At 48.4% G+C, this 57,671-nt stretch carries 57 protein-coding genes and 1 tRNA gene (1 of these 58 only partly in view); 43 read left to right on the forward strand and 15 right to left on the reverse strand.

Annotation, left to right across the window (positions count from 1 at the left end):
* The 20 genes from C558_RS0114185 to C558_RS0114280 form a co-directional block, all read left to right on the forward strand.
* Window positions 1-396, forward strand: the 3' end of a protein-coding gene (locus tag C558_RS0114185) for a BMP family lipoprotein (RefSeq protein ID WP_018756944.1). 636 nt of this gene lie to the left of the window's left edge; only the last 396 of its 1,032 coding nucleotides appear in the window; the start codon falls outside the window, past its left edge; it ends in the stop codon at window positions 394-396.
* A gap of 104 nt (window positions 397-500) precedes the next feature.
* Window positions 501-2,033, forward strand: coding sequence for an ABC transporter ATP-binding protein (locus C558_RS0114190; RefSeq protein ID WP_018756945.1), 1,533 nt, complete (start codon window positions 501-503; stop codon window positions 2,031-2,033).
* The gene (locus C558_RS0114195) at window positions 2,030-3,103 is read left to right on the forward strand and encodes an ABC transporter permease (RefSeq protein ID WP_018756946.1); all 1,074 of its coding nucleotides are present in this window, start codon (window positions 2,030-2,032) and stop codon (window positions 3,101-3,103) included. Before C558_RS0114190 ends, C558_RS0114195 begins: the two co-directional genes overlap by 4 nt.
* 3 nt (window positions 3,104-3,106) lie before the next feature.
* The gene (locus C558_RS0114200) at window positions 3,107-4,060 is read left to right on the forward strand and encodes an ABC transporter permease (protein WP_018756947.1); all 954 of its coding nucleotides are present in this window, start codon (window positions 3,107-3,109) and stop codon (window positions 4,058-4,060) included.
* A 307-nt stretch (window positions 4,061-4,367) separates the two neighbouring features.
* On the forward strand, window positions 4,368-5,021 hold the full coding sequence (eutL, locus tag C558_RS0114205; RefSeq protein WP_026263916.1) for an ethanolamine utilization microcompartment protein EutL: 654 nt from the start codon (window positions 4,368-4,370) through the stop codon (window positions 5,019-5,021).
* Window positions 5,022-5,039: 18 nt separating this feature from the next.
* Entirely contained in the window at window positions 5,040-5,327 is a 288-nt protein-coding gene (locus C558_RS0114210; RefSeq protein WP_018756949.1) for a BMC domain-containing protein, read from the forward strand.
* Window positions 5,328-5,339: 12 nt separating this feature from the next.
* Window positions 5,340-6,818: an aldehyde dehydrogenase family protein gene (locus C558_RS31040; RefSeq protein ID WP_018756950.1), complete on the forward strand. Its 1,479-nt coding sequence runs from the start codon at window positions 5,340-5,342 to the stop codon at window positions 6,816-6,818.
* A 52-nt stretch (window positions 6,819-6,870) separates the two neighbouring features.
* Window positions 6,871-7,158, forward strand: coding sequence for an ethanolamine utilization microcompartment protein EutM (eutM, locus tag C558_RS0114220; protein WP_018756951.1), 288 nt, complete (start codon window positions 6,871-6,873; stop codon window positions 7,156-7,158).
* 11 nt (window positions 7,159-7,169) lie between these two features.
* Window positions 7,170-7,922 (forward strand): phosphate propanoyltransferase, encoded by a 753-nt coding sequence (pduL, locus tag C558_RS0114225; protein ID WP_018756952.1) that lies wholly within the window; start codon window positions 7,170-7,172, stop codon window positions 7,920-7,922.
* Window positions 7,923-7,942: 20 nt separating this feature from the next.
* Window positions 7,943-8,758, forward strand: a complete 816-nt coding sequence (locus C558_RS0114230) for a hypothetical protein (protein WP_026263917.1) — start codon at window positions 7,943-7,945, stop codon at window positions 8,756-8,758.
* Window positions 8,745-9,065: a EutN/CcmL family microcompartment protein gene (locus C558_RS0114235; RefSeq protein WP_018756954.1), complete on the forward strand. Its 321-nt coding sequence runs from the start codon at window positions 8,745-8,747 to the stop codon at window positions 9,063-9,065. Before C558_RS0114230 ends, C558_RS0114235 begins: the two co-directional genes overlap by 14 nt.
* Window positions 9,058-9,399 carry an ethanolamine utilization microcompartment protein EutS gene (gene eutS / locus C558_RS0114240; RefSeq protein WP_018756955.1) on the forward strand — a complete coding sequence of 114 codons (342 nt, stop codon included), beginning with the start codon at window positions 9,058-9,060 and terminating at the stop codon, window positions 9,397-9,399. Before C558_RS0114235 ends, eutS begins: the two co-directional genes overlap by 8 nt.
* Window position 9,400: 1 nt before the next feature.
* Complete coding sequence (locus tag C558_RS0114245; RefSeq protein ID WP_018756956.1) at window positions 9,401-9,850, forward strand: EutP/PduV family microcompartment system protein; 450 nt, start codon at window positions 9,401-9,403, stop codon at window positions 9,848-9,850.
* Between the two features lie 48 nt (window positions 9,851-9,898).
* Window positions 9,899-11,365: a sensor histidine kinase gene (locus C558_RS0114250; RefSeq protein WP_018756957.1), complete on the forward strand. Its 1,467-nt coding sequence runs from the start codon at window positions 9,899-9,901 to the stop codon at window positions 11,363-11,365.
* Window positions 11,362-12,021, forward strand: a complete 660-nt coding sequence (locus C558_RS0114255) for an ANTAR domain-containing response regulator (protein ID WP_018756958.1) — start codon at window positions 11,362-11,364, stop codon at window positions 12,019-12,021. Before C558_RS0114250 ends, C558_RS0114255 begins: the two co-directional genes overlap by 4 nt.
* Window positions 12,018-13,526, forward strand: coding sequence for an ethanolamine ammonia-lyase reactivating factor EutA (locus C558_RS0114260; protein ID WP_018756959.1), 1,509 nt, complete (start codon window positions 12,018-12,020; stop codon window positions 13,524-13,526). The genes C558_RS0114255 and C558_RS0114260 overlap by 4 nt, the downstream gene beginning before the upstream one ends.
* A 34-nt stretch (window positions 13,527-13,560) precedes the next feature.
* Entirely contained in the window at window positions 13,561-14,922 is a 1,362-nt protein-coding gene (locus C558_RS0114265) for an ethanolamine ammonia-lyase subunit EutB (protein ID WP_018756960.1), read from the forward strand.
* A 35-nt stretch (window positions 14,923-14,957) separates the two neighbouring features.
* Complete coding sequence (gene eutC / locus C558_RS31045; protein WP_018756961.1) at window positions 14,958-15,860, forward strand: ethanolamine ammonia-lyase subunit EutC; 903 nt, start codon at window positions 14,958-14,960, stop codon at window positions 15,858-15,860.
* 32 nt (window positions 15,861-15,892) lie between these two features.
* Window positions 15,893-16,018: a hypothetical protein gene (locus C558_RS34960; RefSeq protein ID WP_018756962.1), complete on the forward strand. Its 126-nt coding sequence runs from the start codon at window positions 15,893-15,895 to the stop codon at window positions 16,016-16,018.
* A 35-nt stretch (window positions 16,019-16,053) separates the two neighbouring features.
* On the forward strand, window positions 16,054-17,583 hold the full coding sequence (locus C558_RS0114280) for an amino acid permease (protein ID WP_018756963.1): 1,530 nt from the start codon (window positions 16,054-16,056) through the stop codon (window positions 17,581-17,583).
* Between the two features lie 75 nt (window positions 17,584-17,658).
* On the opposite strand, the gene C558_RS0114285 is transcribed toward C558_RS0114280, so the two are convergent.
* Complete coding sequence (locus C558_RS0114285; RefSeq protein ID WP_018756964.1) at window positions 17,659-18,078, reverse strand: universal stress protein; 420 nt, start codon at window positions 18,076-18,078, stop codon at window positions 17,659-17,661.
* Between the two features lie 60 nt (window positions 18,079-18,138).
* Window positions 18,139-19,350 (reverse strand): MFS transporter, encoded by a 1,212-nt coding sequence (locus tag C558_RS0114290; protein WP_018756965.1) that lies wholly within the window; start codon window positions 19,348-19,350, stop codon window positions 18,139-18,141.
* Between the two features lie 210 nt (window positions 19,351-19,560).
* On the opposite strand from C558_RS0114290, the gene C558_RS0114295 reads away from it, so the two are divergent.
* The 3 genes from C558_RS0114295 to C558_RS0114305 are packed head-to-tail and all read left to right on the forward strand — an operon-like array spanning window position 19,561 to window position 21,753.
* Window positions 19,561-19,983, forward strand: a complete 423-nt coding sequence (locus tag C558_RS0114295; protein WP_083927186.1) for a MarR family winged helix-turn-helix transcriptional regulator — start codon at window positions 19,561-19,563, stop codon at window positions 19,981-19,983.
* Window positions 19,984-20,031: 48 nt separating this feature from the next.
* Entirely contained in the window at window positions 20,032-20,760 is a 729-nt protein-coding gene (locus C558_RS0114300) for a class I SAM-dependent methyltransferase (RefSeq protein WP_018756967.1), read from the forward strand.
* A gap of 12 nt (window positions 20,761-20,772) precedes the next feature.
* Complete coding sequence (locus C558_RS0114305; protein ID WP_018756968.1) at window positions 20,773-21,753, forward strand: MBL fold metallo-hydrolase; 981 nt, start codon at window positions 20,773-20,775, stop codon at window positions 21,751-21,753.
* Between the two features lie 62 nt (window positions 21,754-21,815).
* On the opposite strand, the gene C558_RS0114310 is transcribed toward C558_RS0114305, so the two are convergent.
* The 3 genes from C558_RS0114310 to C558_RS0114320 all read right to left on the reverse strand — a co-directional run bounded on the left by C558_RS0114310 (window position 21,816) and on the right by C558_RS0114320 (window position 24,670).
* Complete coding sequence (locus tag C558_RS0114310; RefSeq protein ID WP_018756969.1) at window positions 21,816-23,039, reverse strand: RNA polymerase sigma factor; 1,224 nt, start codon at window positions 23,037-23,039, stop codon at window positions 21,816-21,818.
* 527 nt (window positions 23,040-23,566) lie between these two features.
* On the reverse strand, window positions 23,567-24,013 hold the full coding sequence (locus tag C558_RS0114315; protein ID WP_018756970.1) for a Dps family protein: 447 nt from the start codon (window positions 24,011-24,013) through the stop codon (window positions 23,567-23,569).
* Between the two features lie 96 nt (window positions 24,014-24,109).
* A complete protein-coding gene (locus C558_RS0114320) occupies window positions 24,110-24,670 on the reverse strand; it encodes a phosphatidylglycerophosphatase A family protein (RefSeq protein ID WP_018756971.1) in 561 nt (186 codons plus the stop codon).
* Window positions 24,671-25,045: 375 nt separating this feature from the next.
* Between C558_RS0114320 and C558_RS0114325 the strand changes: the two genes are divergently transcribed.
* The 3 genes from C558_RS0114325 (at window position 25,046) to C558_RS0114335 (ending at window position 27,687) form a co-directional block, all read left to right on the forward strand.
* Window positions 25,046-26,128, forward strand: a complete 1,083-nt coding sequence (locus C558_RS0114325) for a GerMN domain-containing protein (protein WP_018756972.1) — start codon at window positions 25,046-25,048, stop codon at window positions 26,126-26,128.
* Window positions 26,129-26,290: 162 nt separating this feature from the next.
* Window positions 26,291-27,052: a ribonuclease PH gene (gene rph / locus C558_RS0114330; protein WP_018756973.1), complete on the forward strand. Its 762-nt coding sequence runs from the start codon at window positions 26,291-26,293 to the stop codon at window positions 27,050-27,052.
* An 8-nt stretch (window positions 27,053-27,060) separates the two neighbouring features.
* On the forward strand, window positions 27,061-27,687 hold the full coding sequence (locus C558_RS0114335) for an XTP/dITP diphosphatase (RefSeq protein WP_018756974.1): 627 nt from the start codon (window positions 27,061-27,063) through the stop codon (window positions 27,685-27,687).
* 68 nt (window positions 27,688-27,755) lie between these two features.
* On the opposite strand, the gene C558_RS0114340 is transcribed toward C558_RS0114335, so the two are convergent.
* Window positions 27,756-28,841 carry a GNAT family N-acetyltransferase gene (locus tag C558_RS0114340; RefSeq protein WP_018756975.1) on the reverse strand — a complete coding sequence of 362 codons (1,086 nt, stop codon included), beginning with the start codon at window positions 28,839-28,841 and terminating at the stop codon, window positions 27,756-27,758.
* Between the two features lie 198 nt (window positions 28,842-29,039).
* Window positions 29,040-30,959 (reverse strand): acyltransferase family protein, encoded by a 1,920-nt coding sequence (locus tag C558_RS0114345; protein ID WP_018756976.1) that lies wholly within the window; start codon window positions 30,957-30,959, stop codon window positions 29,040-29,042.
* A gap of 534 nt (window positions 30,960-31,493) precedes the next feature.
* Here C558_RS0114345 and C558_RS0114355 point away from each other — a divergent pair.
* Window positions 31,494-31,694 carry a hypothetical protein gene (locus tag C558_RS0114355; RefSeq protein WP_156826120.1) on the forward strand — a complete coding sequence of 67 codons (201 nt, stop codon included), beginning with the start codon at window positions 31,494-31,496 and terminating at the stop codon, window positions 31,692-31,694.
* A gap of 58 nt (window positions 31,695-31,752) precedes the next feature.
* Here C558_RS0114355 and asnB read toward each other — a convergent pair whose 3' ends face one another.
* A complete protein-coding gene (gene asnB, locus C558_RS0114360) occupies window positions 31,753-33,597 on the reverse strand; it encodes an asparagine synthase (glutamine-hydrolyzing) (RefSeq protein ID WP_018756979.1) in 1,845 nt (614 codons plus the stop codon).
* Between the two features lie 177 nt (window positions 33,598-33,774).
* Between asnB and C558_RS34965 the strand changes: the two genes are divergently transcribed.
* Window positions 33,775-33,897, forward strand: coding sequence for a hypothetical protein (locus C558_RS34965; RefSeq protein WP_018756980.1), 123 nt, complete (start codon window positions 33,775-33,777; stop codon window positions 33,895-33,897).
* 181 nt (window positions 33,898-34,078) lie between these two features.
* On the opposite strand, the gene C558_RS0114370 is transcribed toward C558_RS34965, so the two are convergent.
* On the reverse strand, window positions 34,079-35,002 hold the full coding sequence (locus C558_RS0114370; protein ID WP_018756981.1) for a DMT family transporter: 924 nt from the start codon (window positions 35,000-35,002) through the stop codon (window positions 34,079-34,081).
* Window positions 35,003-35,158: 156 nt separating this feature from the next.
* Between C558_RS0114370 and C558_RS0114375 the strand changes: the two genes are divergently transcribed.
* From C558_RS0114375 to ppdK, 8 genes are all read left to right on the forward strand, one after another.
* Window positions 35,159-36,463, forward strand: a complete 1,305-nt coding sequence (locus tag C558_RS0114375) for an efflux RND transporter periplasmic adaptor subunit (protein WP_018756982.1) — start codon at window positions 35,159-35,161, stop codon at window positions 36,461-36,463.
* Entirely contained in the window at window positions 36,460-37,182 is a 723-nt protein-coding gene (locus C558_RS0114380; protein WP_018756983.1) for an ABC transporter ATP-binding protein, read from the forward strand. Before C558_RS0114375 ends, C558_RS0114380 begins: the two co-directional genes overlap by 4 nt.
* A complete protein-coding gene (locus tag C558_RS0114385) occupies window positions 37,179-38,336 on the forward strand; it encodes an ABC transporter permease (protein ID WP_018756984.1) in 1,158 nt (385 codons plus the stop codon). The genes C558_RS0114380 and C558_RS0114385 overlap by 4 nt, the downstream gene beginning before the upstream one ends.
* Before the next feature lie 161 nt (window positions 38,337-38,497).
* Window positions 38,498-39,241, forward strand: a complete 744-nt coding sequence (locus tag C558_RS0114390; protein ID WP_018756985.1) for a response regulator transcription factor — start codon at window positions 38,498-38,500, stop codon at window positions 39,239-39,241.
* Window positions 39,187-40,695: a sensor histidine kinase gene (locus C558_RS0114395; protein WP_156826121.1), complete on the forward strand. Its 1,509-nt coding sequence runs from the start codon at window positions 39,187-39,189 to the stop codon at window positions 40,693-40,695. The genes C558_RS0114390 and C558_RS0114395 overlap by 55 nt, the downstream gene beginning before the upstream one ends.
* Before the next feature lie 46 nt (window positions 40,696-40,741).
* Entirely contained in the window at window positions 40,742-41,371 is a 630-nt protein-coding gene (locus C558_RS0114400) for an RNA polymerase sigma factor (protein WP_018756987.1), read from the forward strand.
* Window positions 41,372-41,526: 155 nt separating this feature from the next.
* Complete coding sequence (locus tag C558_RS0114405; RefSeq protein WP_018756988.1) at window positions 41,527-41,727, forward strand: hypothetical protein; 201 nt, start codon at window positions 41,527-41,529, stop codon at window positions 41,725-41,727.
* Between the two features lie 227 nt (window positions 41,728-41,954).
* On the forward strand, window positions 41,955-44,663 hold the full coding sequence (ppdK, locus tag C558_RS0114410) for a pyruvate, phosphate dikinase (protein WP_018756989.1): 2,709 nt from the start codon (window positions 41,955-41,957) through the stop codon (window positions 44,661-44,663).
* 158 nt (window positions 44,664-44,821) lie between these two features.
* Here the strand turns inward: ppdK and C558_RS0114415 are convergent, their stop codons facing one another.
* Both C558_RS0114415 and C558_RS0114420 read right to left on the reverse strand, forming a co-directional pair.
* Complete coding sequence (locus C558_RS0114415) at window positions 44,822-45,076, reverse strand: helix-turn-helix domain-containing protein (RefSeq protein ID WP_018756990.1); 255 nt, start codon at window positions 45,074-45,076, stop codon at window positions 44,822-44,824.
* A 21-nt stretch (window positions 45,077-45,097) separates the two neighbouring features.
* A complete protein-coding gene (locus tag C558_RS0114420) occupies window positions 45,098-46,378 on the reverse strand; it encodes an adenylosuccinate synthase (protein ID WP_018756991.1) in 1,281 nt (426 codons plus the stop codon).
* Window positions 46,379-46,507: 129 nt separating this feature from the next.
* Between C558_RS0114420 and C558_RS0114425 the strand changes: the two genes are divergently transcribed.
* Complete coding sequence (locus C558_RS0114425) at window positions 46,508-47,386, forward strand: LysR family transcriptional regulator (RefSeq protein WP_018756992.1); 879 nt, start codon at window positions 46,508-46,510, stop codon at window positions 47,384-47,386.
* A 65-nt stretch (window positions 47,387-47,451) separates the two neighbouring features.
* Here C558_RS0114425 and ku read toward each other — a convergent pair whose 3' ends face one another.
* The 3 genes from ku to C558_RS0114440 all read right to left on the reverse strand — a co-directional run bounded on the left by ku (window position 47,452) and on the right by C558_RS0114440 (window position 50,014).
* Window positions 47,452-48,309 (reverse strand): non-homologous end joining protein Ku, encoded by an 858-nt coding sequence (gene ku / locus C558_RS0114430; RefSeq protein ID WP_018756993.1) that lies wholly within the window; start codon window positions 48,307-48,309, stop codon window positions 47,452-47,454.
* Between the two features lie 133 nt (window positions 48,310-48,442).
* On the reverse strand, window positions 48,443-49,009 hold the full coding sequence (locus tag C558_RS0114435; RefSeq protein WP_018756994.1) for a TetR/AcrR family transcriptional regulator: 567 nt from the start codon (window positions 49,007-49,009) through the stop codon (window positions 48,443-48,445).
* Window positions 49,010-49,252: 243 nt separating this feature from the next.
* Complete coding sequence (locus C558_RS0114440) at window positions 49,253-50,014, reverse strand: SDR family oxidoreductase (protein ID WP_018756995.1); 762 nt, start codon at window positions 50,012-50,014, stop codon at window positions 49,253-49,255.
* A gap of 467 nt (window positions 50,015-50,481) precedes the next feature.
* Here C558_RS0114440 and C558_RS33185 point away from each other — a divergent pair, with 467 nt between their 5' ends.
* The gene (locus tag C558_RS33185; protein ID WP_018756996.1) at window positions 50,482-50,589 is read left to right on the forward strand and encodes a sporulation protein YjcZ; all 108 of its coding nucleotides are present in this window, start codon (window positions 50,482-50,484) and stop codon (window positions 50,587-50,589) included.
* A gap of 806 nt (window positions 50,590-51,395) precedes the next feature.
* Here the strand turns inward: C558_RS33185 and C558_RS0114450 are convergent.
* Window positions 51,396-51,472, reverse strand: a tRNA-Arg gene (locus C558_RS0114450).
* A 111-nt stretch (window positions 51,473-51,583) separates the two neighbouring features.
* Between C558_RS0114450 and C558_RS0114455 the strand changes: the two genes are divergently transcribed.
* The 5 genes from C558_RS0114455 to ispG all read left to right on the forward strand — a co-directional run bounded on the left by C558_RS0114455 (window position 51,584) and on the right by ispG (window position 57,471).
* Complete coding sequence (locus tag C558_RS0114455; RefSeq protein ID WP_018756997.1) at window positions 51,584-52,528, forward strand: hypothetical protein; 945 nt, start codon at window positions 51,584-51,586, stop codon at window positions 52,526-52,528.
* Window positions 52,529-52,718: 190 nt separating this feature from the next.
* Window positions 52,719-54,005, forward strand: a complete 1,287-nt coding sequence (gene tig, locus C558_RS0114460; protein ID WP_018756998.1) for a trigger factor — start codon at window positions 52,719-52,721, stop codon at window positions 54,003-54,005.
* 379 nt (window positions 54,006-54,384) lie between these two features.
* The gene (gene clpP / locus C558_RS0114465) at window positions 54,385-54,975 is read left to right on the forward strand and encodes an ATP-dependent Clp endopeptidase proteolytic subunit ClpP (RefSeq protein WP_018756999.1); all 591 of its coding nucleotides are present in this window, start codon (window positions 54,385-54,387) and stop codon (window positions 54,973-54,975) included.
* 12 nt (window positions 54,976-54,987) lie between these two features.
* Window positions 54,988-56,247: an ATP-dependent protease ATP-binding subunit ClpX gene (gene clpX, locus C558_RS0114470; RefSeq protein WP_018757000.1), complete on the forward strand. Its 1,260-nt coding sequence runs from the start codon at window positions 54,988-54,990 to the stop codon at window positions 56,245-56,247.
* A gap of 120 nt (window positions 56,248-56,367) precedes the next feature.
* Entirely contained in the window at window positions 56,368-57,471 is a 1,104-nt protein-coding gene (gene ispG / locus C558_RS0114475) for a flavodoxin-dependent (E)-4-hydroxy-3-methylbut-2-enyl-diphosphate synthase (RefSeq protein WP_018757001.1), read from the forward strand.
* The last annotated feature ends 200 nt before the right edge of the window (window positions 57,472-57,671 follow it).

The raw sequence follows: 57,671 nt of genomic DNA on the forward strand, positions 1-57,671 counted from the left end.
TCGGCAGCAGCTACCATGTACAACGACGGCGTGGACATTATTTTCCATGCATCCGGTTTGACAGGTAACGGCGTATTTAACGAAGCAAAAGAGCGTGTTGCTAAAGGTGAAAAAGTATGGGTTATTGGTGTAGATAAAGACCAATCCTTAACTTTCGGTGACGAAGTTACATTGACTTCGATGATCAAGAAAGTTGACGTTGCGGTATATGAAATCTCCAAACAACTTGCTGAAGGTAAATTCCCAGGCGGTAAAGTTACTCAAATGGGTCTAAAAGAAGACGGTGTAGGCATTGCTGATACATCGAGCAAGAATGTTCCAGCAGATGTATTGAAGAAAGTTGAAGAGTACAAAACAAAAATCATTAACGGTGAAATTAAGATTCCTGAGAAATAAACGATTTTTGTTGTGAACGAGAAGGCCATCCTTTGCAATCGTGCAGAGGATGGTCTCTAAGATTCATGATTTCTGGCAGTAGGTAGCAGGAAGGAGAACGTCTAATGGCGCAGGCTGAAACGGTGTTGGAGCTTAAGGGAATAACGAAGCGTTTTGGTGAAGTAGTTGCGAATGAGGATATAAGCTTTGCGCTTAAACAGGGTGAGATTCACGCATTGCTCGGCGAGAATGGTGCGGGCAAGTCAACACTGATGAACATTGTATTTGGGCTATATCAGCCAACAGAAGGTTCAATTTGGGTAAGAGGTCAAGAGGTACAGATGGATACGCCGAATAAGGCGATTGAGCTGGGGATCGGGATGGTCCATCAGCATTTTAAATTGGTACAACCGTTCACAGTAACGGAGAATATTATTCTTGGTATGGAGCCAAAAGCTGGCTTAGCAACAGATATGAAGAGCGCTTCCGCAAAAATACGACAATTATCGGAGCAGTATGGACTCAATGTAGATCCATCCGCAAAGATTGAGAATATTTCAGTAGGGATGCAGCAACGGGTTGAAATTTTGAAGACGCTTTATCGCGGTGCGGATATTGTCATTCTAGATGAACCAACAGCCGTTCTCACGCCGCAAGAAATTACCGAGCTGCTCGCGATTATGAGACGCCTTGCAAGTGAAGGCAAATCGATTATCATTATTACGCATAAATTGAAAGAGATTATGGAAGTAGCGGATACATGTACGATCATCCGTCGTGGCCGCGTCATCGATTCGGTTCTCGTGAAAGAATCAAGTCCGCAAGAGCTAGCTGAGAAGATGGTTGGTCGGGAAGTTCGATTCAAGACGGATAAAGAGAAAGCGCAACCACAGCAAGCGATTCTCTCGGTCAAAGATCTGAAGGTTCGCGGCGACAATGGACAAATGGCGGTTAACGGTCTATCCTTCCAAGTGCGCGCAGGTGAGATCGTCGGGATTGCAGGGGTAGACGGCAACGGTCAAGCGGAACTCATTGAGGCATTGACGGGTATGCGTCGTTCGGATACAGGCGCGATTGAGCTTGATGGCGTCAATATTTTGAATAAATCACCGCGTACAGTCGGACAGTCTGGAATGTCGCATATTCCGCAGGACAGACACAAGCATGGTCTCGTACTGGACTTTACCGTGCCGGAGAACTCGATTCTCCAAATTTATAATAAGCCTGAGATGAACAAAGGCGGATTGATGGATAGCAAAGCAGCGCAAACGCTTGCTGAGAAATACGTGAAATCTTTCGATATTCGGATTCCAGGGTATGATGTACCGGTTCGGGCGATGTCCGGGGGGAACCAACAGAAGCTGATTATTGCACGTGAAATTGACCGTCGTCCGAAGGTACTGATCGCGGCACAACCAACGCGGGGATTGGATGTAGGTGCAATCGAGTTCGTGCACAAAGAGTTAATTGCAGAGCGCAACAACGGGAAGGGCGTATTGCTCATATCGTTCGAGCTTGAAGAGATTATGAATGTAGCAGACCGCATTATTGTCTTGTTCAATGGTCAAATTGTAGGGGAAACGTACCCTGATCAAACCAATGATCAAGAGCTCGGACTGATGATGGCAGGCAGACGACAAGGAGGGGATTCCAATTGAATAATGTACGCAAACTCCTTCGTTCCGATTCGATTTGGATTCCGGTCTTATCGATTATTATCGGGATTTTGATTGGCGCGATTGTCATGTTAGCCGGCGGCTACAACCCTATTCTCGCTTATCAATCCTTGATTGAGAAAATTTTCGGAAGTCCGTACGACATCGGTGAGACGCTTCGTCAAATCGTTCCTCTAATCTTATCAGGTCTTGCTGTTGCCGTAGCTTTCCGCGGCGGCATGTTCAACATTGGGGTCGAGGGACAGATTGTGATGGGTTCACTCGGTGCCTTGATGGTCGGTAATATGTTAGATTTGCCGCCAATCCTTCACGGGATTGTAGCGATTCTTGTCGGCGCATTGTTCGGCGGAATCTGGGGCTCACTTGTTGCGATTTTCAAAGTTAAACGCGGCTTAAACGAGGTTATCTCCTGTATCATGTTGAACTGGATTGCCTTATACATTAGCCATATCGTAATTAAGACATTCATGGCGGAGATGGGAACTTCTCGTTCGCAGCCGATTCATGATTCGGCAAGTATTCAAATTGCTTGGTTGTCCGATCTATTCGGCGGCGCACGGATTCACTGGGGATTCTTCATCGTCATCTTCATGTTAATCGGGTACTACTATTATTTGAACCGTACAAAATGGGGCTATGAATTGCGTGCGGTTGGTTACAATAAGCATGCGGCTGAATATGCGGGGATGAACGTATCGAGCATTGCAATCCGTACATTCTTCATCTCAGGTGCGATTGGCGGATTGATCGGTACTTTTGAAATTCTAGGCGTGTTCAAATACATGGCGATTGCACCGAATACATCAGGTATCGGGTTCGATGGTATCGCCGTTGCATTGCTGGGTATGAACACTTCGGTAGGCGTACTCTTATCGGGTACATTGTTCGGAGCGCTCTACTATGGTGCGCAAGGGATGAGCTTCGGTGCGGATGTTCCGCCAGAAGTTATTCGGATGGTTATTAGTATTATTATATTCTTCGCTGCAGCTCCGGCCGCAATCCGGATGTTCTTGAAGATGTTCAGACGCAAACCGAAGCGGGAGGAGGGGTAGGACATGGATATTCTAAGCAATCTAATCAACGGGACGTTCGTGTTCGCCACAGCATTAATCTTTGCTTCACTCGGCGGGGTAATTGGAGAGCGTACGGGGGTTATCAACTTGGGGCTTGAGGGCTTCATGGTATCCGGTGCTTTCTCGGCAGCCGTCGCTACACATTATGCGGAGACAGCAGGAATGGGTGGGGCTTCACCATGGATCGGCTTGATCTGTGCGATGGTCGTTACCTTAATCTTCTCAGGCATTCATGCACTTGCTTCGATTAAGTTCAAGGCGAATCAGGTTATTAGCGGGATTGTCGTTAACTTACTGGCCGCGAGCTCGACCTTCTTCATGGTTAAATTGTTATTCGATGGTGCAGCAGAGACACCGATTATCGATCATGTATTCCATAAATGGGCGATTCCAGGTCTGAGCAGCATTCCGTTCCTGGGTAACGCGATCTTCACGGCTTATCCAACAACGTATATTGCTCTGATTCTCGTGGCCGTGGTTTGGTTCGTTATGTATAAGACACCGCTTGGTCTTCGTATGCGTGCTGTAGGGGAGCATCCGGGAGCAGCTGATACAGCGGGTGTCAAAGTAAATCGTATCCGTACGTATGCTGTGCTTGTCGGCGGATCGATCGCTGCGCTTGGCGGTGCGACGATTGCCTTGACAGCAGGAAGCAGCTTCGCACAAAGTACAATTTCGGGTCAAGGGTTTATCGCGTTAGCAGCTGTTATCTTCGGTAAATGGAATCCAGTTGGCGCATTTGGCGCTTCGTTATTCTTCGGTTTTGCGCAAGCACTGAAGGATCAGGCACAAATCTATGATTGGGCGAAAAGCATTCCGACGGAAGTATTCTACATGCTGCCGTACTTGATGACACTTCTCATTCTCCTGTTCGCCGTTGGACGCTCCAGCGGACCTAGTGCGCTCGGGGAACCATACGATCCGGGTAAACGATAATTCGATTTTAAGTAATGAACGCCTCTTATCCTTAGGGATGAGAGGCGTTTTTGTGTTGCCTGCATATAACTCGAACCCCTCTGTGAATGAATTGCAGTAATTGCTGCAACATCAGGGCATAATCAGCTTTGTCCATCATAAGCTGATAATACAAGTACATAGCGATAACGATAAGGCAATGGCGCCTTGATTCATGCGACTTCGGAGTCTTCCGAGTGGATTGTATGGAGCATGGCGTTTTTTTGTCTTACGATTTCGGTGTCCCCACGTTATCGTCAGAATGCAGGATCGGAGTTGAATGCTTGTGATGGATAAGCCCATTCGAGCCGTACCGCTCGCCGTTCGCGTAATCCCGAATGTGGATGCAGGATTGGCAGCACAGCTGGAGCTACCCCCTACAGTCCGCAGCTTGGGATTGATTACATCTACGATCGATGACGTCGGTTATACGGCAATCGATGAAGCGACGAAGCGTGCGGATGTGGACGTCGTCTATGCAAAGTCATTCTATGCCGGATCAGGCCATGCATCAGGGCCGCTATCGGGTGAATTTATCGGGATGATCGGTGGAACGAGTCCGGATGAGGTGCAGAGCGGCCTCTCTGCCGCAATTGATGTCATGGAAACTGGCGCATGCTTCTACGCGCTTAATGCCGAGGCGACACATGCCTATTATGCGCATGTCGTCTCTCGAACAGGTAGGTACTTATCACGCATTGCGGGTATCCGCGAAGGTGAGCCACTCGCCTACTTGATCGCCCCTCCGCTCGAAGCGATGATCGGATTGGATGCGGCCTTGAAGGCGGCAGATGTGAAGCTGCAGACCTTCTACGGTCCACCGACAGAGACGAACTTTGCAGGCGGACTTTTAACAGGCAGTCAATCGGCTTGTACAGCTGCAGCGGAGGCGTTCCGTGCTGCGGTACACGACGTTGCACGTAGCCCACAGTACATGCGATGAGGGTAGAGGAGGTAGCGTATGAGCGGTAAACATGAGGCGTTAGGCATGATCGAGACGTGGGGAATTCCCGCCTTGATCGCTGCATCGGATGCGGCCGCCAAAGCCGCAGATGTACGTGTCGTTACGCTGGAGAAGGCGGATGCTGGAATCGTCACGATCTATTTGGTCGGGGATGTGGCTTCCGTTCGAGCAGCGGTTGATGCAGGGCAGGAAGCGGCAAGACAAGTCGGCAAGCTGTTAAGTGCGCATGTCATTGCAAGACCGGATCTGCAGGTGCGAGATCGGATCTATCCGAATCCGGAGTAAGGAGGAGACCCTATGGGATTCGATATTGATTTACAATCCATACAAGAAGTACGTGATGCCTTACAGCGTGCGAAGGCTGCGCAAGCGCAGCTGGAGGCGATGAGCCAAGTGCAGATCGACGCCGTGATTGCGGAGATGGCAGGCGAAGTCCGGCGGTCTGCTTCAGCATTGGCCGAGCTTGCCGTTCAAGAGACAGGCTTCGGTAATGTGCCGGATAAAGCTGCGAAAAACTTGTTCGTGGCCGATTCGATCTACCCCTCGATCGAATCGATGAAGACTGTTGGGATCATTCACCGGGATGAGGAACGCAAAGTATGGGAAATTGCCCAGCCTGTTGGTGTTATTGCCGGCATCGTGCCGTCTACGAATCCGACCTCAACCGTCATGTTCAAGGCGATGATCGCACTCAAAGCACGTAACAGCATCGTATTCAGTCCACATCCAGGGGCGAAGCAATGTTCCTTCGAAGCAGCGTCTCGGATGCAAGTGGCGGCAGAACGGGCAGGCGCACCGCCGCACAGTATTCAATGTCTCACACTTCCAACACTAGAAGCAAGCAAAGAACTCATGACGCACCGGGATACGGATCTGATCCTCGCCACGGGCGGCACCGCAATGGTAAAGGCCGCTTACAGCTCTGGCAAACCTGCATACGGCGTCGGTCCGGGCAACGTCCCGGTCTACATTCATCGCAGTGCGGATGTGGAGCAAGCCGCATCACGCATCATTCGCAGTAAGACGTTCGATTACGGCACCATATGTGCTTCGGAGCAGGCGTTAGTCGTTGATCAGGTTGTTAAATCAGCGATTATCGATGCGTTCATCCGTCGTGGGGCGTATACGCTATCTCATGCGGAGAAACGAGCGATCGAAGGACTCATCCTCCGAAACGGCGGCCTGAATTCGCAGATTGTCGGCAAATCTCCCGAAGCGATTGCTGCACTCGCTGGCATCACAATTCCGGCTCACACGACCGTATTCATCGCGGAGGAAGAGGAAATCGGCAAGCATGCCCCTTTTTCAATCGAGAAGCTGTGTCCGATTCTTGCGCTCTATACGGTGCAGGATGAAACGGAAGGCTGTACGTTATGCAAAAAGCTGCTCGAGCTGGGCGGATTAGGTCATACACTGGGGATTCATGCGACAGATTTTCAAGTGATCGAAGCGTTCGGTCTGGAGAAGCCGGCCTCGCGAATCGTCGTCAATTCGGGAACTACCTTCGGCGGCATCGGCATGAGTACGGGGATCTTTCCCTCCTTAACGCTCGGCTGCGGCTCGTATGGCAATAATATTACGTCCGACAATATTGGTCCGCAGCATTTGATGAACGTGAAGCGGGTTGCTTTTCACATGCAAGACATTCCTGAGCGAGAACCCGTACAGCCTGTGACAGTCGCCACTGATCATGATACGAAGCCAGCAATCAGCATAAGCCGGGAAGATGTGATGGAAATTGTAAAAAGAGTGCTAGCCGAAGTAGAGCGTTCATAGAATGGGGTAATTGGCTCGTCCGAATTGTAAAATCGCGAAGGAGGCGTATTAAATGGCTGGAGAAATGTCGGCATTAGGCATGATTGAGACAAAAGGGTTAGTCGGAGCGGTGGAAGCCGCGGATGCCATGGTCAAGGCAGCGAATGTGAAGCTGATCGGGAAAGTTCATGTCGGTGGTGGACTCGTGACTGTAATGGTTCGCGGCGATGTTGGCGCAGTAAAAGCAGCAACCGATTCGGGCGCAGCAGCAGCGGAGAAAATTGGCGAGTTAATCTCGGTTCATGTCATTCCGCGTCCACATTCGGATATTGAGCATATTTTGCCTAAATTAGAAGGGTAGTCTGATCGGTTATGGGGATTGTGACTGAATCGAGCTTAAGGGCGATGCTCCCATCGGGAATTCCGAATCCGTTTACATTAGAGCCGAATGGGAAGCTGACGCCGGCAGCCGCAGATTTTCTGAAATCGAGAGGGATTAAGGTCAGGTTCACGAGTGAGATGGACGCATCACGATCGACCGTAGCATTTCCGTTGATCCCGGTTGGGGTATCGAACCGTCATGTTCATTTGTCGAAGCTGCACATGGAACAGCTCTTTGGCACGGGCGTGTCGTTGACACCTGATCGTCCTCTATCTCAGCCAGGTCAATATGCGGCGATGGAGAAGGTTACTTTACGCACAGCGAGAAGTGAAATTCGAGGTGTTCGCGTGCTCGGACCTACCCGGGAAGAGACACAAGTGGAAATATCGCGTACAGACGGGTTTCAGCTTGGATTGCAGGCGCCGCTCCGATTATCTGGCGATACGGCGAATACACCCGGAGTCACGCTCATTGGCCCCGCAGGGCAAGTGCATCTGGATCATGGGGTGATCGTCGCCAAATGCCATGTTCATATGTCCCCCTCCGATGCTGCTGTTCTTCGAGTGAAGTCTGGGGATACCCTTATGCTGCGAACGCTGCATACGCAGGGGAGACCGCTTATTTTCCCATCTGTGGTGGTACGTGTGCATGAGCGATATGTGCTTGATTTCCATATAGACATGGATGAAGCCAATGCGGCAGGGCTGCATACGGGAAATCACGTTGAAGTTATTACACCTTGAAGGGGAAGAAGGCGATTCCGTTGGATCTGACACAAACGGTGGAGCAGCTGGTTCGCGAATTGCTGCGATCCATGCCTAAAGCCGATAAGCCGTCTCCGCAGGTCTTGTATATTCTGAATGATTCACGTGCTGCTGACCTCTATCTGGATCATTTCGTGACGCTGAAGCAAGCAGGCGTAGCACATGATTTGCTCCTGCTCGATGGTGAGGCTTCCGGTTGGATTGGAACACAGTGCATTGAGTGTACAGGGGCGGGCAAATGCATCGCTATGGACGAATTTGCACCAGCGCCTCTTGAGCTGCCACAGCGTTATGCGGCCATTGTCGTTCCGGAGCTTGATCTGGACCAGGCTTCTCGCATCGTGCACGGCTTGAAGGGGACCGTCTTGTCCGAGCTTGTGTATGCGGCACTGCTCATAAGCAAACCCGTCTTCATCCCTTCGGATGGGAGCGGGATTTCACGGGCGAACCGCCGTACTCTGCAAGTCACTGCATTGCCGCCTGGTTACGACAAACGTTATCGTACAAAGCTGCGGGAGCTGCAAGAGATTGGCGTTCAGCTGGCGGATTTCAATCAATTAGCTGAGCGGATCATCGCTGCGCTGCTACCGGAGCAGACCGTTGATTCACCGCTGGAGCATAAATCGGGCAGTGCTGTGTTCGAAGGAAGACTGCTAACGGCTTCGGAGGCGGCTCGGCTGCTTAGCCATCGTAAGTGTCATGTGTTATCCGTTGCAAGAGGGACACTGATCTCGCCGCTTGCCCGAGATGTCCTTCGGGAGCATAGAGCTGAACTTCGATTCGTAGATGAGGTGAAGAACGATGTTCCTCGGTAAAGTGCTCGGCAGTGTCTGGGCGACGCATAAGGAGAGCGGAATGGAGAATCTGAAGCTAATGATCGTTCAACCGATGAGTTTCAAAGGGCAAGCGCAAGGCAGTACCGTGATCGCGGCTGATCGGATCGGTGCGGGTATTGGGGAGAATGTGATCGTATCGCGTGGGAACCCGGCGCGGATGCTATTCGATAATCGAAGCGTACCGATTGATGCCATTGTCGTCGGCATTGTCGATGCCTACGAACTGTCGGATGAAGTCATCATGTTCCACGAAAGTACAGGAGAGGGAGGGGAGACGAATGAGTGAACAGAAGCAGCGAGTCGTGCAGGAATATGTACCTGGCAAACAGGTGACCCTCGCGCATGTAATCGCGAACCCCGATCCTATCCTCTATACGAAGCTGGGGCTCCATGATGCCGGTGCGATCGGTATCCTCACGCTGACGCCGACGGAGACGTCGATTATTGCTGCGGACATTGCGACGAAGGCTGCCGATGTCGCACTGGGGTATTTGGATCGGTTCACAGGATCGCTGGTGATCACAGGCGAAGTGGCTGCCGTGGAAATGGCAATGGAAGCGATCAATTCTTTTCTCTCCGGCAAGTTGTTATATACCCCCGCGTTATTGACGAGGTCCTGATATGGTGAAACCCAAAAAACGTGTCATGTTGATCGGATCCGTCGGCGCTGGCAAATCGACCCTGCTCCAAGCGTTATTCGAAGATGAGCTACCGGCGCGCAAGACGCAGAGTCTGGAATTTCGGGATTGGATCATCGATACCCCTGGCGAATACACCGAAAATCCAATGTACTACCGATCCTTGATGGCGACCTCATTCGAAGCGGGTCTGCTCCTCATCGTGCAGGACGCGACGGCTAGACATATCGCGCTGCCACCAGGATTTGCAGGTGGGTTCCCGATTCCAGCGATGGGCGTCATTACGAAGATGGACCACCCCGAAGCGGATCTGATTCGTGCGGAATCGCTCATTCGCATCGCACTGCCGGAAGGGGAATTATGGCAGACGTCTTCCATCACGAAGCATAATATTGATGCCTTGCGTGGGCGCTTGACCTTCCTTCTTACCTAATCCATCTCATTCTTGGCGCTAGTCATTGTAGAAAGGGGAATCTGTCGGATGTCATCACAGACGCATCTTCAGAAGCTCTGTCTTGAGCATACGGAACTACGGCCAGAGGATATCCAAATCCTCGGAACGCTGGCAGCTCAGCTTCCCATGATGGCAGATTTGTCTCAAGCGGACCTATTCATTGACTGTCTATCGCGAGATAGAGAGTCCGCAATTGTCGTGGCTGAGGCGAAGCCGACGACGGCATCAAGTCTATACCTTGGCTCCGTCATCGGACAATTCGCGTACGCCCAGCATGAACCTGCCGTCATGTATTGCTTGCTCTCTGGCAAGCCTGTGACAGGGTCACGAGCGATTTCACAGGAGCAGAAGGAAATGCAGCAGAACGTCGTTCCGATTCAGAATCAACAGGGCCAACCGATTGGCGTGTTGATTCTGGAGCGTGATATTACGCACGAGGTACAGCAGGAGATGAACGTCGCTTTCCTGAAGGAGAAGACGGAACAGCTCGGTAAAACCTTGCTGCATCTGGCATTACAGGAGGATCGGACCACAGGCTTGATGCATGAAGGAATGATTCTGTTCGATGCAGAGCGGCACGTAACCTATTCGAATCGGAGCGCGGAAGCATGGCTGATGAGACTCGGAATGACGGAAGAGCTCGAAGTCAGACGATGGCTCACATCGTTATTGCCGAAGGAACGGAATGTGCTCCAGAATCAAATGCTGACCCATGAAGTAGTGAGCGGAACGTACGCACTGGAGGTCAAGTCCATGCTGCTCTATGAGGAGGGCCATCCAGTCGGCGGTCTGCTGCTCATCCGTGATTTGTCGGAGCTGAAGGAACGAGAGAAAGAGCTTGTACTCAAGTCTGCTTTTATCCAAGAAATGCATCATCGGGTCAAAAATAATCTCCAGACCGTCGCGGGACTCCTTCGGCTGCAGGTGAGGCGTACGCAGCATGAGGAAGTGAAGCAGACGTACCGGGATATGATTCAACGGATGAACAGCATCGCGTTGATCCATGATATTTTGGCGTATAAAGGGCTGGATCAGATTAATCTGTACGAAGTTATCCATCGTCTCTGCCCGATGGTGATTCATTCGCTTACGGATCCAGATCAGAACATACGCTGTGATCTTCCAGCAATGCTGACCTTATGGATCGAGCCTGAACAAGCTACCACTCTAGCACTCATCGTGACGGAGCTGATTCAGAATAGTATCAAGCACGGCTTTGGAGACGCCATGAACCAGGAACCGATCATTACGATAACCCTTCATCAGTCGGCTGATATGGTCACGATGGCACTTATCGATAATGGCGCGGGTATTCATATGCCAAATAGAGAGACAAGTGTCTCAGCGAGGGGCGGGTCCCATTTTGGCTTAAATATGGTACGGACACTAGCTCAAGGGCAGTTGAACGGGACTTTTCGCTTCGAGGGTACCGAGCACGGGGCGGTCGCAGAGCTGCAATTTCCGCTATCGAATGGGGGGAGGGAGTCGGAATGAATCATGTTGCAGCGACAATAAAAACGACCTTGATTGTCGACGATGATGCGCTCATTCGAATGGATTTGCGAGAAATGCTCGCGGAGTACGGATACGAGGTCGTAGGGGAAGCGCGGAATGGGGAAGAAGCGATAGAAATGGCGCATCGTTTACAACCGGGATTGATTCTTATGGATGTCAAAATGCCCTTACAGAGCGGAATTCAAGCGGCAAGACGAATTCATAAGATGAGTGATCGCTGGCCGCAAGGCTCTCCTGCTGTCATACTGTTAACCGCTTATAGCGATATGACTTATGTTGAACAAGCGAAGGAAGCGGGCGTTACGGCTTATCTCGTGAAGCCTGTGACAGAGGAGCGACTCATCCCAGCGGTTGAAGTTGCTTGCGGGCAGCGGGCACAATTCTTGCGAGTGAAGCAGGAGCTGCAAACGCTTAGACAGTCTCTAGAGGATCGGAAGTGGATTGAACGTGCGAAAGGCAGATTAATGACGGAGCATGGTCTCATGGAGGAGCACGCCTATTCTTGGCTGCGAGAGCAGAGTATGAGAGAACGGATATCGATGGTCGGACTGGCGATGCAGATCGTACAAGAACCGTTGAATGATGTCCCGGAAGGGTATGGGGGCCATGGCACAACGGGAAAGAGCGTCCTATGAGACCGGGGCGTCGGGAAGAATGGCTTACCAGCGTGGGGATCGACGTCGGAACAAGTACAACCAAGATGATCGTCAGCAGGTTGCGGATTGCCCGCATGTCCAGCACTTTTGCACTCCCGCGGTATGCGATTGTTGAACGCCTTATACAGTACGAGAGCCCGGTAATTACGACCCCATTGATCCAGGATCAAATCGATGAGCTAGCGATTGGCGAGTGGGTGCGTGAACAATATCTCGTGGCGAATATATCGCCGCAGGATGTGATGTCGGGGGCGGTTATTTTTACAGGGGAGAGTGCTGGGAAATCCAATGCAGCCCCCTTCTTGCAGCAGATTGCGGAAGACTCCGGCGCCTTCGTAGTTGCGACAGCGGGGAGCGACTTAGAAGCCGTGCTCGCAGCGAAGGGTTCGGGGGCTGAAGCTTACTCCAGGGAGAGCAAGGACATCATCGTCAATGTAGACATCGGCGGCGGGACGGCGAATGCTGCTTATTGCTATCGCGGCAACGTCATTCACACCGTAACCTACCATGTTGGCGGGCGTCTGATCCGCCTTGAACCGGATGGACGTGTCCAATATGTTGCGTCGGCACTCGAACCCTGGTTGCGCATGAACGCGTTCCAGCTCCGTGCAGGGGAGCGATGCACATACGATGATCTTCGCGCCATCACTGCGGCATTGAGCCGAAGTCTTCTATCCGGATTATCCGGAGCTCAAGGACTACCGAACGGGGGGGATCCTGCTGCAGAGCTTCTTCGAATCGGTCGTGAGAAAAGCCGCCATAAAGCACCTCCGATCTATACACGCCTTATGGTATCCGGGGGAATCGGCCAATGGTTCTATGCGAAAGAGGCATCTCCGCGAAGCTTACATGAAGTTACGGTACACGGCGACATGGGTCCACTGCTCGCGAGCGCACTGCGAGAAAGTTGTGATCAAATGGGGATTATCACCGCTGTGCCCTCTCAGACGGTTCGAGCGACGGTGCTCGGGGCCGGGATGCAGAGTACCGAAGTAAGCGGATCTACGGTCTACGTTGAGGATGATATTTTACCGCTTCGTAACGTACCGATCATTCAGCTTCCACCATTGGATCGAACAAGGACTTACGAACAATGGATGGCTACGTTTGGTACGTTTTTTGAACAAGCAGCCAAGTGGTATGGTGGACCATCAGACTCCATCGCTTCAGGAGAACAGCGAAGTCAAGAGATGGGGATTGCACTTCCAGCGCTCCAGCATCTTTCTTATAAGGCGTTTGACAAGCTCGCGGAGCAGTTAGCCGCGCAATTTCGCACCCATTGCCCGCATGTGGAGACACTCGTGCTGGTCTGTGAGCAGGATATGGCGAAAGCTTTAGGGCATCGACTGCGTCTCCTGTTACAAGGCCATCCCAAATTGGTCTGTATTGATCAGATTCGTGTGACGCATGGAGACTATGTCGATATTGGGTTGCCTGTACAGGATAGAGCGATTCCCGTCATGGTGAAGACATTAGCCTTCTAAATATTCATTCAAATAGAGAAAGGAGGTGGCCCGAATGAAGATGACCATCCATTTACTTGGCAGAACCTATCAATTCGCAAACCTTAAGGAGATTATGGCCAAAGCCAATGAAGAGAAGTCCGGGGATCAACTCGCTGGGATTGCGGCTTCGGATAATAGTGAACGGATGGCAGCGAAGGCGGCGCTCGCAGATGCATTGCTCTCAGATATTCGCAATGAGCCCCTCCTTCCGCCAGAAGAGGATGAAGTCTCTCGCATTATCGAGTCGCAGGTGAACGAGAAGATCTATACGGAAATTCGCAATTGGTCGGTTGCGGAGCTGCGCGAATATCTATTGCATCCAAAGACGACACAGCCGGAGATCATCCGAATGAGTCGCGGCTTAACGAGTGAGATGATTGCGGCAGTAGCGAAGCTGATGTCGAATCTAGATCTGATGCAGGCGGCATCGAAGATTGAAGTGCTGACGCATTGCAATTACACGATTGGGCAGCGTGGCGTGCTGTCGGGCCGGGCGCAGCCCAATCATCCGACGGACGATATTCTGGGTATTAAGGCAGCACTCTATGAAGCACTCAGTTATGGGATCGGGGATGCTGTAATTGGAATTAACCCGGTGATCGATACGACAGATAGTGTTCGTGAAGTGATGAAAATGACCAAAGAAGTCATGCAGAAGTGGAGTATCCCGACGCAAAACTGCGTTCTCGCGCATGTCACGACGCAGATGAGAGCGATCAAGCAGGGGGCGCCAGCGGATATGATATTCCAGAGCCTGGCAGGGACGGAAGCGGGTAATAAAGCCTTCGGTATTCATGAGCAGCTGCTGGATGAAGCGGATGATCTAATTCATCGCGACGGAACTGCGGCAGGGCCCAATCTATGGTATTTCGAGACGGGGCAAGGATCAGAGCTCTCAGCTGAAGCGCATTACGGCATAGATCAGGTGACGCTTGAGGCCAGATGTTACGGATTGGCGCGCAAGTATAAGCCCTTTCTCGTGAACACGGTGGTTGGATTTATTGGCCCAGAGTATCTCTATGATAACAAGCAGGTCGTTCGAGCGGGGCTGGAAGATCATTTCATGGGCAAAATGCATTTGCTCCCGATGGGGGTAGACGTCTGCTATACGAATCATATGAAGGCAGATCAGAACGATATGGATAATCTCGCGGTGCTGCTTGCTGCAGCTGGGGTGAATTATTTGATTGGCGTTGCGATGGCGGATGACTGCATGCTGAATTACCAATCGACTAGTTTCCATGACATTGCGACTGTACGCGAATTGTTCGGGAAACACCCGGCGCCGGATTTCGAACGCTGGCTGGAGGATATGGGGCTGATGCAGAACGGTCGACTGACTCCGTTAGCCGGTGATCCGACGTTGTTCATGTAACGAGCTTAAGAGTCTAATCGAGAGGAGGAACTCGGATGAACGATTCGAGCACGCTCAATTGGCTAGTCGATCAAGTGATGAAGGCGCTGGAGAAGAAGGTGGAGGATAGGGAATCCAAGCCGCATATGATTGCTGAAGCTGCAACCTCTTATGAAATGTTAGCTCAATCTCACAGTGGCGAGCTGCCTTCAGACCATTCGATCGATGAAGTGCTTCCTCATAACATTCCCGAACCTAGATGGGCAGAAGGAATGGAGGAGCTGCTCGCGAGCACGCCGGCGCGCATAGGCGTCTGGAGAACGGGAACTCGGCCACTCACTTCAACCATGCTGGCACTGCGTAATGCACATGCGGCTGCGATCGATGCGGTGTTCAGCGAAGTATCGCCAGACCTTCTGCAGGAGATGAATTTGTTCACCGTCGAGACGCATTATGGGGACATGGAGACCTTCCTGCGCAGACCGGATAAAGGCCGTCGGATCAACGATGAGGGAGTCGCCCTCATGAGAGAGAAATGTGTGCACAGACCGCAAGTACAAATTGTCGTGGCAGATGGCCTTAGTGCAAATGCCATAGAGAGCAATATACGTGACGTATACCCCTCCTTAATGAATGCGCTTGAGGTCTATGGCTTATCCTGCGGAACGCCTTTCTTCGTCCGAGGCGGGCGTGTAGGCTGCATGGACCACATTGGTGAAATTCTACATCCCGAGGTGCTCGTTCTGCTCATTGGCGAGCGTCCGGGTCTCGTCTCCTCTGAATCGATGAGCGCTTATATGTGTTATCGCCCTCATGCCGGAACGGTCGAATCCGATCGTACCGTCATCTCGAATATTCATCGCGGCGGCACCCCACCGATTGAAGCGGGAGCCCATATGGGCACCGTGCTGTACAAGATGCTAGAGCAGCAGACCAGCGGCATCAAACTCATCATGTAGCGATCCGAATCCACATGTGAGGAGGTGAGAAGATGAACTTGATTCTCGGGATTTTATTGGTGATCTTAACCTGTGCTGTCATTCTCGGTATTGTATTGCTCGCAAATCGCAACATTCGGAATTATGACGAGAAGAATCACGAGAACTTCTTAAGTTAATGGTATGAAGCGGAACTGATAAAGGAGGGAAATCCATGAGTCAAGTCTCAGAACAACAACGGCAAGAGGACAAAAAAGATTTGAATCGATTCGGTTATGCGCAAGAATTATTGCGTAGTATGGGCGGGTTCTCGAACTTTGCGATTTCATTCTCGGTCATATCCATTCTCACAGGAGCCGTCTCCTTATATGGACATGGACTGCTCTATGGCGGTCCGGGGATGATGGGGTTTGGATGGCCGCTCGTTGCGCTCTTCGTCATCTTGGTCGCTGCTTCGATGGCAGAGCTTGCTTCAGCGATTCCGACGGCTGGCGCATTATATCACTGGGCATCGCTGCTCGGAAATAAGCGGTGGGGTTGGTATACGGCTTGGATCAACTTGATCGGACAGATCGGTATCGTGGCAGGAATCGATTATTCGGTTGCCTTATTCGCTGATCCATTGCTGGCTTCCGTGTTCGGCTATACGTCGAATGATACGACGATACTGATCGTCTTCGCGATCATCCTGCTCAGCCATGGGATCTTGAACCATGTGGGGATCAAGCTGGTCGCGAAATTTAATGACATTTCTGCTTGGTACCATATCATCATCGTAGCTGTACTGGTTGTGAGTCTTGCCTTCTTCACGAACTCGGGGCTGAAGCCGCTTGATTATATTTTTCAAGTCGGACAGACGTTCTCCGATAAGCCTTATGCCTTTGCATTCTTGATCGGACTCCTACAGGCGCAATGGACGTTCACGGGTTATGATGCTTCCGCGCATACGATTGAAGAGACGATCAATCCGCGGATTCGCGCGCCATGGGGGATATTCACATCGGTTGCCTATTCCTTCGTCTTCGGATTTATTATGCTCGTATTTGTGACGCTATCCATCCAAGATGCAAGTGCGGCAGCGGGGGCGAGCAATGCATTCATCTATGTCATCACGGAAGCGCTTGGCGGTACGTTCGGCAACATTCTCCTCTGGCTCGTGACACTCGCGATGTGGTTCTGCGGCCTATCTTCGATAACCTCGTTCTCTCGCATGATGTATGCATTCTCCCGCGACAAAGGCATGCCGTTCAGCAAGCAGTGGGCTGAGATCTCGCGTAAATTCCGCACACCTGCAAAAGCGATCTGGCTTGCCGTCATTCTCTCTTTCATTCTAGCTGCGATTGACTATATTCTGAAGCTCATTAATCCAGATAACACCGTTGGGACGATTGTCTTTATGACGGCGATCAGCGTCGTAGGTCTCTATGTCGCTTATGGGATTCCAATGCTGCTGCGCTTAGTCGCACAAGCCAAAGGTAAATTCCAGCCGAAACATCTCGGACCGTGGAACCTAGGCAAATACGGTCGTCTAATTAATGTAATTTCGTTGCTGTGGATTGTATTCATCAGCGTCTTGATGGTCATCCCGCCGAACCAGAACGCAGGATATGCGCTGATTGGGATGTTCATCCTGCTGATTCTGATGGATTTGCTCTATTACAACAAGCACTTTGAGGGGCCACAGGCTGCGTTGAAGACATCGATGAAAGACATCCTTAAGCGAGAGAAGGAACTTGAAAGCTAATATGGATGGATAGCTAGTAAAAGAGACCTCCAACTATTCGAATCATAGTTTGGAGGTCTCTTTTGTGTTGTTTTCTTATTTGACAATCATCACAGCACAATGGGCATGCTGCACAACTTTATGACTGACGCTGCCGATGAACAATTCGGAGAACAAGCTCAGCCCGCGGCTGCCCATCACGATAAGATCGGCATTCTCTTCTTTAGCTTTATTGACAATAAGCTGTGCGGGATCACCAGTGTAACACTCTGATTTGTGTGAAATGCCTGTCCCGACAATCAACTTCTCCGCATCTACCAGAATTAGACGGCCTTCCTCCTCTTGCAGGGCAATGAGATCCACGCCGATTGCCACTTCATTGATGGAGATGTGCGGATTAATATGCAGTAGCGTGATCGAGCAGGATGCTTCGTTCTGCGCGAGCTGTATGGTATGCTGCAAGGCGAGCAAGGCATGCTTCGACCCGTCGATTGGAACAATAATATGTTCATACATGGTGATTCCCCCTTTAGATTGTTCAGAATAGGTGGACCCTATGCAGGTAACTACATTCGATTAATGATGAGTTACTGCGTCGTCGATGCCAGCGAGATGTCTGCGTCTTGCGATTAGGAAGAAGACCGCGATCAGAACCATCGCGCCGCCAAAATAGAAAGGAATTCGGCTGTTGAACCATTCTGCTAATTTACCGGCTAGGAACGGAGCCGCAGCACCACCTAAGAACCGTACAAAGCTGTAAGCGGCAGAGGTAATTGAGCGTTCAATCGGTGCAGCTTCCATGACCGCTGTGGTGATCAATGTATTGTTAATACCCAGGAAAATCCCGGATACGATAACAGCGACAATAACAACCTTCGGCGTATCAGCCCCAATACCCATCACAATAAGCGTGAGAGCGAACAAGGTTAACACGATGCTGATCGACTTGATCGTACCAAGCCAGCGCTGGAATTTCGGTGCTACGAATACGGAAGTAATGGCGAGCAATAGTCCCCATCCGAAGAAAACATATCCAAGTCCATGTTCATCAAGCTCCATAACAAAAGGTGCATAAGCCATCAACGTGAACATCCCGAAATTGTAGAGGAATGCTGTTACGCCGAGCGTGAGCAGCCCTGGGTACGTAAGAGCTTTGAGTGGAGCAGACAACGGAATCGCTTTTTTCGGTTTTGCGACATTCGGCATCATGAATAGAATGAAGATTAACGCGATGGCCATCAGTCCGCTAACCCCGAAGAAAGGACCACGCCAGGAGATGGAACCGAGCTCTCCACCAAGGAGTGGACCGACTGAGATCCCAAGACCTAATGCAGCTTCATAGAGAATAATGGCTTTGGCTGTTCCGGATCTGGACAATCCGACAATCGCAGATAATGCCGTTGCAATGAACAAGGCGTTGCCAAGTCCCCATCCGCCGCGGAACCATACGATGCTGCTAATGGCATTAGAGCTGCCCGCGAGCGCTGCGAAGACGATAATCATGAAGATCCCGGTAATTAGTGTCCATTTCGTTCCGAGCCTTGAAGAGACGAAGCCGGTAATGAGCATGGCGATCCCTGTCACGAGGTTATAGCTGGTGAACAAGAGGGACACTTGACTTGGCGTTGCATGCAATTGCTTGGCAATCGCAGGTAGAATCGGGTCGACAAGACCCAATCCCATGAAAGAAATGATGCTGGCAAAGACAATGGCCCATACGGCGATAGGCTGGTTCAACATCCCTGCGCGCTTTTCAATTTCCTGATACTGTGAATTGGATGAAATCATACATCAAGCCCCCATAATTATTCGTTGTACCTATACAATGACCAATTAGGCAAGAAACTAATCGTCATAATTGGATTATTTTACATCTACATGTATAGTACATTAATATATATGTATTATACATCTATTTAATGAACTGTCAATATGGTTTGAAGGAACTGCCGAATTTTGTTACATTAAGCGAAAGAGAGTTTAAGAAGCAGGTGATGAATGATGGAACAGAAGCTGATGGATACGATGGATTTCGAATTAGCGATGTTGATTCGTAGAGCATTATCGGTACAGTCGGAGATGCGTCTTGGGAAATTAGACCGGGCGGCCTATCTGCTGCTCTACTTATTGAAGAATAAAAGTCCGATGGGGATCAAGGCGATTGCAGAGGAGCTTCGACTCGACGGCTCGACGATCAGTCGGCAGATTGCCTCTATTGAGGCGAAAGGTTATGTAGAGCGGCTCCCGGATCCGAAGGATGGACGAGCTAGTCTGATTCAGATTACTTCTGCGGGAATGGACGAGTTTATGCTTGCTAAAACCGCGCGTGTACAACGCTTCGAAGAAATTTTCGAGAGCTGGACGGAAGAGGAAATGGTACAATTCACTACGTATCTGGCTCGATTGAATCATGCGGAATAAATAAATTTTTTTATAAGAGGATTGTGTGCGCAGAAGGGAATTGTTGGTATGAGTGAGTGGTTTGAACAAAGTTTTGGCGAGGACTACTTAATCGTCTATAAGCATCGAGATCGTTATGGGGCTTACGAGGAAGTGCAGCAAATGATCAGTTGGCTTCATCTGCCTGCTGGGGCCAAGGTGCTCGATCTCTGCTGTGGGATGGGAAGGCATTCGAACGTGCTTTCAGACTCTGGATACGATGTGACGGGCGTCGATTTGTCGGATGTCCTCTTAAGTGAAGCAGAGGCGCAAGATATCGAACAACGTGTGCGTTGGGTGCGTTCAGACATGAGATCGATTCCTTTAGATGGTGGATATGATGCGGTGGTGAATTTATTTACTTCTTTTGGATATTTCGATTCTGATGAAGAGAACGGCAGGGTACTTCACGAAATTAAACGGATGCTGGCGCCGGGAGCGCCTTTCATTATCGATTTTCTCAATCCGTCTTATGTTAAGCGAAATCTTGTCCCTTATACAGAACACAAAGAAGACAGGCTGCACATTGATCAATACCGTAAGATTGAAGCGGGTTATGTGAAAAAAGAAATTGTTATTACGGATGCGCAGGAATGCGTTCGCCGATATCATGAGCGTGTGAAGCTGTATCATCTGGATGCATTTCGATCAATGCTGTCGGAAGCCGGTTTACATATTGAACAGATATACGGCAATTATGATGAGAGCGTCTATGAGGAAGATACATCAGCAAGAATGATCTTCGTTGGCCGTGGATAGGAGAGATCGGAAATGGCAAATCAGGTTGTGACATCAGAGTGGGGAGAAGATCTGATTCAAATTCAAATCCCGCTGCCGAATGCACTCAAATGGGTTAATAGCTATCTGGTGCGAGGTTCTCAAGGATATACGTTAATCGACCCGGGACAGCATACAGTGGATGCGCTCGAAGCTTGGCGTGCTGCAATGTCGGAATTAAACATCACAATGCAAGATATTGAGCAAATTGTACTGACCCATCATCATCCGGATCATTATGGTCTGGCCGGGTGGTTCCAGGTGCAGACGGGTGCGCCGGTCTATATGACAGAGATAGCTCATGCGCATGCACAGATGATGTGGGGGAAGGATCAGGAGGCCACCGCCGCGATGGATCGATTGCTCTCACATCACGGGATGGATGCTTCTATCCGTGCTGAGATCAAGGAGCATTTTGACAGCTTCATCGCTTATGTTTCTCCTCAGCCAGAGGTTACATACCTAGAACAATCGAACATTCGACTAGGTGATCGCGAGTGGCAAGTGATTGTGACGAATGGACATGCGTCAGGGCATGCTTGCTTCTATCATGAGGCTTCACAGGAGATGCTCTGTGGAGATCAGATCCTACCACAAATTTCGCCAAATATCAGTTACATACCGGGCAGTGACCCACAGCCGTTGCAATCATTCATGGAGAGTCTGAAAATGCTGCAAGCCTATGATGTTGAGATCGCTTATCCAGGGCACCGGCATCCATTCCGTCATTACCAGGAACGTATCGTGGATCTGCTCACGCATCATGAGGAACGGTTAGTAAAGTTTGTGGAATTACTAACGGAGCCGAAGACGGCCTACGAATGCTGCAATGCAGTGTTTAACGCAAAATTGACCGTTCATCAGCTGCGGTTTGCGATGTCGGAGACACTTGCCCATTTGATTGAGCTGGAGCGGCGCGGACTTGTGCGTGCCGAGGAGAATACCGAAGGATGTATCGTGTATAAGAAAGCTTAGTGCATACTTGAAAACCCACCCGGGGATCCCCGACGGTGGGTTTTTGTTTTCTAACGTTTACCTTATAAAATGCCGACCCATTGCTGATGGAATTCGGATTCTGTGCACTGAAATACACCTGGGAAGTCCGTAGGATTGCGAATCAGCTTGTTAAGTGCATCGATGCCGTATTCCTGAAGAATGTATTCCACCAATAGATAGGAGAATTGAAATCCTCCCATCGTTCCGAAATCCCATGAATCGTCGTTTAATGCTTGGAGTGTAGGGACTGCGTGGTTGTTAATCGCATCATAAGTCGTGTTCTTAATATATTCGGGCGTCATTTGCTTCGCTTCATAACCGCCAATGCCTTGACGCAACCATTTGGGCGCGAGCGGATTGATGTCGCTGATCAACCACATCGTAAATAAATGAACGGTGGATTTCAGAATCGATTGATACGTATGCTCAGGTCCTGGGTTCAACGGTGACACGATCTTTAATATGTTATGGTCGTAGGTGCCCATGAACCAATTTGGTGCATCCGTTTCGCCTACAGCTTGATGGAAAGTAGGCAGATCCGGATAGATTTCGATCACGATTTTCTGAGAGGGTTGATGTCGATAGGTTGTTGTAATCCGCTCCACTTGGCCTTTAAGTTCATCGAATAAATCTTGGTATACCTTTTTCATCGCATCATTCTTGCTGGACGCCTCGCTTTTATTCACAATCGATATCAGTTCTTGAATAGACATGATTGTAATGTCACCCCATTCTTTTAATTCTTTTTTTAGTTTCTCTAAGGCACGGTAGAGCCTGTTCTTGACCGCACTTTCGCGCATCCCGATAATTTTGGATATTTCCAATAAGGTACAGTCGACGAAAAATCGTAAAGATATGATCTGTTGGTCTAATTCATTTAATTTGGCTAATGCAGCACTAATATCAATGCGGATGTCGACATCCTTAGCCATATCGAGGGAAATCGATTGGGACTCAAAGTCGATAACTTCGTGCGCGATTTCTTTATTACGAGATCTCGTACGATACTCGTTTTTCACAATATTCTGGGCAATTTTGAATATCCAAGTGAACAGACTGGCGTTGCCTTTGAATAAATGGAAGTTCTCCATTGCTTTCAAGAAGGCTTGTTGCGTCAAGTCGTCGGCTACCGCCGAATTTGTCTTCACTGCGATATAATTGCGAATTCTCTCGCGATATTGATCATAGATGGCTTCAAATTGCTGGATGTGCTCCTGCTCCTCCGGAAGAACAGGGTTTTGCGATTTGTCTTGAGCTCGTGACACCTGAAGAACCTCCTCTTGAACTTACAATTCATTAGACACCACAGGAAGGTAAAAAGCCACATCCACGTGCTAATGAATTTCAAAATCCTCAGACCTGTCACCATAGAGACATAGTGACTGGATTAAAGTTACAGGAAACGTGGTGACCAGCCAAGACAAAAAAGAGCTCAGCCCGACATTTCGGGATCGCTCTTGATCATGTATGCCTATGTTGTATCTGTGCACTGTAGATACGTCAAATACGCTTCTATTAGGAGCTATACTGGATTGCAGCAATATAGCGGGGTCAAACCGTTCTCAAACCTTGCATCATGTCTAAAATTACTGCGAGAATCCATCATAGAAGTTCTATCGTAGCTATTATGACTTCCTACAATGCAAAACTCCAAGATAGAGGCGTTGGAGTAGGAGTGGATAGGTGCGAGAGCAGGTGAGGTGTAATATCGCATGCCGCCTTCATCCATTACTATACAGAAAACGCCTAGCGGCGCCCTCTCGGGGGACAACGCTAGGCGTTAATCATGCTTTTAGGCCAAGAATGCTCTTAGCATCCAAGCATGTTTCTCTAGTGTTCCTTTGATACCGAGGAGCATGTCGGAGCTCGCTTCGTCTTCTGCCGCTTGAGCTACTTCCATACCATGCTGCAATTCAGCGATGACAACTTCGAAGTCGTTCTTGATAGAGGCAACCATTTCTTTGGCATTTTCTTTGCCCGTTGCTTCTTTCACGCTGGAAGTCTCAAGGTACTCACGCATTGTTGCAATTGGAGCGCCTTGAAGAGTGAGGATACGTTCAGCAATATCATCGACATACGTTGCTGCTTCGTTGTAGTACTCTTCGAATTTCTCATGCAAAGTGAAGAATTGATCCCCTTTGACATACCAGTGGTAGTTGTGCAATTTCACGAAGAGAACGTTCCAGTTCGCTAGTTGTTTGTTAAGGACCTCGACGACTTGATTATTATTTTGTGTCATGTGTAATCTCTCCTCTTTTAAATTTATTACTAAATTAGAATAATTCTAAATAACCTGTGAATTCATAATAACATACCGTGCGATGTTTGGCTACCCCTATTCCGAAGTTTGTGGATTAGGTCTGATTTTGCCTTCCGCAATTTCTTTCTCAGCCTGCTGTCTGTGGGCAATTCGGCTGCTCGCAGCAGCGGCGATCGCGCCAACAATATCATCTAAGAAGGTATGGATCTGACCATCATGTTTATCGTTGAGCTTCTCTAAGATCCCTGGCTTGAGCTTGTCCACGTAACCGTAATTCGTAAAGCCAATGCTTCCATATACATTGACGATTGAGAAGGCTAGAATTTCATCGACCCCATAGAGGCTTTCATCGTTGCGCACCATTTCTTGAAGTGGAGAGAGTAGTTTGCCTTCTTCGGCGAGCAGGTCGAGCTGAATGCCAGTGAGGACAGCATTCTGAACCTCGCGTTTGGACAGCACCATGTTAATGTTCTCGATACACGCCTCCATCGTTAAAGTAGGGAAATATTTCTGTTGCAGGAACAGCACGAGTTCACCGATTTGTTCGACGGTTACCCCGCGCTCTGTTAGTAATCTCCTTGTTGCTTCTGCGACCTTGGTGCTGTCGAGACTATAAGGCGCTGTGGAGTCTTCCATATGTAATACACACCCCGATGTTGTTTTTGGATTCCTCTTTATAGAGGTTGTTCAAAAAGTCATCATTTGATCACGAAGTCATTCAAGAAGCATAATCGACATCGAATCTTGCGTTCACCTTCGAAATCCGGTACTCATTTAGGTTTCGCCTAAACTCCGTTCCTCCTTCTTTAGGTTCCCGCAACCTTCTCGGTGCTGAAATACCGACTTTTTGAACACGCACTTATAGTATACGCGAACCGTTATTTTCATCCGTATGAAAAAATATACATTCATGCGAATAGATTTGGACAAAAAGTAGTTATATCGCACGAGGGAGGCTCGTATACATAGTAGTACAAGTAAGATTAAACCGTTTTAAGGAGGAAATCGTAGATGCTTATCCACAAATGGCTTCGCAATTTGGCTCTTGGGGGACTTATTGTTGTACCCTTAACACTGTCGGGCTGCGGCCTATTTTCCAAAGAAGCCAACGAGAAGATTGATGCCCCCCCCGCTGACGTCGAAATGCACATGATGAATGAAACGGACACCTTAAACGTCGTCAAGCCAACAACTACGAAACCGCAAATCAAAAATGGACTAACGGTATTCTTGAAGGACAGCAGCGGCATGCTCGCTCCGATCACACTGGATGTACAGGTGAAGAAGGGTGAGGATGCAGTGAAGCGGGCGCTTGAAATGATGGTTGAAGACAATAAAGATAAGAAGTTGCTGCCCGTCGGCTTCCAAGCTGTACTGCCTAAAGGTACGGTCGTGAAGAATATTACACGTGATACTGAGAAAAAAATTGCGACGGTGGAGTTCTCCCAGCAATTCGCAGATTATAATGTGACGGATGAACGTAAAATTGTTGAAGCGGTCACATGGGCTGTAACCAATGATCCGAGCATTCAAAAGGTCCAATTGAAGCTTGAAGGGCAAACGTTGAACGAGATGCCTGTTGATGGATTGCCGATGGATGAGCCGATGACGCGTGAGATGGGGATCAATCTGGAGATAACAGATAATGGGAATGTAACGTATATGAACTCGATGCCAGTAACGGTCTACTTCTCCGCGGTATCACCGGATAATGTGCAATACTATGTTCCGGTTACGCGCCTGATTGAGCCGTCGGCGGATATCGCGGCTGCTTCGCTGGAGCAACTTATCGTTGGTCCGCTCAACTCGGATGCGCTTGAACCCGTCATGACGCCAGAGACGAAGGTCAAACAAATCGAGCGGACGAAGGATGGCACGACGATTACCGTCGACCTGACGGACTCGATGTTCGAAGCGAATCAGAAGACGCCTGCGGAAATGCTGCAAGCCGTAATTTTAACCCTTACCGAGAATACGGCGGCGAAAAAAGTTCAAATTAAAATCAACGGTGAGACCAATGTCGTAGGTGATGACAATCAGAATTATGGCAAGCCTGTAACACGTCCAACTGGTGTGAATGGAATGAAAGCATAAATCGAATGATATAGCCTGTAAACAAAGGGGGATGCGAATCCCCCGCTTTTTGTCTTTACTTTTCCGGCTGTAAAAGGTGCTTTTCCGCAGGGTCTTTGGTAGAATAAGAAAGTTATGTTCATAACGAATACAGGTAAGGTTCAAAATAGAGGAGGTTGCTACATGAGAATAAACGGACGAAAACAGGATCAGCTTCGGACGGTTTCCATTACAACAAATGCGAATAAATATGCTGAGGGCTCTGTCCTTATAGAATTTGGAGATACGAAGGTGATCTGCACGGCGACCGTCGATGAGAAGGTTCCTCCTTTTATGAAGGGGCAAGGCAAAGGTTGGATTACGGCGGAGTATTCCATGCTGCCACGTGCAACCCAAACACGTAACCAACGCGAATCTGCAAGAGGCAAGCTAACAGGACGTACGATGGAAATCCAGCGTCTGATCGGCCGCGCATTACGCTCTGTCGTAGATCTTCATGCACTTGGCGAACGTACGATTACACTCGATTGTGATGTTATTCAGGCCGATGGCGGTACGAGAACGACTTCGATTACAGGTTCATTCGTCGCGATGGCGATTGCGATCAATCGGATTGCGGAGCAGCATAAATTAGCCAGATTCCCGATTACAGATTTCCTCGCATCCGTTAGTGTTGGGGTGATTCAGAATGAAGCGCTGCTCGATTTGAACTATGAGGAAGATTCCAAAGCGAAAGTCGATATGAACGTCGTCATGACAGGAAACGGCAAATTTGTTGAGCTGCAAGGTACGGGTGAGGAAGCACCGTTCTCTCGTCAAGAGCTGAATCAACTGCTGGAGCTTGGTGAAATCGGCATTCTGGAGCTCATCGAGATACAGAAATCGGCACTAGGTCCCGTTATTTCCGCGAAGATTGAAGCTGTCGCTGCAGCGGTACGGGGGTAACGAACACCATGACTCGCATTGCTCAAGATACGATTATCGTTGCAACAAGGAATAAAGGGAAAGTGAAGGAATTCGCTCATGCTTTTGCTGCCATCGGCAAACAGGTGAAGAGCATGTACGATTACCCGGATATCCCGGATGTTGTTGAAGACGGAGAAACGTTCTTCGCGAACTCCTATAAGAAAGCGAAGACCGTTGCTCTCGCTCTTGGCGTTCCGGTTTTAGCGGATGATTCGGGTCTATGTGTTGATAAGCTTAACGGAGACCCGGGTGTCTATTCTGCACGTTATGCGGGCGAAGGAGCGACCGATCAAGCGAATAACGATAAGCTGCTGCATGCCCTTGGCGAATTGACAGAGGGTGAGGATACGGAGCAATCACTGCTTAGTCCTGCGCAGTTCGTCTGTACGTTGGTTCTCTTCGATCCAGACACCCAAGAGCATGTGGAGGCATCTGGTCAGGTTGAGGGCTGGATTATTGCAGAACCGCGTGGTCTTGGCGGATTTGGATATGACCCACTATTCTTCCTGCCAGCGTTCGAGAAGACGATGGGAGAGCTCACGGTGGATGAGAAACAATCCATTAGTCATCGTGGCAGAGCATTAGAGCAATTACTTAAGAAGATTGAGAAATAGCACATAAGATCAACAAAAAAGCTAACTTCACGGCGTCTTGGACCGGAGGTTAGCTTTTTTAATGCAAATTAACGGTTGAGCAGGATCGATTTGATGCGGCGCTTGTTGATTTGATATAGCGTGTAGGTACGCAGCAGCTTGGTCTTTTTCCGATCGAGATGATTGAAGATACGGATGTGGTAATTCATATTGATCGTGTCGGACCAATAGAATTTATAGTCCTGATCGCCGGGTAGAAAATCGATCTCGTTCACATCTTGCTCAAGAAAATGCTTGATGACATGGTTGGAAAGGATGAGCCCAATACCATATTTGGGATAGTCTTTGGACGTGGCTGACAGGTACAGGTATACTTTGTGCGCATGCTTGACAGAGATTGCGATGGAAACGATGCTGCCGCTAATCTCCATGTAGGAGAATTGCACGCGGTTGCTCTGTTCAAGGTGCGAGATGATATCTCTCAGGAAAGCAGTCTCATTGGGATTTTGAAATAAACTATCCGGCCATCGCTGCTGATGGAGGACAGACAATCTGTCCCACAGCGCATCAGAATAGGAGGCATTGCATACGATGCGGACGGTGTGCTCGCGGGATAATTTGCGTTCCTTGCGTTCAATCTCTTTGATCTGGTTCTTATCTATTTTCATTTCGGCATAGGGTTGGATTTTCATGTAGGGGGAGACGGACAATGGCCGAGTCAACACTTCGAACTGCTCCCCTAGGGTCTGTTCCACCAAGGCGGTTACCGGATTGCGCGATTGGAAGCTGTATAGGTCAATCCAATCCCACTCCTCCTGATGGGTTGTGAAGGCTTTGGCAATATGCTTGAGCAACTTAATGTAGTGGTATTCGCGGTGTAGATAGAAGCTGTTGTTCTCGCCAGTACCGGAGACGATGCATTGCAGCGATCGTACCGAGCGCCACTTCAGCTTTTGTGGCACGATACATAGAGGAGCAAGCGCAACCCAGCGATCCTGATCGGTGACGACCACAACAAATAATTGTGCAGTGGGATGAAGCATATGATGAAGATACGCGCTCATCCATTCCCATGTCGCGAAAATTTCCGGCTGCTCCAGATGTTCAATTAATTCCTTCCACTGCGTCTCGTACTGCGACAAATCTTCTCTATTCCGAATGACCATCGTTTCCATCCTTCAACACCTCAACCTACAAAATCTTAATTCCTAGTAATTACGCGCTAAATCCATGGAAATCCTGCCCCTTGCCGTCATTCGACAAAAGTTCCTATTATACGCCAAAGAGGCCAGGAGGCATAGAAAAACCAGCTAAATTGTCAAAGTCCGTAGGACAGTGCAATTAGCTGGTCTAAAAGTTCGTAGGGATGAGTGCTATGTACGTTTTATCGCATTTGCTATAAGTGCGGCATAAGCCTTGGAACCTTGTATCGTGAGATGTACGCCATCCTCGCTAAAATAACTATCATGGTGTCCACTAGCGGAGTACCAATCAATGAGCGTGACGTTCGGCATGGTACTTGAAACGTCCTCGAGTGCCGTATTGACGAGACGCTCCCATTTGCGTGGCACCCTCGTATTCACAAGGAAGATATGATCCACACCGTCAAGCGAATGAAGAAACGTTATCAGTTGTTTTTTGTTGAAGTTCCCGTTCGTGCCGAGGCCGATCACAACCTTATTGTCAAGTTGATTATTTTGAGCGAGTTGCCCTAATACATTTACAGCTTTGGACATTTGGCGTCCGATCTCTGCATCCACAGAGATGCCAGGAAGTAGTTCTTCCAGATAAGGTTTGCCATCCAACATAACCGAATCACCGATGGCCGTTACATCGCTCCACGACTTGGAGGCTGCATCTTTCGTGGAGGTATCCTTCTTCTTAGGAGTGGATGGATGTTGTTGTATCGTTTCTGTACCTTTCGTCGAAGTACGATCAGACTGTTCTTCGGTTCTCTCTTCGTGTGGCGTATCAACAGGACCGAGCGATGGATTCGGCGGCAATGGTCCGAGTAGATCTTTAGGGTTACTCTCTGAGGCATTGAAATGTGAATCTGGAATGACTGTCCCTGAAGTTGCAATCGTCGTTCCGCTGAACATGCCAACAAAGAATATAATTCCAACCAAGCAGGAGCTTGCGGATACAATCCACTGGGATCTGGAGATCCGGCTCCATTTCCAGCTCCGCGACTGTATTTGCTTCCATTTTGCTGTAATGGCTCCACGACGAATTGGTTCTTCGATGTAGCGGTAAGAGAGTGCAGCTAGGAAGACACTGACGATAACTTGCATGATAGCCAGCAGCACATTGAATCCATCGGTGTCCACGGCGGGTTTCGTTAATTCGATGATCGGAAAATGCCACAGATAAATGCCGTAAGCTCGAACGCCGATCCACCGCAATGGTGTCCAGCTGAATAGTTTGCTCAATAGCGTATCGGGTCTTAGCAGCGCAGCGATCAGGATAGCTGTTGTGAGGGCCACAGCCACGAGTCCGCCCTCATAGATATAATCCTCGAATTCATTCATCACACTGATCTGATAGAACAGAATGATCAAAGCCCCTCCACCTAGGAGGTTCAGCAATTTTCGGCTAGAAGATGTCTTGATTTGTGACCATTTCTTGCTTGGCAGGAGCATGGCGAGTGCAGCGCCAATGAGAAGACCGAATGCCCTCGTATCTGTTCCATAGTATACGCGGCTGGGGTCATTCCCAGGTTCATACATCCATGCCATTGCAATCGCAGATAAGGCGATGAGCAGAAGGGTGATACTTACGCAATGAATGCGTTTGGGTGTATATCGTAAGCCGATGGCTAAGAGCAGTGGCCACACGATATAGAATTGCCCTTCAACCGCGAGCGACCAGAGATGGACGAACGGATTCGGAACGCCAAATCGATCGAAATACGATACTTCATGGAATATAAGCCACCAATTATTCCCGTACACGGTTGTGGCGAACACATCTCCGCGAAGCGTTCGTAGTAAGTCGTGGTCTGTGATGGTAATCCAGGCAACAACCGTAACTATCATCACGGCTAACGCGGGGACTAATCGACGAAATCGACGGTACCAGAAGCGGCCTAGATGAAGACCTTCAGACGACCGCTGTGTGAGCAATAAGTCGGTAACAAGGTAACCGGAGAGGACGAAGAACATGTCCACACCGAGGAATCCCCCTGGGACCCATGGAATATCCAAGTGATAAGCAATAACGGCGATAACGGCAAGGGCTCGTAATCCATCCAGTCCTGTAAAATAACGTTTCGTTCCAAGGGGTGTGTTAGACATAAATGACGACCTCTCGATCGATATTCATGCGGAGCAGAAGGTTCACTGCTTTTAATTGATATATAGTCTGACGATGCTTGTCAGATAACTTTAGATAGTTATGTATTGAATTCTTCGTACGGGCTCGACTCACGTAAATTCTTCCTTTCCATTCCTGCAACAACATGAAATCCCCCCGGACTGATTCAGATCACGGGGGGATTTCATGTCCGCAAGATTTTCCGTCATCATGATGTAAGTGCAATGCTGCTCATTTTCTTATGTATGTACTCAAAAAGCCTGTTGGTATTTGACGAAACAGTGATATAAAAAGTTTCGTATCGATCCATTTGCCACAGTTCAGACACAAAATTCGACCATAGTAGCTTATTCTAGGAACCTTTGTCGAAGCTATTGTGCCATTTTGAGTTTTGGAATAGTTTTAAAAGAGTGGAAAAAACGAATTAGTGACGAATTCCATCACGATGGGGATTTTAATGATCATTTAATGTTTTGGGAGGATTTATGGTGAAAGGGATATTTAGAAGAATATTGGTGTCTACTGTAGTTGTAACGACGATATATGCAGGGGCTTGTTTTCCATTAATTTTCTTAATGAAAGGAACCACGCATGCGGAAGTCGTTGTGTTGAAAACGGATCAGCTCTCAAATATGCCAGCGTCAGACACGCAGCCGGTCGTTGAACTGGTGTTAAGAGCGAAGGAGACAACAGCCGCTAAGAACCGAGGACTTTGAACTAATTTTACTATGAAATAGACGCCTGCGAAGGAGTTCCCGCAGGCGTCTTCATTTTCTATCGAATGCTCACTTTATATTGACGCAGCCAAGCGTCGACTTGAATGAGATAAGCAAATAATTGCGGACCACTCATGAGCTGACCGAACCATGGGATGTTTGACTTTGCCTCATCTGAAGCAGCCAGCTCGCGCAGCTTCTTCACATTAATGAGCGGGAGCAGCGGGGAGGACGGATCGTCTACAATCTCTAAGAACCAGCGTTTGACCGCTGTGAGATAGTTCGGATTATGCGTTTTGGGATAAGGGCTTTTCTTGCGTGTAATGACATCATCGGGGACAATGCCATGCAGCGCTTTGCGAAGAATTCCTTTCTCTCTGTCGCCAGCGGCTTTAATTTCCCACGGAATATTCCAGACATACTGGACGAGTCGGTGGTCACAGAACGGGACGCGAACCTCGAGTCCGACCCCCATGCTCATGCGATCTTTACGGTCGAGCAAGGTCGGCATGAAGCGGGTAATATTCAAGTAGGACATCGTACGCATTTTACGCTGTTGCTCCGTCTCTCCGGCTAGATGTGGAACTTCAGCAACGGCTTGACTGTATCGATCGCCAATGTACGGGAGCGGTTCAATCCAATCATGGATTTCAGGGGAGAGTAGATCCGCACGCCAGCTCGAAGCGAGTGACCAAGGGAACGTCCCTGCGTTCAAGGCTTCTTCTCGATGGAACCATGGATAACCACCGAAAATTTCATCCGCCGCCTCGCCAGAGACAGCCACCGTTATTTCTTTCTTAATTTCTTGGCAGAATAAATATAGCGATGCATCCACATCGGCCATGCCTGGTAAATCTCTGGCTTTCATTGCTTGGAGCAGCGCGTCCACCACTTCAGGGGTATCGAATTGAATCCAATGATGTTTGGTGCCGAGGTGTTCGCTCATCCTTTTAATCCATGGGCTATCCGCGTTAGGTTGAAATGTATTTGCGGTAAAATATTTATCATTATCGACGTAGTCCACCGAAAATGTATCCAGCGTGCTTTTACCCATTCGATGATTGTAGAGAACGGCCAATGCTGTAAGTGCACTCGAATCTAGACCACCTGACAGCAAGGTGCCGATCGGAACATCGGAGACGAGCTGTCTCTCGAGTGTATCCTGCAGTAATTCCCGAACCTTCGCAGCGGTTGCATCGACATCATCTTCATGAGGGATGGCTTCAAGCTTCCAATAGACAGAAATATGAGATCCATTATGATCATAGACGAGGCAGTGACCTGGACGGAGTTCGGAGAGTTGACTGTATACGCCATGACCCGGTGTTCTTGCAGGACCTACGATAAAAATCTCAGCAAGTCCTTCGGCACGAACGACGGGTTCAATCGCTGGATGCGCCAGAATGGCCTTCGGCTCGGAACCGAAGAGGAACATCCCGTTCACTTCCGCATAGAACAGCGGCTTCACGCCAAGGCGATCCCGAGCCATGAAAAGATGCTGTTCCCGTTCATTCCATATGGCAAACGCAAAAATGCCGTTGAATCGGTCCAGACAAGCAGGCCCCCATTCGATATAAGAGACGAGCAGGACTTCGGTATCGCATGACGTCTGGAACGTATGTCCTCGTGATTCCAATTCTTTGCGCAGCTCCAGTGTATTGTATAATTCACCATTATAGACAAGGGCATATCGGTCATCGCCAGCCGTTCGAATCATCGGTTGTGACCCGTTCTCTGGATCGATGACACTTAAGCGCCGATGTCCAAGGGCGCAAGACCCTGAGATCCAAGTGCCTGATGCGTCAGGACCGCGTTCCGACAAGGTCTCTGTCATATTTTCTAGAATGGTCGAATCTTGTGTAAGGTCCTTTTGCCAGTTGATCCAACCTGTAATTCCGCACATCTTCGCTCATCTCCTTCTGGATGGAAATTCGTTCTCGCTCTGTAAATTTTTTCCGGAAAGTCAGGAATGTTTCTAGGTATATGCGTCCCTGTAGAATAAAATGTATGTCCCGCAGGATACCATAAGAAAATTGGGGCTCATCATGTACATGAAGCACATAGATGGGAGGTGAGAGGGATGGCTGAGAAGTTTAAGAAGAATAAGGGCAATAAATTCGCGAATCAGGCGGAATTTGCAAGTGAAGTGGTGGCGAAGAATGTGAAGCAAGAAGCGCAGAATAATCCGAAAGATAGAATTTAAATGGAATGTGATGGTGATAACCGGTTTTCCCGTGTGTACGGGAGCCGGTTTTTTTGACGTTGAGACAGACACCTCATGCCCAGATCGAACAGATCGAAGATCATAAGCAGGCTCCTGCTCGATCCTGGAGCGAAATTACTATATGAGGGTGACCTGTGGAAGGTGACCATGGCGTTGTACTTTATGCGGTATGACTGGAGATCTCGGGAGAGACCTTCGTTTCTTTGGTTCGTGTGCTTAGGGTATAGACGAGAATCCCAATCAGAATGACACAGGATCCAATCCATTGTTCCATCGTCAGTTGGTCGCCTAAGATCAGATAGGCTAGAATGCAAGTTCCTACAGGCTCGCCGAGAATACTCATCGAGATAGTTGATGCGCTCATCCAGCGAATGAGTCCGTTCATCACGGTCTGACCGAATAGCGTAGGAACAACCGCAAGCCCAAGGAATAAGAGCCAGTCTTGATCTGCGTAACCGATGAATGGTGCATCAAGGACGGCACAATAGAGCGCGAGGAATACACTGCTGCTGAGATAGACGATGAACGTATAGACCGGCAGGGAGTACACCTGACGAACTGATTTGCCGATGAGAAAATAAATCGTAATGACTGCCGCGCCAAGCAGCGCTAGCACATCACCGAGTAGTGCAATTCCACCAATGCGGAAATCCCCAATTCCGATAACGAAACTCCCCACAATCGAAAGAACGCCACCGAGAATCGCCATTTTGCGCAGACGTTCACCGAATAAGAAGTAGCTCCCTGCAAATGCGAAAATAGGCTGCAGCGTCACAAGCACCGTCGAGCTGGCGACACTCGTATATCGAAGCGATTCGAACCAGAGCACGAAATGAACGCCGAGCAGCACGCCCGATAGAATCATCGTATAGAGCTCTCGACGTTTCATGGACCGTAATTCCGGTAGGCTGTGTTTATTGAAGATGAGCCACGGAAGAATTAAAATCGTGGAGAATAACATGCGGTAAAAGGCGACGATAGGCGCAGGAGCAGCTGAGAGCTTCACGAAAATGGCGGAAGTGGACAAGGCTGCAACACCGATGAATAATGCGATATATAAATAAATGGACCGAGGTTTGATCACGTACATAGTCCTCCAAATAAATTCAAATGTAGATTGCCGTACTCAGTCTATCTTCTCCCCCTATATCCGTCAAGCAGGAAGTGGTTGCGGGTGTTCATAGGTTGTTCATATTTTCTTGCTAGACTGATGGGAGAATAGGCGAGAGGGGTATGAAAGATGAAGAAGAAGATTGGGATCGTTGTCATTTCGGTGGTGATCCTTGGAGGGCTTATTTTCGGATATAACTTGTATGCGAAGGGCCAAAAAACGGAGCCGGTCGTTCAGATGTCGGCAAAAGCCTCGAGGACAGACCTCGTCGTGAAAGTGTCCGGTACGGGAACCGTATCGCCCGTCAATCAAGCGACCGTGAAATCCTCCGACTCGGGCAAAATCAAGAGCATCACCTTCAAAACAGGGCAAAAGGTCAAGAAGGGTCAGGTTTTGGTCACGTTCGAACAAGATGACATGAGCTCACAGGTTCGCAAATCTGAGCTGCAAATTGAGCAGAAGCAGATGGATTACGATGCGCTGAAGCAGAAGTTCATGCAGGCTTCTGACGAAGAGCGCGATACGATGAAGATGCAGATTGAGCAGAAGAAGCTGGACATCGAGGTTGCGCAGCTGGACTTGAAGGATTTGCAAGCGAAGCAGAAGGAGACGGCGGATGTTGTCGCTCCAATCGATGGCACAGTTGTCACCAGCGATATTCATGTCTCTGACCAAGTATCGCCGAATTCCGTCTTAGCAGAAATCACGGACTATGATCATCTGGAATCCGTCGTTCAGATCGACGAGCTGGATATCGGCAAGGTCAAGGCCGGACAGGACGTGGAGATGACGCTCGATGCGATAGCGGATCAAGTGGTGCAAGGGAAGGTGACTTCGGTGTCCCAGGAAGGAACCGCACAGAACGGCGTTGCGAGCTTCGACGTCTCCATTGGGCTCGATAAGTCGGATGCGATCAAGGTCGGTATGTCCCTGCAAGCCGATATTATAGTAGAAAAGAAAGAAAACGCAGTGGTCGTGCCGATTGAAGCCGTTCATCAATTCGGTGGCAAGTCGTATGTGCAGCTGGCATCCAGCGGAACACAAGCGCAAAAGGGAGAGCCTGCAGCGACGAAGGACAACAGCAATAATAAGTCCGCGCCACCCGAGGGGAACCAGCCAGGCAGCGGCAGCGCGAACGTCGGCCGAGGCGGGCGCAATGCTGCGATGATGCAGAATATGAAAGAGATTACCGTCGGCATTCATAATGAATCGTATATTGAAGTGGTGAGTGGACTGACAGAAGGTGAGTCCGTACTCCTACCTGAGGTAGCAGCCTCCAAGACGGGGGCGGTCCAAATGCAGGGCGGTTTCGGCGGGTTTGGCGGCATGGGCGGAGGCCAGGTATTCCGTCAGGAAGGCAGCTTCAACGGCGGTGGCGGAATGCGAAGTACACAGCGAAGCAGCAGCAGCGGCAGCGGAGGCGGATCGCGATGAGTTCCACAGCAATCACGCTAGTAACGCAGCGCAAGCCATTATTGAAGCTTGAAGATGTATTCAAGTGTTATGCCATGGGCGGTGAAGAGGTGACTACACTGCAAGGTGTTTCACTACAAATTCTTCAAGGTGAATTCGTGGCCATTGTTGGTCCGTCCGGGTCAGGGAAATCAACACTGATGAATATGATCGGTTGTCTCGATGTCCCCACGAGTGGGTCGTATTGGATTGACGGTCAGGAAGTGAGCCGTATGAAAGATTCTCAACTGGCTGAAATTCGTAATCAGAAAATCGGGTTTATTTTTCAAAGTTTTCATTTGCTCTCGGCACTATCGGCACTGGAGAATGTAGAGCTTCCGCTCGTATACCGCGGGATGTCGGCCAAGGCGCGCAAGGAGCAAGCACAGCATGCGCTGCGCGAAGTTGGGCTGGAAGAACGGATGCATCATCGTCCATCGCAATTATCAGGCGGTCAACAACAGCGGGTTGCGATTGCAAGGGCGCTCGCAGGTCAGCCGCCGATTCTGCTCGCCGATGAGCCGACAGGTGCGCTCGATACGAAGACAGGTCTAGAAGTGATGCAAATGATTCATACGCTGCATCGCAAAGGACACACCATCGTTCTGATCACGCATGATCCACAAATTGCCGCGCAAGCGGAGCGGGTGATTCATATCGTGGACGGTCAAATCTCGCATACGGAGGTGATGCAGGCATGAAGCTGTCCCAAGCATTTAAGATGGCCTGGAAGAGTATACTCTCGAACAAAACAAGGACGTTGCTTACGATGCTCGGCATTATTATCGGCGTCTCCTGCGTTATTCTGCTCGTGTCTGTTGGGCAAGGGGCGACGAGTGCCGTGACGGCTCAAGTTCAAGGACTTGGATCGAATCTGCTGTCGGTTTCAATAAGTGGTCGAGGTGTACAGACATCGGTGTCCTTTGAACAAGCCCAGTCTTTCCAAGATATTGAGGGTGTGAATGCCGTTGCTCCAACCGTTAGCGGCAATGTTCAGGCGAAGAACGGGAATAAGAATGTAAATGTCTCGGTTGAGGGAATTACGGCTGATTATGAGGAAGTGCGTTCGACGAAGGTGCAGAGCGGCCGGTTTATTTTGCCTATCGATGTGGATTATTCCCAGAAAGTGGCATTAATCGGAACGGAGACGGCAACCGATTTATTTGGTACGAGTAATCCCGTCGGTGCGTATATGATGCTCAATGGCATGCGATTCAAGATTGTTGGGCTGCTCGAAGAGAAGAGCACTTCGAACAATACGATTAAGATCCCACTGACGTCAGCGCAGCGATTACTGCGTTCCAAAGGAATTCGTACAATTTATATGCAGGCCCAAACGGGAGATCTGACGTCAATTGTTAAGGCACGTACGGAGCAGAAGCTAAGCCAGATCTTTCGATCTACCGATGATAGCTATACGGTGACTGATCAGAAGGAGATGCTCAAGACGGTCAGCTCGATCACGGATACGTTATCCATCGCACTTGGAGGCATTGCGGGGATCTCCCTAATCGTCGGCGGCATCGGTATTATGAACATTATGCTGGTCTCCGTGACCGAACGAACGCGTGAGATTGGTATACGCAAGTCCGTTGGCGCGAAGAAACGTGATATTCTTCTCCAATTCTTAATTGAGTCGATCGTGATCAGCGGAATTAGCGGCATGATCGGGATTCTGGTCGGGCTTGGCGGAGGTGTTCTTGTGAGCCAAATCACCTCTCTTACCGTACAGGCTTCCCTCAACATCATCTTGATCTCTTTCGGATTCTCCGTCTTTATCGGCGTTTTCTTCGGCATATTCCCGGCGAACAAAGCAGCAAATTTGAAACCGGTAGATGCTCTGAGGTACGATTAAGGATAGAAATGTTCAAAATTCGACTTATTAGCACCGAGAAGGTTGTATGAAACTGAAGCCAGGCTTACGATGCGAGTTTTTCTTCGAAAAACTTGTAGGAGAAGCGGAGTTTAGGCAAAACCTAAATGAGCATCGGACTTCGAAGTTGAATGCAAGATTCGATGTGGAATCTCTTCTCGAGTATTCTTCGTGATCATAAGGCGTTGGGAAGGGATGTGCGAGGGGTGAGGCAGCCAAAGGTCCTTGTGATTGAGGATGATGAATATATTCGCGATATGCTTTCCTTATATTTGGATAAACATCAATTTGATTACGATATGGCGGAGACGGGGAGTGAGGGGGTTGAGCTCTTCCTCGCGAATCCGCCTGATATTGTATTGCTAGATATCATGCTGCCAGAAATGGATGGCTTCGAGGTGTGCAGAGAAATTCGGCGTTATAACAACGTGCCGATTCTAATGATTACAGGCAAGGGCGAGAGCTACGATAAGCTCAAAGGCTTCGAGCTTGGTGCGGACGATTATATCGTGAAGCCCTTCGATCCGAAGGAACTGATTGCCCGCCTCAAGGCCGTGCTTCGCAGAACGCAGGCAGGTCTAGTGCAGGAGATTATTCAGTATCCTGGCTTAACCATTCGAATGGACGAGTACAAGCTTGTGTTGAACCATGCTGAATTTATGCTGCCGCCCAAAGAAATGGAATTGCTGCATCGACTCGCGACCCATCCCAATAAAGTGTTCACGCGTGAGCAATTGCTCTATCAGGTATGGGGACATGACTATGCGGGCGATTTCCGCACGGTCGATGTGCACATTAAGCGGCTTCGGGAGAAATTGGGTGAAACCGAGGAGTGGCGGATCGTTACCATTTGGGGCGTCGGTTACAAGTTCGAGGTGACCTCATGATACGCGTGCCGAAGCTGAAGTGGAAGTTTGGTATTTTCACCAAAATATTACTAACCATTCTCGGGTTCCTGATCGTCTCAACGTTGACACTAGCTTTGGTGTTTAACTGGTTCTTCCGTGGCGACTTATTAAATTCGCATCGAGATCAAGATCTACGTCAGTTGAAAGATATTACGAACTACATTGAACAAGCCTATGTCGAAGGTTGGAGTAAAAATGCCTTGTATGCCGGACTATCCTTGGTTGTTCCGAAGGAGATGCGTTCCCTGTATCTATTCGATCGGAAGACAGGGAAGGTCATTCTTCGCATTGCCAATGAGAACCGGGCTGATCTGCAGCCGGACCCTAATCTGATTCGAGAAGTCATACGAGACACAGAGATGACACAGAGCAAGTATATCATCGACAAAGAGGACGGCAAGGAAATGATCACGGCGGGCTCTGTGCTGATCAATGGGAAGCCAAAATGGACAGTCGTGGTGATATCGCGGGCATTCCAGGCTGATTTCTCCAGATTTCACAGTCGAATGCTCATGGCGATATGTGTAACCCTCATTGTATCGTTTATCTTCACGTTGATCTTGTCACGTCAGTTGACGCGGCGGGTGAAACAGCTGACCGAAGCGACGCAGGCGATTGCCAGAGGAAATTTCAAGCCGTTCATCCCGCTCAAGTCCAAAGACGAACTAGGTGAGCTGGCGAGCACGGTGCAGCAAATGGCGCATGACCTAGAAGGGGTAGACCGGATGCGCAAAGATTTCATTGCGAATGTCTCCCACGACTTGCGTTCTCCGCTTACATCAATGAATGGTTACATGGAGGCAATCCTGGATGGGACCGTGCCGGAACAGCGAATGAAGCATTATTTGCGCATCGTCAAAGATTTGAATACGCGATTAATTCGATTGGTGAATGATTTGCTCGATATGAGCAAGATCGATAACGGGCAGCTAGAGATGCAGTTTCGGCCCTTTAATGTCACGGAGACGATTCGCAAAGTGCTTGCGAGTATGGAGCCGCAGTTTGTGAATCATCAAGTGATTTTCCGCGTCTATCCGAAATCGGGATTGGTCTCGGAAGGAGAGGCAGAGGATATCGAAGTTTATGGCGATCCAGACCGTATTAAGCAGGTACTTACGAATTTGATCCAGAATGCCATTGAATTCTCCCCAGATGGTAAGCCGATTCTCGTGGATTTGATCGCGAGCGATCAGGCCGTCATTAGCGTGAAAGATTATGGGATTGGCATGGAGAAGGAACAACTGGAACGGGTTTGGGATCGATTCTACAAAGCTGATCAAGCTCGAACACGGCGCAATGGAACCGGAATCGGATTATCTATTGTCAAGACCATCATCGAACGTCATGGAACGACGATTCAGGTGGAGAGTGAGCTTGGTGAAGGCACGCAATTTACATTTGCTCTACCGTATGCAAGTCATTCTGATTCATAAGGCATGAAGAATAGCTTAGGACACGGGATAAAAGGAGGTACTTAACATGATGGAAATGTCAGTCCATTACGCGGATCGAAGCAAGGTGAAGCGAAACCGAGATTTCATGGAGGAAGTGGCGCCGTATCTCGATGAGCTGCGCTCTTATTGTATATACGTTGCTGCATCGACTTGGGAAGGAGAAGATCTGTACCAGGAAGTATTGTTAAAAGCGTTCGTCTATCGTAACAAGGTATGCTGCGGCACGGTGCCATTTACGAAGGCTTATCTCTACCGAATGGCTCAAAATATCTGGGTCGACATGTATCGTAAGCACCGGGGGCGTATCATCCCTTGCGAGCAGATCGAGGTTGGCGGCGTGGACTCAAACCGTTATGTGGAAGTACGCGAGCTTGTGGAGCATGTAGCTGACCAAGTTCCTGAGCGCCATATGGAGATGTTCTTGATGCAGGATGTATTCCGATACTCAATGGAAGAGATTGCAGTGATGCATAATATATCAGTTCCGGCCGTGAAGTCAGCCCTTCATCGAACGCGGACGAAGCTTCGTTCGCCAAAGCGGCCTCAACATGCGAGGCCGAAAGACGCGAAGCATCCATCCCGCGTTGAACGGTGGGTATATGCTGTATTGAAGGGTGACCCGAGCAAAATGTTGTCGAATGTCTTTCAAGGATAGGATGTAGAGGGCAGCTAGTATAAAGGCTGCTCTTTCTTGATTTGTGTAGAATTTTGAGGGAAAATGGTATACAATGAATATTGTCGTTTTTTTAACAACCGTACGGGATTCCGCTTGCAGGATGACCGGTATTAATAATCATTGGAGTGGGCAACATGAGCAGCAATAATCGAAATCAATTTTTTCCTTATTTGGATATGGATCGGATCATGGGACTTATCGGTCAGATTGAATCTAGCGATGGTAGAACCGGTGCAAGAGCAGAGGAACTGAATCGTACGAAGGTCATTGAGCCGAAGAAACGTAGACGTCCGCAGAGTGTGGATGCGCTGTTGCATAGTGTCTTGAACAATTAAATATGTAGCTGATCAATGCTGATCGATATAAATAAGCTGCCCAAAGGGTCATATGGTATGACTTTTTGGACAGCTTATTTCTTTTTGTGTGCATAAATGGATGCTAGTTTCACCAAAAATACACTTATTAATGTGTCATAATAAATGAATAATGCATTATATATTGCAATGTGAGTGTTATTTAGTTATATTTATGACATCATAATTATTTTGGGGGGAAATGGGCGATGAACATGGCAACGATGGTGAACCGCAAATGTGTATTTGCTTTTCAAGAAGGTCATGCAAAAATGGTAGATTTACTCGGTGGCAAAGGGGCAAATCTGGCAGAAATGACGCGTGCAGGTCTGTCCGTTCCTCCAGGATTTACGGTGACGACGGAAGCGTGTCTCGCTTACTTCAAGGATGGGAATCAGTTAAATGATGATGTTATGCATCAAATTCTGATGGGGTTAGCACAGCTCGAGCGCGGGAAGGGACAGTTTTTTGGTGAACGGGATAAGCCGTTGCTCGTCTCTGTCCGTTCGGGTTCGGTAACTTCCATGCCAGGGATGATGGATACAATTCTAAATGTCGGCTTAAATGATGAGACGGTTGTAGGAATCAGTGAACTAACAGGCAACCCGCGGTTTGCCTTTGATTGTTATCGCCGATTAATTCAAATGTTCGGTCATGTAGTTATGGGCGTAGATTCGCAGCTGTTCGAGCATCAACTGGAACGGATGAAGAAACGTGAAGGGGTACTGCGCGATGAACAGATTTCAGCAGATGGCTTAAAACAACTGGTGCAGGAATATAAGCTGCTCGTTCAATTGAAGACCGGTAGAATCTTCCCGCAGGACGTCGTAGATCAGTTGCGTCTTGCCATCGAAGCTGTATTCAGCTCGTGGAATAATGCCAGAGCACAGGTATATCGGCGGTTACACCGGATACCCGATGACCAAGGTACGGCTGTGAACGTACAGAGCATGGTGTTCGGGAATATGGGCGATACTTGCGGAACGGGCGTTGTCTTCACGAGAAACCCATCTACAGGAGAGAATGCATTGTTCGGGGAGTTCCTGCTAAATGCACAGGGCGAGGATGTCGTTGCGGGCATTCGAACACCGATGCCGATCGCAGCGCTTGAGCAGGTTATGCCAGACGTATATCACGAATTGCAACGAACGGTGAAGCAATTGGAGCTTCATTATCAAGACATACAAGATATTGAATTTACGATAGAGCATAACAAGTTATACCTGCTTCAGACGCGCAGCGGGAAGCGAAATGCACAGGCGGCATTAAAGATTGCTGTGGATTTGGTACGTGAAGGGATCATTACGAAGCGGCAGGCGATTGAGCGAATAGACCCAATGCATCTGGAACAATTGTTACATCGAGCAATTAGCGAAGAGGCACAGCAGCAATCGCTTGCGAAGGGTCTTCCTGCTTCGCCCGGGGCTGCGGTTGGGCAAGTCGCATTCCATGCCGAGACAGCCGTAGCTTGGAGTAAGGAAGGGAAACGGGTTATTCTCGTTCGGCCGGAGACCACACCGGAGGACATTGAAGGGGTGCTGGCGTCTGAAGGCGTCGTGACGCTTCGGGGCGGGATGACGAGTCATGCTGCGGTCGTGGCGCGTGGGATGGGGAAACCGTGTGTCTGTGGCTGTGAGACGATTCAATTCCTTGAAGCAGAGCACTGCATCCAAATTGGGAATCAGGTTATTCAAGAGGGAGACTGGGTGACAATAGATGGTCATCGCGGCTTGATCTGTCTAGGCGAGTTCGAGCTGAAGGAACCAGAGATGACGCAAGAATTATCGGAGTTGCTGGCATGGGCTGATGAAGTTCGCACGCTGCGCGTACTAGCGAATGCAGATCACCCGCACGATGCACAAGTGGCCAGACAATTCGGCGCGGAGGGGATCGGTCTCTGCCGCACGGAGCATATGTTCTTCGATAAGGAGCGGCTTCCTGTTGTCCAGCGCATGATTCTGGCAGAGCATGCTGATGCAAGGCAAGATGCCTTAGCGCAGTTATTGCCGATGCAGCAATCGGATTTCGAAGGCATGTTCGAAGCAATGGAAGGGCTCCCGGTGACGATTCGACTACTAGATCCACCGCTGCATGAATTTTTGCCGAAACGAAAGGAACTGCAAGATAGATTGCAAGAACTACGCGGACAGGTCGGAATGGCTCGTGAAATCGCTGATGTAGAAGCAGCGATGAAGAAGGTGGAAGCCTTGGAAGAAGTCAATCCGATGCTGGGACAGCGTGGCTGCAGACTTGGTATTGTCTACCCAGAAGTATACGATATGCAGATTGAGGCCATCTTTAAGGCGGCGGCAAGCTGCTTGGAGCGTGGGATCATTGTTCGACCAGAGATCATGATTCCGCTCGTCGGTCATGTAACAGAGCTGAAGTTCTTCCGGGATCGGATTGAACAGATCGCGAGTCAGATCCTGAGCAAGATGCAATTGCAGCTATGCGCCTACAAAGTCGGCACGATGATTGAAGTACCGCGTGCTGCGCTAACAGCTCGTCAAATCGCTGTTCATGCGGATTTCTTCTCATTCGGGACGAATGACCTAACCCAGATGACGCTTGGCTACAGCCGTGATGACGCGGAAGGGAAATTTCTATCGCAATATTTGGACCATCGGATTCTGCCTCACAACCCGTTTCAGGTGCTTGATGAGGATGGGGTTGGTCAATTGATTCAGCTTGCGAACACGGCGGGTAAATCCGTTAAGCCCCAGTTAAAGGCAGGGGTGTGCGGGGAACACGGGGGTGATCCGCAATCGATTCAATTCTGCCATGCCATTGGGCTCGAATATGTGAGCTGCTCGCCATACCGCATTCCGCTTGCTCGAATTGCAGCGGCGCAGGCTGTTATTGCGCAGGAGCGGAGCGTGGAAGAGGTTTCAACGCAGGTGAAAGGAAAAGCGGTATAACGCGTATTGAGATATTGTGACCGCCTATTTGCCGGGCAACGCTTTGCTGGAGGAAGGTGAAGGCAGCAGGCCGGTTGTAAGCTTCGGAGGCCATATATAGTTGGAAAGGCTTCTCTCAACGTAGATGGACTACGATGAGAGAAGCCTTTTTGGCATGCTCAGAGTAAGCTATTCTGTTCGAGAGGGCGGAAGGTGAGGTGAGGGAAGGGAAGGGTTTCATACAATTCCCCCACCTCACACCCGATCGTATCTGCAATGGATAAGGCGATCTTGAGCGACATGATGCGCTTGTTCTCAGCCAAGTCGATTAACCGCTCCGGTCGAAGGAGCAGATTCTGCGCGAGCTGATCGATAGTCATATTCGCTTCGTCTAACCGATCCATCAGTAAGCAACGGCCTAATTCAAGCTTCATATCGTGATCGCCTCCATTCTATTACGCGCGTTCCATCATTTGCTCACGGTTTGGACCGACGGAGATGAAGCGAATAGGCACGCCGATTAAACGTTCTAAATGCTCTACATACTGTTTCGCTTCCGATGGCAGTTCATCGAACGAACGGATATGGGAAATATCGCATTTCCAGCCTGGCATCGTCTCTACGACAGGTACAGATCTCTGCAGTTGCGGCGTATTTGGGAATTCTTGCGTAATCTGCTCGTTGTTTTTATATGCTGTGCAGATCGGAATTTCATCCAGATAGCCGAGCACGTCGAGGTTCGTCAGTGCCACTTCCGTTGCGCCCTGCAGCTTGCAACCATAGCGCGTAGCTACCGCATCGAACCATCCAACTCTGCGCGGTCTTCCGGTTGTTGCGCCGAATTCGCCTGCATCCCCGCCGCGTCTGCGCAATTCGTTCGCTGGTTCATCGAAGATTTCTGCGACGAATGGTCCTTCGCCGACACAGCTGGAATAAGCTTTGGTTACTGCGACAATGCGTGTCATTGCATAGGGAGGCACGCCTGCGCCGACAGGAGCGAAGCCAGCTAAGGTCGAAGAAGAAGTGACATAAGGATAGATCCCGTGATCTGGATCGCGAAGGGCTCCTAATTGTCCTTCCACCAAGACTTGTTCCCCTTGCTTCAACGCTTGATGCAATAGCGTTGTTGTGTCGCTCACATAGGGCTTCAGGAAGGCTGCTTGCTCGCGCAATTCGTTCATGAGTCCTTCAATCTCATAGGCCGGTTTATGGTACAAATGCTGAAGCAACACGTTCTTCGCTTCAAGTGAACGAAGTAACTTGGTTCTAAGGAGTTCTTCGTCATACAAATCGCTGACTTGAATACCGAGTTTAATATATTTATCCGAGTAGAATGGCGCGATACCCTGCTTCGTAGAGCCGAACTTGCGATCTGCAAGGCGTTCTTCCTCTAATTCGTCGAACAGAATATGATACGGAAGAACAACCTGTGCACGGTCCGATACATGAAGTTTGGGCGCAGGTACGCCTCGAGAGATCAATTCGTTTAATTCTTTTTGCAAATTGGGAATGTTCAGTGCAACGCCAGGCCCAATCACATTGCCTACGCCCGGATTAAATACGCCTGATGGGAGCAAGTGCAGCGCGAACTTTCCGTAATGATTAATAATCGTATGTCCTGCATTGCTTCCTCCTTGATAACGAACAACATAGTTCGATTTCGCCGCAAGCACATCCGTAATCTTACCTTTTCCTTCATCGCCCCAATTGGCACCCACAATCGCTGTAACTGTCATTTCTGCACTCCTATTCATGGTTGGAATTTCGTTCTAACTTCAGTATAATAAAGTTCTCCTTATTAATATAATTAATATTTATAATAGTTGATATTAATCTGATTTATACATGGAGAGGTGACATCCCCTTTGATTCAGAATATGGAATTGTATCAGGTGTTTTATATAACGGCCAAAGCAGGCAGTCTCTCCAAGGCTGCGACCGAGTTGTTCATCACGCAGCCTGCAGTGACGCATTCCATCAAGCAGCTGGAGGCGAAGCTAGGAGGACAATTGTTTTTCCGCACGTCTAAGGGTGTGCGATTAACGGCTGAAGGCGAGGTTCTCTTCACTTATATTGAGCAAGCCTACCATTTTATACTCAACGGCGAACGAAAAATGGCCGAAATTCAGCAGCTAACTGAAGGGGAGGTCAAGATTGGCGCGGGTGATACGCTATGCAGGCATTTTCTATTGCCACATTTGCAGACGTTCCACGAAGCTTACCCGCAGATCAAGATCCAAGTGACGAACCGGACGACCAGGGAAATTATCGGATTGTTAAAAGAGGGGAAGATCGATATTGGGATCGTCAATCTGCCGATCACAGATCATCAAATCGATGTGCAAGAAAGCATGGAGATTCACGATTGCTTCGTGACGGGAGAGAAGTTTAAGTTTTTATCAGAGTCCCCGATTTCACTTGAACATTTGCTCAAGCACCCCATCATTTTCCTAGAGCAGGGAAGTAGTACGCGTGCCTATGTTGATCGGTTTGTGGCCTCGCAGGGTCTTGTCCTGAAGCCCGAAATTGAACTCGGAAGTGTTGATCTACTGGTAGAGTTTGCGCGGAGTGGGTTTGGGGTGTCCTGCGTTACGCGAGAATTTGTTGAAGCGGAATTGTCTGATCAATCACTATATGAGATTAAGCTTCAGACGCCGATCCCTCCAAGACGGGTAGGTATCATCAAGCTGCGGAGCACGCCGCTGCCTGCGGCTGCAAGACAGATTTATGAAATGCTGTTGTGAGTGGATGTGAGGGGAGCATAGATTCACACACATGAAAAGAGTCCCGGGATCCCGAGACTCTTTTTTTATGAAACAGACTCCTCCGGCGACGACTTCATCGCTTTTTTGCTCGTTACTTTCTTTTTCGTGCTTTTGACCTCTGCCACGACTTCGGCTGGTTTGGCTGCATCAATGCTAGCCTGAAGGGCCGCCATCAAGTCAAGCACATTCGATTGAGCTGCTGCTGGCGCCACCGTGATTTCTTCACCCGTAATTTTCTTCTCAATCAGGTTGACCAACTGATGACGGTACTCGTCCTTGTACTTCTCCGGGCTAAATGAACTGGATAGATGTTGAATCAGCAGTTGTGCCATCGCTAGTTCTTTTTCATTGATCTCAGGTTGGGACGGCAGATTGGGAACCTGTCCAATCGGTCTAATCTCATCGGGGTAATAGATGGTCTCCATCACGATACAGTCATCGATGATTCGTAGGGCGGCGAGGTTTGTTCGCGAACGGATCACGACGTTGCAGATGGCGATTTTGCCGGAACGCTTAAGAGCCTCTACAAGCAGGCTATACGCGTTAGCTCCCGTCTCAGCCGGTCCAAGATAATAAGATTTCTGGAAAAATAACGGATCCACCTCATGCAGATCGACAAAATCTAAAACTTTGATCGCTTTATTCGCTTCCGGCAGCAGTTTGTCCAGCTCGTCTTTATCGAAAGTAACGTATTTGTTCGGTTCATATTCGTAGCCACGGAAGATGCTCTCTGATGCGATTTCTGTATTGCATGTCCGACACGTCTTCACATGATTGATGGGTGAGCCGCAGTCTTTATGCAACGTCTTCATCGAGATATCCTTCTCTTCAGTTGCTGAGAACATTTTCACAGGCACGTTGACTAGGCCAAAGCTGATCGCGCCTTTCCAGACCGTATGCATTCGTTTCCCCTCCAACACTTCTTTTTATCATTTATATCCGCATGGGGAGGGGTTGATACCAAGTATTTAGAAAATTCACGTGTAGGAATGCCGTTTGCTTATCCGGAACAGACGAAAGCTTTCCATGCGGACCTTATGTCTTAACCTCCGCCCCCAAGATATAGGTGAGCTGTTCGTTCATATATTCGGGGCTGTGTGCAAAATCGTCTTCGCACCACTGGATGAGCAGACCCATAATCGCATTCGCTTGATAAGAGAGAAGCAACGAGAGGTCTTTATGGCCTAGCGAGTAAGACGATGCGCTTTGCTGCATTAAGCTTTTTATTTTCTCCAGAAGCGAGTAGTAGTAGGTCAGCGATGATTTCCGATTGAACACGATCTCATAGAACGGCTGGTACTTCTTCACGTGATGAAAGATCCGAATCGTCGAAGGGTCCAACCGGTTTGGGGTGATCTGGTTCTCGTGCCGGTAGGGTTCGTAATACGAATCCTCCAAATCTTGAAGCAAATGTTGAAGATGCTCGTCAAATATTTCTTCGACGTCTTTATAATGCAAGTAAAACGTGCCTCGATTGACCCCGGCCTCCCGGCAAAGGGCGGATACAGAGATGGATTCGAGCGTTTTTGTTTTTAATAGCGCGAGCAGCGCCCGTTGAAATGCTTGTGTTGTTTTAATGACCCTTAAATCACTTTCATTCATTCCCGGCATTCATCTCCTATTTAAATCACGGCTATGATCCGCTTAATGAACAACTCCATCATTATCTGTTCAATAATTTTCAATGAAGTGATTATATAATGTTGCCTACGAAATGTACATGACCGAGAGTACGCTCATGATAGCATGTAAAAAAAGGCTGTAAGCAGCCAAGCTGTCTACAACCTTACATTCAAATTCGAAATGATGTTAGAATTCCGCTAATGCTCTAGTCGATTGCCCGTATTAGAAGCCCGCTGTCCAACCTGCATCCGCCACAATCACCGCGCCGTTCACGAAGCTTGATTCATCCGATGCCAGGAACAAAGCCACTTGCGCGATTTCTTCCGCTTGTCCGACGCGTGGAATGACGCCTTGCGTCACCTGTGTTCGCGAAGCGCCAAACTCGTTGACATTTTTCATCGTGGAAGCGATGTTCGTCATGGTTGCTCCAGGCGCAATCGCATTGCAGCGAATGCCTTGCTGTGCATACATGAAGCCCGTATTCTTGGTGAGGCCGACCACCGCATGTTTGGAAGCGGTATAAGCTGCCCCCGCATGCGCGCCGCTGAATCCGCCCGTCGATGCCGTGTTAATAATGACGCCTTTTCCTTTCGCCTGGAAGATCGGAAGTGCTGTGCGAATGGCCCGCATGACCGCTTTCGTATTCACTTCAAAGATGAAATCCCATCTGTCATCCTCCACGTCTCCGACAGGAGCCATGTTATCCATAATGCCAGCATTGTTCACCAGAATATCGAGCGTTCCGAATTCATTGACGGCCTTATCGATCATCGCTTTAATATCGTTCTCATCAGCGACGTTCGTTTTGATGGCGATGGCTTTACCCCCGCTTGTTACAATGCTGCTCGCAACAGCTTCCGCACCTTCAATGTTCAAATCGGAAACGACAACACTTGCGCCTTCTTTTGCGTATAATTCCGCAATCGCTTTCCCCATACCTGATGCTGCTCCTGTTATGACCGCAACTTTACCTTCTAAACGCATGACGAATCCCTCCGAAAATTTTATTGAACAGTTGTTCATTAAAAATTATAGAGATGTCTTCGTGTTCGTGTCAAATGAGTGCTTGCAGGTTAGAGGGCGAAGGTTCGAAACCGTTACTGGGTAGAACCCCTCCTCAGCCAGAAGTCAAAGTTAACGGAGAGTCGTCCATTAAGGTGTATCAAAGCTCCTACTGTTGGGGAAGCACTTGTGCTGGAAAACAGCCGACTGAGATAAGCCTATTCAAATTTCATAATGGTACACATGTTCAAGAAACGATAACGGAAGACTCCTTTCAAGCTCCTAAGGTGATTCAAGCTACGTGTTTGTTATTACAGTGACAGATTAACTTAACGGGATCGATGAATGTCTTGATTCCAATATAGTGGAATAACCAGTGACAATCGTCCAAACAAAGTGAGATCCGCCTTCATAACATAACGTGTACTCAATAATAAGGAGGTGTTGACATGGGTGAGTTTCGTGGAGGTTTATTTACAAGCACAGGTACAATTCTTGTATTGTTCATCTTGTTAGTAATTGTTTCTTGTGCATGTATGGGTGGCTTCGGTATCTAAATATAGAAATGAAAAGAGCCTCGGAGTGATCCGGGGCTTCCTAACCCAATAACTAACTTCTAGTGTTCTTTCTTCTTTCGTCTACATAGGTTAAATTTGCAGTGACAAATTAACTTAACGGGGAATGATAGCTGAAAAATACATGGAATAAACCCGGTTATGCCGGGTTATTTAGTGCATAAATTCATGTTGCATCGAGGATTCAGACGATGATTATCTTGATTCCAATATAGTGGAATAACCAGTAACAACCATCCAAACAAAGTGAGCTCAGCCTTCATAACATAACATGTACTCAAAACAGGGAGGTGTTAACATGGGAGAGTTTCGTGAACGCTTTACAAGTACAGGTACTATCCTTGTATTGTTCATCTTGTTAGTTATAGTCGCTTGCAGTTGTGGATTCGGTTTCGGTATCTAATAATGCCGGTATAGTACAGTTAGTGCCTAATGGTGATAATGTGGATATAGAAATGAAAAAGCCTCGGAGTGATCCGGGGCTTCCTAACCCAATAACTAACTACTAGTGTTCTTTCTTCTTTCGTCTACATAGGTTAAATTTGCAGTGACAGATTGACTTAACGGGGAATAATAGCTGAATAATACATGGAATAGACCCGGTTATGCCGGGTTACTTAGTGCAGAAATTCATGTGTTAAAAATGTGTAAAGGGATATGAGCTTCTATCGTATTCAAACGTATTCTAATGACCTTATGTATAATAAAGCAAAAAGCCGTAAACCCTTAATTATCAAAGGTTTACGGCTTATTATCTATACAATCAATCTATGTAATATAAGAATAGATGGCGTCCCAGAAGAGATTCGAACTCCCGACCGACGGCTTAGAAGGCCGTTGCTCTATCCAGCTGAGCTACTGGGACAACAGAACCTATTGTAACAAAAGATTTGATGAAGTGCAATAGAAAATTTTAAATTAATTCGGTATAATTAGTTTTGATCAGAATAAGCACGCGTTGCATAGGAGAAAGTTGGTGCATCTTATTACGAAATCGCATGAGCAAGACACCTATCCGAACAATATTATATTATTCCCAAAGATGCTGGATGTGTATCAGATTCAGCTGACGCGTTTCCTGGAGACGGAACAGTATGGAGAAGCCGTTCGTTTGCTTCAATTTCTACTGGGTTGTCAGGGCGTTGAACAGCATAAGACCGAATGGCAGGCTCTATTGGACTGGCTGCTCGGGGCTTTTCCAGATGCAGGGGCGATTGAAGGAGTTCCGCTGGATGAAGTGGACGAGAGCGAAGGAGAAATGGCTGAGCAGTATTTTCGTAATAAGGTGGACCAAGACCCTGATTATGTGAATAAGCTTCTCGATAGCATCGTGAACGGTCCATTGACGCCGCAGAAGCTGTTAGGGCTAGAGCAGCTCACTTATTTGGACCACCCCGAGATCGATGACGTCTTGCGTTCGTGGTTGGTTATGGAGCGGCTTCCTGCACTACTGCAGTTCCATATTCTTCAGACGCTGCGCAAACGCGGGGCCAGAGGTACCATTCAATTCACCCGCGGCCAAGAAACGGTAGAGCTCGAGATTCAAGATACGCCTGTTGGATATGATGATTTCCCATCCGCGGTACGCAGTGTCCCAGAACGGGTCCGAGAGCAGACAGAGGTACAAGATCCTGGGCTCTCATTACTTGCTTTAGATCTATGGCAGCAATGTGTAATGGCAATGTACGGTACACCTGCTTACCGAAGCATTCTGGCTGATGAGGATGCGACGATTGATATTTGGGCGGCGGCGCTGCATATTTGGATGAGAGAGATGCTGTCAGGCGGCCATGACATCGATGCAGAACGTATCGAAATTAGGGAGTATTACGGAATTACGGACGCGCTAAGGTTCCGAATGGAGCAAGCGCATAAGCACCTCAAAAACTTAATCGAAAGCCCGCTATTACGCATGGAATAACGAACTATAGAGAGGAAACGCATTTTAGGCGGTTTCTGTCAAGTCGCATTCTTGCTTAAAGTCGAGATGTTGTATATAATATAATGGTTGTTTCGAACGTGGACGAGTCATGGGTCTTGCGCATTGAATCAACGAAAACGCTGATCATGTGCATCGAGCCATGTGAATTTTTTGGAGGGGAAGGCATAAAATGAAAGCAAGCTGGGAAAAAATAGAGAAGAACCTTGGGGTTCTACAAGTTGAAGTTGACGCAGAGCGCGTTACAGGTGCCTTAGACAAGGCATTCAAAAAAGTTGTACAGAAAGTAGCTGTGCCTGGATTCCGTAAAGGTAAAGTGCCACGCCCTATTTTCGAGAAAAGATTTGGTATCGAAAGTTTGTACCAAGATGCAATCGATATCTTGCTTCCGGAAGTGTACACTGAAGCGGTTGCGGAGACGAACATCGAGCCAGTTGATCGTCCTGAGATCGATGTTGAACAATTCGGTAAAGGCGAGAACTTCGTATTCAAAGCGAAAGTATTGGTTAAGCCTGAAGTGAAATTGGGCGAATACAAAGGTATCTCCGTTCCAGTTGAAAGTGTAACTATTACAGACGAAGAAGTAGCTGCTGAGCTTGAGCGTCTTCAACAACGTCACGCTGAATTGGTTGTTATCGACGAAGATACAGCTAAAGAAGGCGATACAGTTATTATCGACTTCGAAGGTTTCGTTGATGGTAATCCATTTGAAGGCGGTAAAGGCGAGCGTTACTCCTTGGAACTTGGTTCCAAATCGTTCATTCCAGGCTTCGAGGAGCAATTGATCGGCCTTGGAACAGGCGACTTCAAAGATGTTGATGTAACATTCCCTGAAGTGTACCACGCTGAAGAGCTTGCTGGTAAACCAGCGGTATTCAAAGTGAAGCTTCATGAAATCAAACGCAAGCAACTTCCAGTTCTTGATGATGAGTTCGCTAAAGACGTAAGCGAGTTCGATACACTTGACGAGTTCAAAGCAGATTTGACAAAACAAATCTCTGATCGCAAAGTGAAAGAAAACGAAGCGAAACGTGAAGGCGAAATCGTTGAGAAAGCAGCAGAAGCAGCTGAAGTTGAAATTCCTGAGCCAATGATCGACACTGAAGTTGATGCAATGGTTCGCGACTTCGACAACCGTCTTCGTGCACAAGGTATGAACCTTGACATGTTCATGACATTCTCCGGTCAAACGATCGAAGACATGAGAGGTCAAATGAAAGTGGATGCGGAGAAACGCGTTCGCAACAACCTTGTTCTTGAGCAAATCGCAAAAGAAGAGAACATCGTAGCGACAGAAGAAGATGTAACGGAAGAACTTTCGAAAATGGCTGAAGCGTACAAACGCTCCACAGACGAAATCCGCAGCATCTTGAGCGCGAACGGTTCCCTTGCAAATCTTCAAGAGGAAGTTGCAATCCGTAAAACGGTTCAATTCCTCGTTGATAACAGCAAGAACTAATCACAACTGAAGCAGGTCAATAAGGCACGTATATCACATGCGTGCCTTTATTTGTACCAATTCAGCCTTCGTAAGATATGAATACATACATAATGAACGTTGAGGTCATCTACTTCGAGTCGCTCATGCAGCCTATGATAGCTTTGCCTCCGCAAGGCTTATAAGTCGTTCGCTAGTGAAATGGATTTGAAGGCGGTGTAATCACGTTCAACCCATTGTTTTTCACATATTGCTGTGCCCCAAGGTTCGTGCAAGACACAATTTCCAGTTCCATGATACATAGAATGTAATAGCGTCGTTGCAGAGGAAATGACATGGCACCTGGAACGTGATAAAATAACAGTAATTCACTAATTGAAGAGGAAAAGAGGTTGGTCAAATGAATCTGATACCTATGGTTGTAGAGCAAACAAATCGAGGCGAAAGATCTTACGATATCTACTCGAGATTGTTAAAGGATCGCATTATATTTTTGGGGAGTGCGATTGATGATGATGTAGCCAATACAGTCATTGCCCAACTCCTCTTTTTGGCAGCCGAAGATCCGGAGAAAGATATCTCACTATATATCAATTCCCCGGGTGGGTCGGTAACAGCTGGATTGGGTATCTTGGATACGATGAATTTCATCAAACCGGATGTATCAACGATCTGTGTCGGTCTAGCTGCAAGTATGGGCTCTCTACTCTTGACAGCTGGAGCGAAAGGCAAACGATTCGTCTTGCCGAATAGTGAAGTGATGATTCACCAGCCATTAGGCGGTGTGAGAGGTCAAGCGACCGATATTAAGATTCATGCGGATTGGATCATTAAGACGAAGCAGAAATTGAATCAAATTTATGTGGATACGACGGGTCAACCCCTTGAGAAGATCGAACGTGATACAGACCGCGACAATTTTATGGGTGCAGAAGAAGCCGTAGCTTATGGTCTGGTTGACCAAGTTCTCACTCGGCCCATTTTGAACTAAGGGGGGGATTCCATGTTTAAGTTTAACGAAGAAAAAGGTCAGCTGAAATGTTCGTTCTGCGGCAAATCGCAAGAACAAGTGCGTAAGCTCGTAGCTGGTCCTGGTGTATATATATGTGATGAGTGTATCGAACTCTGCACAGAGATTGTGGAGGAAGAACTTGGTCACGATGAGGATATCGATCTCAAAGATATTCCGAAGCCAATGGAAATCCGCAATATTCTAGATCAATATGTCATTGGTCAAGAGCAAGCGAAGAAGTCATTATCCGTGGCGATGTATAACCATTACAAACGGATTAACACACAAAGCAAGATTGAAGATGTTGAGCTGCAGAAGAGTAACATTCTATTAGTTGGACCCACAGGTTCAGGTAAGACGTTGCTTGCGCAGACAATGGCTAAAATCCTTAACGTACCGTTCGCAATTGCGGATGCAACTTCCTTGACGGAAGCGGGTTACGTGGGTGAAGACGTTGAGAACATCTTGCTGAAGCTAATCCAAGCGGCAGATTACGATGTAGAGAAAGCGGAACGCGGCATTATCTATATCGATGAAATTGATAAAGTAGCTCGTAAATCGGAGAATCCTTCGATTACGCGTGATGTGTCTGGTGAAGGCGTGCAGCAAGCACTCCTCAAAATTCTTGAAGGTACAGTTGCATCGGTTCCTCCGCAAGGCGGACGGAAGCATCCACATCAAGAGTTCATTCAAATCGATACGACGAACATCTTGTTCATCTGCGGCGGGGCATTTGATGGCCTAGAGCAGTTGATTAAGCGCCGGATTGGTAAGAAAGTCATCGGATTTAACTCCGTTGGAGATAGCACGAAAGAATTGAAACCAGGCGAGTACCTATCGATGGTACTGCCGGAAGACTTGCTCAAATTCGGATTAATTCCTGAGTTTGTAGGACGTCTGCCTGTCATCTCGACACTTGAGCCACTGGATGAGAGCACGCTCGTTCGCATTCTATCCGAGCCGAAGAATGCGCTTGTGAAGCAATACCAGAAGCTGCTTGAGATGGATAACGTCAAATTGGAGTTTGAGCATGCGGCATTAGAAGCCATCGCGAAAGAAGCGATCAAGCGGAATACCGGTGCACGCGGTTTGCGTTCCATTATTGAAGGTGTTATGCTAGATGTAATGTACGAAGTTCCGTCGCGCGACGATATTACGAACTGCGTCATTACAGAGAAAGTCATTCAGGAGAAGGTTGTACCTGAGTTGACTGCGAAGAAACCGAGCAAGAAAAAAGAAGAGAGCGCCTAAGCTGGCGTGAAGTGAATATATAACGCGACTCAAATTCTCCACTTGTTCATTCGGAAATCCGTGCTAGGTAGCGCTGGTGGATGACGGGTGGAGTTTTGACGTTCTTGGGAGAGAATAAGTATGTTCTTGAGAAAGCAGACACGACCGATCAAAGTCGGCAACCTAACGATTGGCGGCAGTGATGAAGTCATCATTCAGAGCATGTGTACAACGAAGACGGCAAATGTGGAAGCAACCGTGGCGGAAATTCTTCGTCTGGAAGAAGCGGGCTGCCAAGTAGTCCGTGTAACGGTGAATAATATGGAAGCGGCTGAGGCGATCAAGGAGATCAAGAAGCAGATCCATATTCCGCTCGTGGCGGATATCCATTTTGATTATCGCCTTGCATTAGCGGCCATCGAGAATGGGATTGATAAGGTACGGATTAATCCGGGGAATATCGGTCGTCGTGAAAAAGTCGAAGCGGTTGTGAAGGCATGTAAAGAGAAGGGGATTCCGATTCGGATCGGCGTGAATGCGGGCTCGCTTGAGAACCACTTGCTTGAGAAGTATGGTTATCCAACGGCCGAAGCGATGGTCGAGAGCGCCAAGTTCCACATCGGAATCTTGGAAGAACTTGATTTTCACGATATTATCGTCTCTCTTAAAGCATCAGATGTTCCAATGGCGATTGAGGCTTATCGGATGGCTTCGGAGAGCTTCGACTATCCGCTTCATCTCGGGATTACAGAAGCAGGAACCTTATTCACAGGCGCTGTGAAGAGTGCTGCAGGGATCGGTGCGCTTTTATCGATGGGCATCGGTTCGACGGTACGTATCTCCTTGAGTGCGGATCCGGTGGAGGAAGTGAAGGTTGCACGAGAAATCCTCAAATCGTTCGGTTTGATTTCTAACGCAGCGACTTTAATTTCTTGTCCGACTTGCGGGCGTCTCGATATTGATCTCTTCTCGATTGCCAACGAAGTCGAAGAGTACATCTCGAAGATTAAGGTTCCGATCAAAGTCTCTGTGTTAGGCTGTGCTGTGAATGGCCCGGGTGAAGCGAGAGAAGCTGACATCGGAATTGCAGGGGCCCGCGGTGAAGGGATGTTATTCCGTTATGGAGAAATGATCCGTAAGGTGCCAGAAGCGGAACTATTGAATGAATTGAAGAAAGAAATAGATATAATCGTTGACGTGTATAATCGTACGGGAGAAATTCCAGGACGTAAACAACACGCTTAATAACACATAGCATGTCTTTCATTCGCATGTCCTCATGCAGAAGGAGGGCATGCTTTTTTTGTTGTATAGTTGGGGTTATTTTGTATAGTTTGTGGCAGATCTGCGAAAGGTAAAATTTATATAAGGTGAATAACGATAAAAAAGTGTTCATTTTCTGAAAGTTACGTTAAAATGTATCTTATGTCAAGAAACATGACATC

This window comes from Paenibacillus terrigena DSM 21567 (assembly GCF_000374845.1).
GTDB lineage: Bacteria > Bacillota > Bacilli > Paenibacillales > Paenibacillaceae > Paenibacillus_K > Paenibacillus_K terrigena.

Coding starts and splice junctions, on each gene's coding strand:
- C558_RS0114190 (WP_018756945.1), top strand. CDS start 501: ATGGCGCAGGCTGAAACGGTGTTGGAGCTTAAGGGAATAACGAAGCGT.
- C558_RS0114200 (WP_018756947.1), top strand. CDS start 3,107: ATGGATATTCTAAGCAATCTAATCAACGGGACGTTCGTGTTCGCCACA.
- eutL (WP_026263916.1), top strand. CDS start 4,368: ATGGATAAGCCCATTCGAGCCGTACCGCTCGCCGTTCGCGTAATCCCG.
- C558_RS0114210 (WP_018756949.1), top strand. CDS start 5,040: ATGAGCGGTAAACATGAGGCGTTAGGCATGATCGAGACGTGGGGAATT.
- C558_RS31040 (WP_018756950.1), top strand. CDS start 5,340: ATGGGATTCGATATTGATTTACAATCCATACAAGAAGTACGTGATGCC.
- eutM (WP_018756951.1), top strand. CDS start 6,871: ATGGCTGGAGAAATGTCGGCATTAGGCATGATTGAGACAAAAGGGTTA.
- pduL (WP_018756952.1), top strand. CDS start 7,170: ATGGGGATTGTGACTGAATCGAGCTTAAGGGCGATGCTCCCATCGGGA.
- C558_RS0114235 (WP_018756954.1), top strand. CDS start 8,745: ATGTTCCTCGGTAAAGTGCTCGGCAGTGTCTGGGCGACGCATAAGGAG.
- eutS (WP_018756955.1), top strand. CDS start 9,058: ATGAGTGAACAGAAGCAGCGAGTCGTGCAGGAATATGTACCTGGCAAA.
- C558_RS0114245 (WP_018756956.1), top strand. CDS start 9,401: ATGGTGAAACCCAAAAAACGTGTCATGTTGATCGGATCCGTCGGCGCT.
- C558_RS0114250 (WP_018756957.1), top strand. CDS start 9,899: ATGTCATCACAGACGCATCTTCAGAAGCTCTGTCTTGAGCATACGGAA.
- C558_RS0114255 (WP_018756958.1), top strand. CDS start 11,362: ATGAATCATGTTGCAGCGACAATAAAAACGACCTTGATTGTCGACGAT.
- C558_RS0114260 (WP_018756959.1), top strand. CDS start 12,018: ATGAGACCGGGGCGTCGGGAAGAATGGCTTACCAGCGTGGGGATCGAC.
- C558_RS0114265 (WP_018756960.1), top strand. CDS start 13,561: ATGAAGATGACCATCCATTTACTTGGCAGAACCTATCAATTCGCAAAC.
- eutC (WP_018756961.1), top strand. CDS start 14,958: ATGAACGATTCGAGCACGCTCAATTGGCTAGTCGATCAAGTGATGAAG.
- C558_RS34960 (WP_018756962.1), top strand. CDS start 15,893: ATGAACTTGATTCTCGGGATTTTATTGGTGATCTTAACCTGTGCTGTC.
- C558_RS0114280 (WP_018756963.1), top strand. CDS start 16,054: ATGAGTCAAGTCTCAGAACAACAACGGCAAGAGGACAAAAAAGATTTG.
- C558_RS0114285 (WP_018756964.1), bottom strand. CDS start 18,078: ATGTATGAACATATTATTGTTCCAATCGACGGGTCGAAGCATGCCTTG.
- C558_RS0114290 (WP_018756965.1), bottom strand. CDS start 19,350: ATGATTTCATCCAATTCACAGTATCAGGAAATTGAAAAGCGCGCAGGG.
- C558_RS0114295 (WP_083927186.1), top strand. CDS start 19,561: ATGATGGAACAGAAGCTGATGGATACGATGGATTTCGAATTAGCGATG.
- C558_RS0114300 (WP_018756967.1), top strand. CDS start 20,032: ATGAGTGAGTGGTTTGAACAAAGTTTTGGCGAGGACTACTTAATCGTC.
- C558_RS0114305 (WP_018756968.1), top strand. CDS start 20,773: ATGGCAAATCAGGTTGTGACATCAGAGTGGGGAGAAGATCTGATTCAA.
- C558_RS0114315 (WP_018756970.1), bottom strand. CDS start 24,013: ATGACACAAAATAATAATCAAGTCGTCGAGGTCCTTAACAAACAACTA.
- C558_RS0114320 (WP_018756971.1), bottom strand. CDS start 24,670: ATGGAAGACTCCACAGCGCCTTATAGTCTCGACAGCACCAAGGTCGCA.
- C558_RS0114325 (WP_018756972.1), top strand. CDS start 25,046: ATGCTTATCCACAAATGGCTTCGCAATTTGGCTCTTGGGGGACTTATT.
- rph (WP_018756973.1), top strand. CDS start 26,291: ATGAGAATAAACGGACGAAAACAGGATCAGCTTCGGACGGTTTCCATT.
- C558_RS0114335 (WP_018756974.1), top strand. CDS start 27,061: ATGACTCGCATTGCTCAAGATACGATTATCGTTGCAACAAGGAATAAA.
- C558_RS0114340 (WP_018756975.1), bottom strand. CDS start 28,841: ATGGAAACGATGGTCATTCGGAATAGAGAAGATTTGTCGCAGTACGAG.
- C558_RS0114345 (WP_018756976.1), bottom strand. CDS start 30,959: ATGTCTAACACACCCCTTGGAACGAAACGTTATTTTACAGGACTGGAT.
- asnB (WP_018756979.1), bottom strand. CDS start 33,597: ATGTGCGGAATTACAGGTTGGATCAACTGGCAAAAGGACCTTACACAA.
- C558_RS34965 (WP_018756980.1), top strand. CDS start 33,775: ATGGCTGAGAAGTTTAAGAAGAATAAGGGCAATAAATTCGCGAATCAG.
- C558_RS0114375 (WP_018756982.1), top strand. CDS start 35,159: ATGAAGAAGAAGATTGGGATCGTTGTCATTTCGGTGGTGATCCTTGGA.
- C558_RS0114380 (WP_018756983.1), top strand. CDS start 36,460: ATGAGTTCCACAGCAATCACGCTAGTAACGCAGCGCAAGCCATTATTG.
- C558_RS0114385 (WP_018756984.1), top strand. CDS start 37,179: ATGAAGCTGTCCCAAGCATTTAAGATGGCCTGGAAGAGTATACTCTCG.
- C558_RS0114390 (WP_018756985.1), top strand. CDS start 38,498: ATGTGGAATCTCTTCTCGAGTATTCTTCGTGATCATAAGGCGTTGGGA.
- C558_RS0114400 (WP_018756987.1), top strand. CDS start 40,742: ATGATGGAAATGTCAGTCCATTACGCGGATCGAAGCAAGGTGAAGCGA.
- C558_RS0114405 (WP_018756988.1), top strand. CDS start 41,527: ATGAGCAGCAATAATCGAAATCAATTTTTTCCTTATTTGGATATGGAT.
- ppdK (WP_018756989.1), top strand. CDS start 41,955: ATGAACATGGCAACGATGGTGAACCGCAAATGTGTATTTGCTTTTCAA.
- C558_RS0114415 (WP_018756990.1), bottom strand. CDS start 45,076: ATGAAGCTTGAATTAGGCCGTTGCTTACTGATGGATCGGTTAGACGAA.
- C558_RS0114420 (WP_018756991.1), bottom strand. CDS start 46,378: ATGACAGTTACAGCGATTGTGGGTGCCAATTGGGGCGATGAAGGAAAA.
- ku (WP_018756993.1), bottom strand. CDS start 48,309: ATGCATACGGTCTGGAAAGGCGCGATCAGCTTTGGCCTAGTCAACGTG.
- C558_RS0114435 (WP_018756994.1), bottom strand. CDS start 49,009: ATGAATGAAAGTGATTTAAGGGTCATTAAAACAACACAAGCATTTCAA.
- C558_RS0114440 (WP_018756995.1), bottom strand. CDS start 50,014: ATGCGTTTAGAAGGTAAAGTTGCGGTCATAACAGGAGCAGCATCAGGT.
- C558_RS33185 (WP_018756996.1), top strand. CDS start 50,482: ATGGGTGAGTTTCGTGGAGGTTTATTTACAAGCACAGGTACAATTCTT.
- tig (WP_018756998.1), top strand. CDS start 52,719: ATGAAAGCAAGCTGGGAAAAAATAGAGAAGAACCTTGGGGTTCTACAA.
- clpP (WP_018756999.1), top strand. CDS start 54,385: ATGAATCTGATACCTATGGTTGTAGAGCAAACAAATCGAGGCGAAAGA.
- clpX (WP_018757000.1), top strand. CDS start 54,988: ATGTTTAAGTTTAACGAAGAAAAAGGTCAGCTGAAATGTTCGTTCTGC.
- ispG (WP_018757001.1), top strand. CDS start 56,368: ATGTTCTTGAGAAAGCAGACACGACCGATCAAAGTCGGCAACCTAACG.